Genomic DNA, 55,669 nt, shown 5'->3' with positions numbered 1-55,669 from the left:
CGCCCCTGCGCTTTAGCGGCGACATTTTGATCTGGCTGTCCGCTGTCGTTTGATCTGAGGCGCTGCTGGCCGTTTGACCTGCGGCGCCTCAGATCCGTGCGCTTGAGCACAGTATTGCGGGGTTGATCGAGGATGCCGGTGCTGCCTGCGTGAGCGGGTCCAGTGCCGAGTGCCCAGTTCTCGAAGAACTGACTGAACCGGCAGTGCGGCATTCGATTTGAACGCCAACGCATTGCCGTGTTCACGTCGGTTCCCGTGGGTTGGCTCTCTGAGTATGGTGTGCGGGGCAGGTGTCTGTCACGGGTACGCGCACGGGTCGACGATCGGGTTGTGGGGCTGCCGCGTCCGGAAGCCGGGGACGCCCCGATGCCCCGGCACGGTCTCCTAAGATCAGCAATCATGGTGGCGCGTTCAATCCTGTTATTCGTCCTGGCTGCGGTCGCCGAAATCGGCGGTGCCTGGCTTGTCTGGCAAGGCGTCCGCGAGCAACGTGGTTGGCTCTGGGCGGGACTCGGCGTCATCGCGCTAGGAATGTACGGGTTCGTCGCCACCCTGCAGCCCGATGCCCATTTCGGCCGGATCTTGGCCGCCTACGGCGGCGTATTCGTCGCCGGCTCGCTGGCGTGGGGCATGGCCCTCGACGGGTTCCGACCCGACCGTTGGGATGTGATCGGCGCCCTGGCCTGCCTGGTAGGCGTTGCCGTGATCATGTACGCCCCTCGCGGCCACTAGCTCAGCATCACGTGGCGGCCGGGCAGGCCCAAACCGACCCATCGGGGGCGGATCGGGACGCATCACCTCGGCCCCGCCGATCAGTATCGACGGTGACGGAGACGGGCCGGCACGCTCAGCGATCGCCGTATCGATCCCGGGTACGGCCAGACAGTCGACCAGCATTTCATGGGCCGTTGCCGCGTTGGATAACCCGGGGGGATCTCAGTGGCGCAACAGGTTTCGGTGACTGTGGGTTTGGGTTATGTAGTGGTGCCAGGTAGCAGTTCGGCGATCAGGGTCTGGACGCGGTTGGCGATGTCGTCGCGGATGGAGCGGACGACCTCAAGGGCTTGGCCGGCGGGGTCGGGCAGTTTCCAGTCCCGGTAGGTGACTCCCGGGAAGTATGGGCAGGTGTCTCCGCAGCCCATGGTGATCACGACGTCGCTGGCTTGCACCGTGTCGGCGGTGAGCACCGCGGGGCTGTTGGCTGTGATGTCGATGCCCAGTTCGGCCATCGCGGCAACGGCCGCCGGGTTGACTTGGTCGGCGGGTTCGGTGCCCGCGGAACGGACCTCGATGCGGCCACCGGACTGGTGGATCAGCAGTGCGGCCGCCATCTGGGAGCGACCGGCGTTGTGCACGCAGACGAACAGGACGCTGGGTTTGTCGGCCATCAGCGGGCACTGCGTGATTGGGACTCGGGTCCGAAGAGGCGGGTACGCAGCGCCAGGGACACGTAGACGAGTCCGACCAGCACCGGTACTTCGATGAGCGGGCCCACGACCCCGGCCAGGGCCTGCCCGGAGGTGGCGCCGTAGGTGGCGATCGCGACGGCAATCGCGAGTTCGAAGTTATTGCCGGCAGCGGTGAACGCCAACGTGGTGGTGCGCTCGTACCCGACGTTGAGGAGGGCGCCGAGCAGGTAGCCGCCGGCCCACATGATCGCGAAGTAGGCCAGCAGCGGCACCGCGATGCGGGCGACATCGAAAGGCCGGGAGGTGATCTGATCACCTTGAAGGGCAAACAGGATGACGATGGTGAACAGCAGTCCATAGAGTGCCCAGGGGCCGATGCGGGGCAGGAATTGCGACTCGTACCAGGTGCGGCCTTTGGCGCGTTCGCCTAGGCGGCGGGACAGGTACCCGGCCAACAGTGGGACGCCGAGGAAGATCAACACCGATTTGGCGATCTGCCACGGGGAGACCTCGATCCCGGTCTGGGACAGGCCCAGCCAGCCCGGCAGCACCGACAGGTAAAACCAGCCCAGCGCGGCGAACATGAGAACCTGAAAGATCGAGTTCAACGCGACCAGCACTGCGGCGGCCTCGCGGTCCCCGCAGGCCAGGTCGTTCCAGATGATGACCATGGCGATGCAGCGGGCCAGCCCGACGATGATCAACCCGGTGCGGTATTCGGGCAGATCGGGAAGTAGCAGCCACGCCAGGGCAAACATCACCGCCGGCCCGATCAGCCAGTTCAACACCAGCGAGGACGCCAGCAGTTTGCGGTCGGCGGTGACCTCGCCGAGCTGGTCGTAGCGGACTTTGGCCAGCACCGGATACATCATCACCAACAGCCCAAGGGCGATGGGCAGCGAGACTCCGTCGACCTCAATGGCACTTAGGCCCGCGCCCAGGCCGGGCACCAGCCGCCCCAGCAGCAGGCCGGCGGCCATCGCTACCCCGATCCATACCGGCAAGAGCCGGTCCAGGGTGGACAGCTTGGCGGCCACTGCGGGTGCAGCAGTCGATATGGCGGTGTCACTCATGAGGTTTCTCTCCCGTGGCGCGAGCGGCGTACCGCTTCACTGGCAGCTGTCAACGTGAGGTGGGTCGGGGCGCGGTGGCGCGGTCGTTCGCTGCGGCTGTCTCAATCAGACGATGCGGCGGGTTTGGTGGCGTGGATGATCGCGCCGTGCATCCCTTCGGCCACCTGGTGGGTGAACGTGACCGTGGCATCGGTGAACCCGGCCGCGGCCAGTCCGTCGAGGTACTCCTGGCGGGACAGCGCTCCGGCGATGCAGCCGACGTAGGAGCCGCGTTCGGCGCGCTCGGCCGAACTGAGGTGGTCTTCGGCGACGACGTCGGAGATCCCGATCCGCCCGCCGGGGACCAGCACCCGGAACATCTCGGCGATCACGGCCGGTTTGTCGGCGGACAGGTTGATCACGCAGTTGGAGATCACCACATCGACGGCGGCATCGGGCAGCGGGATGTCTTCGATGGTGCCCTTGCGGAACTCGACGTTGGTGACACCGGCCTTGGCTCGGAATTCTTCGGCGTTCCGCCTCGCCAAGGCCAGCATCTCGTCGGTCATGTCGACGCCGTAAGCAAACCCGTCCGGGCCGACCCGGCGCGCCGACAACAAAACGTCGATCCCGCCGCCAGAACCCAGGTCAAGCACCCGCTCTCCGGGGTGCAAGTCAGCGACCGCGGTCGGGTTACCGCAACCCAGGCTGGCCGCAACCGCTTCAGCGGGAATCTCGGAGTGCTCGTCGTCGCCGTAGAGACCGGCGCCGAAGATGGTCCCGATATCGGCTGAGTCGCTGGACCCGCAGCAGCTCGCGGCGGTCAGCACATCGCTGTTGGTAGCGCCCCCGCTGATCGCGGTGGCGGCGGCGCCGTAGCTGGCCCGGACCTGATCACGCAGCTCATTGTGTTCGGCGGTCATCGCACCTACTCTTTCCATCGACAGACATCTATGTGAGCAGTGTGCGGGAAACATCGATGACTGTCAATGCGTGTGTCATACTGGGGCCATGCCCGCCGCGATCGCCTCCCCGACCGAACGCGATGACTCGTTGCTGGTCGCTGACGTTGCGGCGTGCTGCAGCCCGATCACCGACGGCGTACTCGACGCGGCCGCCGCCGAGCGGCTGGCCGGCGTGCTCAAGGCGCTGGCCGAACCGACCCGGCTACGGCTTGTGTCAATGATCGCGGGCCATGAGGGCGCCGAGGCGTGTGTATGCGACCTGACCGCTACTGTGGGGCTATCCCAGCCGACGGTGTCGCATCACCTCAAGATCCTGGTCGAGGCCGGCCTGCTCGACCGAACCCAGCGCGGCAAGTGGGCGTACTACCGGCTGGTGCCCGCGGCCCTGGATGCGCTCGGCGGGGTGTTTGTTGTCCGTTGTCGTTGTGGCTGAGGCAGCGCTTGAGGGCCTGACCTGCGATGCCTCGGATTCAGTGACGGCCGCCGCTACCTTGAGTTGTCCTGCCGCCGGGTGTCTCGTGCTGGCCCCGCAAGAGGCGTTATGCGTCCGGCGCGTACGCCGTTGGCGATGACGACGACTTCGGCAAGCTCGTGCACCAGTACGACCGTGGCCAGGCCGAGGGTTCCGAACATCGCCAGCGGCATGAGCACGGTGATGATGCCCAGGGAGAGTCCGACGTTTTGCACCATGATCTGCCGGGAGCGTCGAGCATGTGCTAGTGCGTGGGGCAGGTGCCGCAGGTCTTGGCCCATCAGGGCGACGTCGGCGGTTTCGATCGCGACATCGGTTCCCATGGCGCCCATCGCGATTCCCAGGTCGGCGGCGGCCAGGGCCGGAGCATCGTTGACGCCGTCGCCGACCATCGCGGTGGGCCGGTGAGCGCCCAGTTCTGCGATCAGGTGAGCCTTGTCCTCGGGGCGCAGTTCGGCATAGACGTGCTCGATGCCGGCTTGGGCGGCGAGCGCCGCCGCGGTGGCGTGATTGTCGCCGGTGAGCATCGTCACCTGGTAGCCGCCGGCACGTAGCGCGGTGATGACCTCGGGAGCTTCTGGGCGTAGTTCGTCGCGCACGGCGATGGCACCGAGCAGCCGGTCATCGCGTTCTACGAGCACCGCTGTGGCCCCGGCTTGTTGCATGTGCGCTACGTGATCGGCGAGGTCGGCGGGGTCGATCCAGCCGGGCCGGCCCAGCCGGATGGCTTGCCCGTCGAGGTGGCCGGTCAGCCCAGCTCCGGCAACGGCGTGCACGTCACTCGCGGCGGCCACCGGCGCTTGGGTAGCGGCCAGGACGGCCGCGGCCAGCGGGTGTTCACTGCGGGTTTCCAGCGCGGCCGCGACCGCCAGCACCTCTTCGCGGGTGGCGTCGTTGGTGGTGGCGATGTCGATGACGGTGGGCCGGTTGGCGGTCAAAGTTCCGGTTTTGTCCAGCGCGATCCCACTGATGGTGCCCAGGGCTTCCAGCGCGGCACCGCCCTTGATCAGTACCCCGATCTTCGAGGCGGCACCGACTGCCGCCACGACGGTCACCGGCACGGCGATGGCGAGCGCGCACGGGGACGCGGCGACGAGCACCACCAGAGCGCGTTCGATCCACACCAGCGGGTTACCGAAGATGCTGCCCGTCCCGGCGATCAGCGCCCCGGCGATCATGATGCCCGGCACCAACGGCTGCGCGATCCGATCGGCCAGGCGCTGGCTGGCGCCCTTGCGGGCCTGTTCGGCTTCCACGATCTGCACGATTCGCGCCAACGAGTTGTCCTCAACGGTCGCGGTGACCTCCACCTGCAGCACTCCGGACCCGTTGATCGACCCGGCGAACACCTCATCACCGGGTCCGGCCTCTACCGGCACCGATTCGCCGGTAATCGCCGAGACGTCCAGGGCGGTGCGCCCGGCAACAATGATGCCGTCGGTGGCCAGGCGTTCCCCGGGTTTGACAATCATCTGATCACCGACGCGCAGTTCGGCTGCGGCCACCACGGTTTCGACACCTGCGCGCAAGACCGTGGCCTGATCCGGCACCAGCGCCAGCAGAGCACGCAGGCCGCGGCGGGTACGGGCCACCGCGTATTCCTCCAAACCCTCGCTGATGGAGAACAAAAACGCCAGCATCGCGGCCTCGCCGACCTGACCGAGTCCAACAGCGCCGAGCGCGGCGATCGTCATCAACGTGCCGACACCGACACGGCCCTCGGTCAGTCGCCTAACGGTTGAGGGCACGAACGTCGAAGCGCCCACCGCGAGCGCCACGACTTTCAATCCCAACGCCACCGGCCCGAATGGAGTCAGCCACGCCGTCACCAGTGAGGCTGTCAGCACCACCCCGGAGAACGCGGCCCGCCGCAGCTTGACAACGCCCCACAGCCGCTCCGACTCAGGGTGGCTGTCGTCGTGGTCGCAGCAGCCATCGCTTCGTTGCACTGGTCGTTGTGAAACCCTGTCAGCTTGCTCGCCGGATAGCGTCCGCTCGCTCCAGTCGAGGATTCTCTGCACCACACCGGGGTTGCCTCCCTCGACCGAGTGCGGCGCCCGGGCGGGCACCGACTCGGCAGGGATGTGCTCGGCGGCGGCGATCGCCGACAAAATGGCAGCGGTGTCGCAGCGCTCGGGTGAATACCAGACCACCACGGAAGCCGTGCGCGGATACGCGCGGACCGCATCCACACCAGCCACCGTGGCGACCGAGTCCTCGATCGCGACAGCCCGCACCGCGTCGAACCGAAACCAGTTAGCACGCACCCGTATTCGTCGCGCACCCGCAGACACGACAACCAGCGCGGCCCCGTGATCGGAGGAAACCTCAGCAGTAGGCACAATCGACCTTTCCCCGTGAAAACGGCTAACCCATCACTTGGCAGCAGTCGTCATCGTCAGCCTTGGCGGCGGGCGGCCGAGGGGCATCGTCGCCGATGCGTCCGCGGGCTTCGGCGACCACGTCGGCGACTTTCAGCCGGGCCGACTCCGCTGCTACCTCTGCGCTCCGAGTTCCGCGCAGTCCCCACTCCGTCACGGTCACCGCTGCCCGGTGAACCGGCGCCGTGCCCACCGCCTTGCGCAGCACCTCGTAGGCGCTCACCCCGACCAGCCCGGTGAACACTGTCCCGGCTGCTTTGGCCACGAACCCATGTATAGCCACTGCTTATCCCTTCTGTTCTGCCAACTCACTACGATTGAGCGACCGCGATCTTCAAGGTCACCGGATCGCTGCCACTGATGGTCATCGACCAACGGTGGCCTCGGCTGCGCCCGATGCGGCGTCCTCGCCGACACAGGGCTGGTCGGTATCCACCGCCAAAACAACCTGGACCAGCTCGCCCAGAGCACGGGCGAGGTGAGGGTCGGCCAGCGCGTAGCGAACCTGCCGGCCCTCATAGGTCGCGATGACCAGCCCGCAGCCCCGCAAACACGACAAATGATTGGACACATTCGACCGTGTCAACCCCAGCTGCGCAGCCAACTGGCCCGGGTAGCACACCCCATCGAGCAGTGCCACCAGAATCCGACACCGCGTCGGATCCGCCAGCGCTCGGCCCAGCCGAGCCAGCGCCGATTCCCGCGTCTCACACGTCAGCATGCACCAAACAGTACAGCCGATACTGATATGTCAGCAAGGGCTGAATTGTGCCATGGCTCCACACGCCGCCGTCAGCCCTGACGCCGCCCAGCTGGCCCAGCCGGGCACGGTGATCGCGGGGATTGACCTGGTCGTGGTTTCCACGCGTCGAAGTGGTGTGCGCGGCGGGTGGCGCTGAGTTGTTGATCGTGGATCCACTGTTCGATGGGGCGGGTTTGGTCGCGGTGCTGGGGAAACCGGGCGCTGACGTTGACGTAGACCGCATCGACGGCGCGGGCACGGGCGGGTGTGGCTGGCGCGGTGCCCCAGATCCGGCGATGAGCGCCGGCCAGGATGGCGGCCAAGGCGATCAGGTCCGGGTAGGCGCCGATGTGCGTGTCGGCGTCGGCGCGGGCAGGCGGCAGCGTAAACGGGCTGGTGCTGCGTGCCCAGCAGCGGTGAATCCGCGCGGCATCCCTGACCGCGAAGCGCGCAGCGTCGCCGTGACACCGATCCAGTCGGGCATGGCGCTGCGCTGCGGCGATCACCGCGGGGGCGCAGCGCAGATCGCGTTGATCGTCGAGGGTGGAGGTGCCTGCACCGATCCATCGGCGGTGGCGGCAGCAGACGGTCGCGTAGTCGGGCAACCAGCAGTAGACCGGCTCATAGACACCGCGGCGTGCCATGCACAGGCGGCATGCGGGCCGGGCGTGGCGGCGTTGGCGGGTGGTGTCGCGGTCGGGGGCGGCCAGCCCGATGAGCCGGGCGTGAAGGATGCCCACGGGCTGGCCGCTGGCGGTTGCCAACCAGTCCGGCCGGGGACGGCAGATCGCTGGACCGTCGGCCAGGTAGCGCCGCAGACCTCGGGGTTCTAGGTGGTTGGCGTGCGCGAGCCGATCAAGATAGGACTGCACCGTTTCGCCACGAAACGGTGTGACGGTGCGCGGTAGTGGCGCGGCAGGCCCCTGCGGCCACGCCGGTGGGGTTGATACGTCAGCTGGCATGGCGTTGCGCCGATGTTTGGGCTGCGTAGTCGATGAGCACCGTGTCCATCAGATCCCTGGTGAGGTTCTCGGTTTCGTCGAGCATGCTGCGGATCGCAGCCGAGCGGATCAGGTGCGCCAGGCTGCCGATCATTCCGCCGGTGCGTCGATGCAGGTATTTGGCTTCGGCGACCAGCGTTCCCGCGGTGTGATGGTGCAACCGCAGGGTGCCTTCCATCGCGGCCACCAGCGACTTCCATTCCCCGGCGTACGGGAACGGGCTGGTGTTGATCACACCGCAGCGCCCGGCGAGCTGGCGTCCGCGGGTGCCGGTGAACACACCGGAGCGCTCGACGTCGATGCCGGCGTAGACGAACGTGGCGGGCAGGTGTTCGGTGAAGTACTTCAGGTGATCGGACAGTTCCTCGCCGGCCCGGGTATCGAGGTTGAGGTTGTGGATCTCGTCGACGATCACGATGTCGGTTCGGGCGTCGATGAGGACCTGGCAGACAGCGTCGGCGATATCGGTGACATTCATCCGCGGTTGCATCGGCGGAAGGCCCAGGAATCGCGCGAACTCCATCGCGAGTTTGCGCGCCGAGCCTTTCGGGGGCGCGGTCACGTATACGATCGGGATCCGGGACTTGTCGGCGAATCGTGTCCTGATACGCAGTTCGTGGAATCGGCCGAGTTGTTTGACCGCGGTGGTCTTGCCGGTCGCGGCCGCCCCGGAAATGATCAGCCCGCGCCGGGCGCCGATCTCGCGTTGGTTGAGCAGGGTCAGCAGCCGGCCTTCGTTGGTGATGCGCTGGATCGCCGACGTGGTGACCACGACCAGTTCACTGTGATGCGCTACCCGGGCTTCGTTGTAGTTGGTCCGTTCGGTCTCCGACAGGGTGCTCCACTGCTCATCGGGTAACAGGGTGAACTCGGGTGGATCGGCATCGACGAAACGGCGCCAACCCTCGAGCGTGGTGGTGGGTTGGCGCCGGTCCTCGAGTTGGCTCACCGGGGCAAAAGTGTTCACAGCCGCCACGATTCAGCCTCCTTGCGTGCATCGAACACCGGTAGTGGAATGACTTGGGCGATCTCGATGTCGTCGGCGTCCTCGTCACCGCCTGGCGGCGGCTCCTCATCGCAGGGTTCTGCGGTATCCGGCGGGCGGGGCCAGGCCGGTGTCGCGGTGGCTCGCGTTCGACCCGCCACCCTGCGATCCTTGGATTCCTGTCGGGTGGGGGCGGGGCCTTGCGCGGCCCGGTCGAGCAGGTCATCGGCCGCGCGGGCGATCTCGGCTTCGGTGGCCTGATCGCATCCGCGCTGGGCCAGCACGGACCGCGCATGCTGCCATACCAATTCGCCGAACGGTACCGGGTGGCTGCGCAAATGCGTCCAGGTCGCGGCCAGCCAGCCCTCGTCGTGATGGTTGCGCACCCAGATCCGCGACACGTCGTAGGGGTCGTAGTGCACCTCCCACTGGCCCTTCTTGGATTCCACCCCCGAGTGCTGGCGGCGGTAGGGGTTGAGTGCCTTAGCGTCGTAGCTGCGGTTGTTGACCCGGATCCCGTAGGAATTGATGCGCCGCCAGCACGACGGCAGTAACTCGATGTAGTCCTCGGCCGACAGCGGCACCGGAACATACCCGGCGACCTCGACCAAGGCGGCGTACTTTTCGTTGGGCGTCAACGCCTTGCCCGGGGTGACGGGGTCACGCAGGCCGTCGTGGGGCCGGTTTTGCCATACCGCGACGATCCACTCATCCAGCAGGGCTTGCAGCTCCACGATCGACCACACTGCGTCCTGTTCGGCGTTCTTGCCGCGCCGCTCGACGCTGGAGCCGACATACCCGGCGACATGCTGGGCGAACAAGGTGGCCACCGACTGCAGGGTCCGCTCGATCTTGGGTTTGTCGGTCGGCGTATCCGGGTGGGCGGGCTGCAGATTGATCCCCAACGTGCAACACGCCTGCCGGAAGGTTTGCGACAGATACGCCTTCCCGTGGTCGCACACTACGGTCTCCGGGGCGATCACCGGCCGGGCGGCCGCATCGGCCAACCGTTGATCCACGCCGGTCAAACAGCGATACGGCAGCACCGACCGCGACATCCGCAGCGCATCGGACCACTCCGGCCGCATCGGTTCTGGCGTCAACGCTCGGGCCAGCAGCAGCGCCGCGTCGACCGCTTTGGTCGTGGGCCGCAACACCGCGGCCGGAATCGAGCAGGTCGCGTCGTCAACCATGCCGGTCAGCTCGACCCGGTCCACCGTGCCGTCATCGAGGACCACCCGCACATCCAGGGGGGTCGAATCGATCTCGACCACCTCGCCGGGGCGCGCCACCGTCAGCGCACCGAACGGGCCGTCGGGCTGTTTGGACAACGAACGCCGGGTGCGCGCGGACCCGAACGTGTGCCGGCCCTCCGACAGCCTCTTCACCAGACGATAGAACGTCCGCTGAGACGGCATCGCCGGTGCGTCCTGGGCACCGTATTGAGCCACCAGCGATTTGGTCACCCGTCGCTGCAGGCGGCTCACCGTCCCGGTCGACACGTCGGTCTCGTCATCGATGGCCTGCCGCACTGCGGCCACCAGCCGCTCGTCGACGCGGCCGAACATCGCCCGCCGGGGAATGTGCCGGCGATCCACAACCCCCAGCAGGCCGTCTCGTTCGTAGGCATAGCGTTGCCGCTGCAACGTGTACAAGCTGATCTCGTGGCCAGCCGAGCGCAGCTCGGCGAGCTTGGCCAATTCGCGCTGCCGCAACGAACGCGACGCCGGATCGAACTCCGGCCGCGGCCGGCTACCCGCCTCGGAATCAACCCGTCGACCCGTCAACACCTCGATCAAGTGCCGTTCCCACCAGCGGGCCCGCTCGGCGGCAGCCTCGGGCACCCCGGCCAACGCTTCTTCGGAACACAAAGCCGGTCGCGATCCTGACACCAACTCCAACGCCGGGTCGCCCAGCAGCCGAGACAGCGGTACCACCGACTGCCCGCCGACCGCATCGGTCAGCCTGGCTGAACTGCCCGAAAGTGTGACAACCGTGAATACGCCGTCGGATAACCGGATTTCATCGCCCTCGCGGATGACACCCGACCGCATACCCGTCATCGTGACAACGCGGGCCCGACGATCGACTCCTCGGTCAAGACAGCCGCGGAAAGATCCACGCCCAGTCGCCGGTGCCACAACAGGTGAAACAGCACCGGCAACACCATGATCGCTTCACCGACCGGTCTCACCCCGGTCATCAGCGGCCGCGCCGAGTCGAACACCGCCTCCAACGCTGCGGCGACCGCCGGGCGGTACACCCGTGGATGCCGATACCCAGACAACCAGCGCAAATTCGCCGTCACGACCGGATCCGCAACGCCCGCTCGCCGATAGGCCCATCCCAGGGAACGGCACGCCTGCTCGGACCGGTCGAACAACTCAGCATCAGCATCCGATATTCGGTCATCGGCCCGCACGTCAAGAACCGTCGCCGTTCCGTCGGACAACCGCACGAAGTAATCAGGCACGTGGTGCCTGCCGTCACCCCAATGGAGCCGGAACGGCTGCGACGCAACACCAACCACCGCGGGATCGGCGTCCAGCGCGATCAAATGGTCACGCTCCGACCACGACTCGTACCCAACGTGCTCACGAGTCGTCGAAAACCACCACAGGCCTGGATAATTGCCCTGCCCGCGAAACGCTGGGAAACCACGCACGGGTGAGCAGTCCAACTCAAAGGCCACTGCGGCACACTCCGCCAGCGGCAAGCGCGAAGAACCCCCGGAGGAGTTGAATTCCACCTCAACGCCACCGTTGACCTGCGGCCATAGCGCCGCCGGCGCCACACTCACCTAAACAACGCTACCGGCGGTACCTCGGATAGATTGGCAAAGACACGCCGATACCGCAGATACGGTGGCAATACATCACATCGGATGTCAACGGACAGGAGCCCGCCTCGGGTCGCCCCCTTGCCCTTCCGCTCTGTGCGCGTCAATACGTCACAGTGACGAAACCGTGCGGTGCGGCTGGATGGATCCTGATGGGATCGCTCGCCGAATCATCTTCGGGTGCAGGGCTTTCGGGCGTAGAAAGTCAGATTCTCAAAATCGCCCTGACCCGCTCTCGTCTTTTCTCGGATCGGATAATGCCGGGCATCGCCGCCAGGCTCAGCCTGCCGATTGGGGGCGGTCGGGTTGGCCTAGGCGGAGGTGCTCGCTGTGGTAGATGGCCTCGTCGAGTAGCTGAGCGACGTGGTTGTCGTAGAGGCTGTAGATGATGCTGCGGCCGTTGCGCATGCCGGCGACCAGGCCGAGGTTGCGTAGCAACCGCAACTGGTGTGACACCGCGGAGTGTTCCATGCCGACTGCATCCGCCAGCTCGGCCACCGGCAGCGGGCCTTGCCGCAGTGTAGTCAAGATCCGCAGCCGGCTCGGGGTGGCCAACGCCTGCAGGGTGGTCGCTACGTGCGCGGCCGACTCGGCGTCAAGTTCGCCCACCGGGCGGCGTCGGCCCTCAACCCCGTGTCCCATGGTTGCCAGGTTAACCTATCAGGTAACATATGAAGACCTATTCAAGTGTTCTGGTAACGTGGGGTTGGTCAGGTCAAACCGCAACGAAGGAGCCGATCCCGATGTCACACACCACCAACTGCGACCAGGAAGACCCGGGCCACACCCACGAGCAGGGCCGTATCGAGCATGAGCATGCACACACCCACGCTGACGGGACCACGCACACCCATCCGCATGTGCACCAAGAGGGTCAGCAGGAAATCCACGCCCATGCTCATCACTGATGCTGGGCACGGTGACTCGTTGATCGTCAGGTCCGCGTTGGCTTAGGGCAGCCAGCCTGGTGGGCGGTGCGCTCGAGGGAACATCCGCCCACCAGGCTGATTGTCGTCCCGACACGCGGACGCCGAGTGATCCTGCCCTCAATTGCCGCGACCAGAGCCCCGCTGCCGGCAGGCGAAACGGTCAACCGACAATTCTTAACCGGCACGGTCAAGCTCTCCTGGATTCGATCCGACACTGTCATATTTCCCCCGGTGGTCAGGATGAGGTAAATCCGGGATGCGTGACGGTGTGCAGGTCAACGTCGAAACTCGATATCACCCGGATTTCGGGAACGGACCCTTAGCCACACCTGAGCGCAGCGCCCCGCGGGCAGTGTTACGCAGCCCGCCGCCCCGTGCACCGTGACGGAACCTCAAAATCGGTGACCACGACGGCCCGCTCACCTGCTTCAGCAATCTCGTTCTGTGACTCGAATAGGTTAGGCTGCGTTGGGCTGGGGGCGTCCCGAGTGCAACAGAGGGGATGCGATGTCGAGGCAGTTGACCGACCTGGAGATGCTCACTGAGCTGGAGCCGGTTGCTGCTGCCAATGTGAACCGGCACGAGTCGGTCACCACCGACTGGAATCCGCATGACTACGTGCCGTGGGACCGTGGCCGCAACTTCGCGCGGTCGGGCGGCACCGACTGGTCGTCGGAGCAGTCGCAACTGAGCGACGTCGCGAAGGCGGCGATGATCACCAACCTGCTCACCGAGGACAACCTGCCCTCGTATCACCGTCAGGCTGCCAAGTATTTTTCCGTCGACGGCGCCTGGGCGTCATGGGTTGGGCGCTGGACCGCCGAGGAAAACCGCCACGGCATCGTCATCCGCGACTACCTGGTGGTGACCCGCGGCGTCGACCCGGTGGCGCTCGAACAAGCACGCATGCAGCACGTGACCAACGGGTTCTCGGCCACCGCCGAAGAGGAAGAACGACACGCGACCGATTTTCTGCTCTCGGTCGCCTATGTGACGTTCCAAGAGCTTGCCACCCGCGTCAGTCACCGCAACACCGGCAAGGTGTGCAATGACCCCATCGCAGACCGGATGCTGCAACGCGTGGCGGCCGACGAGAACCTGCACATGATCTTTTATCGGAACGTGTGCAGCGCAGCATTGGATCTCGCACCCGATCAAGCCCTGGAGGCGGTTGCCAACGTTGTGGAGCATTTCCGGATGCCCGGCCAGGGCATGCCGAACTTCCGCCGCAACGGGGTGCTGATGGCCAAGCACGGTATCTACGACCCGCGCCAGCATCTGGACGAAGTCGTGCGACCGACGCTGCGCAAGTGGCGGATCTTCGAACGCAACGATTTCACGGCTCGCGGCGAGCAACGCCGTGAGCAGCTCGCAACGTACCTGGAACACCTTGAGTGTCAGGTGATCAGGTTTGAGGAGCAGCGTGACCGTCGTTTAGCCCGCGACGAGCTGAAGAAGGAAGCGAAAGTCGGCTAGCGACCACCGGATCAGCCGGCGGCGGGCACATCCACCAGGCCGGTGAACCCACTGGGGCTATGCGGGCCGATGGCCAGCTGCTCGAGCACCCCGATACCGGTCCGCTCACCCCACCGGGCGCGCATGACCTGCTGGACGTGAATGTTGTCCAGCGAGAGGTTGTCGAGCTCCTCGACCGGCGTCTGCTCTCCCCCGACCGCGAGCTCGTCGTGCCATAGACCGTGCGACCACTGGGGATGGAAGTAGCCGGCTCCCTTCATCCGGAAGGTCAGCAACGGCTGTAGCTCAATGCTTTCCGCGGCATCGCTGCGCTGGAAATCCAACCGCGCCCCCTGGGAGCGGCGCAGGCCCGGTGCCCAATCGATCGTGTGAGCGATATCGACATGCTCAACCCGGCTCTGCGGGCCGTAGACCGGATCGCCGGGCGCCAGGGTGGGCAGCACCACTCCGCTTCGTGCCCACGACTCCCCCGTCTGATCCTCAAACGTCAGGTAGTGCACCCCGACGTCCTCGAAATTCAAAGGAGCCCAGAGAAAGAACAGCTGGCCGGCCGCCGCTTCGGGTGCCGCCGATGCCGGCAGCCCGACCGGACGAAGCCCCCACGATCGGTCCTTGGTGCCATAGACGGCCCGATCGTCAAAGACCTGTGTCGCGTCATTGACGGTCATCGATCCCGACCATCGGCCCAACTGGGAGGCACGCGTCATGTCGATGGCCAATCGCGTGCCGAGGTAGCGCGTCTGGCGGGGCTCCTCGTAGCCGGCGGTGCGCGCGCAGAACGTCATGTCAGCGCCTAACCCGTACTCGGGTGCGTCGACGACCACGCGGTTGATCCGCAGCGGCTCGATGATCTCGATCCTGATGGGGCCGATCGCCGTCTGGGTGCGATCCAACGGAGCACGACCGGAGGCGAATACCGAACGCTGCACGCCGTCGCTGACCACGCTGAACGCGGCATCGATGACGCCGCGGTTCGGATAGATGCCCAGGGCCACGGCGAAGTAGAAGTCTTCGGTGTAGCCGTTGAACCAGAACCGGTCGTAGTGGTCGGGATGGCCGTTGCCGGCGTGTGCCAGCGCCGTCGGAGTTTGATGGACGGGGTAGTCGTCAAAGGGTGTCAACACGACGATCCGCTATCCGTCCAACAGTGCTTCGGTGCCCAGATCGCTGATCTGGGCACAGGCCCGGCGAATCATCGTCACGAACATCTCATCGCCACGCTCGGTGCGTTCGACGAGCATCGCGGCCGGCGCCAGAAAGAACACCGCGTAGGACGCCTGACGGCAGTAGTCGGTCCAACACTGCGCCCAGTCATAGTCGGACACTCCGGCAGCGGTCAGCGCGTCGAAGTAGCAGCGGACCAGCTCCTGCTCGTGTGCCGCCCGCAGCTGCGGATCCAGTGCGGTGCCGAGCAGGAAGGCGACGTCAGTCAATCCGTTGCCCCGGTCCACGGTCTGCCAATCGACCACGGCCACGGGCACCTCGCCGCTCTTGCCGTCGAAAAGCATGTTGTCGGTGCGAAAGTCGCCGTGTACGACGGTGATCGGGCCCTGCGGCGGCGCGGCGGGTTTAGCCGCGTGGGCACTGAGCCGACGCATCAGGTCCACGATGTCGGGGCCCAGTTCGGCGTCGTAGCGTTCGCAGAACTGCCCGATCAGCAGCGGAACCAGCTGCGCCAGCATGTCGGCGGTGTTGCGGCTGTGGTTGAGCCAGTCGTAGTCGTCGAACTCGGGCCGGCCCCAGAACGGAGCGTGCAACGCTGCCGCCTGTTCCAGAGCGCGGCGGGCATGTTCGACGGTGAATCCGCTGAGTTGGTCGACGGCGGCCACCGGTGTCAGATCTTCGAGTAGCAGGACGAACTGGCCTGTGGCGGTGTCGATGTCGCTGTAGAGGTAGCCCGGCGTCGTCACGGCGGTCCGGTTGTGCAGGTCCTGATAGAACCGCACCTCGCGCTCGTAGAGCCGCTGGATGACAGCGGCCTGGCGGCTGTTGGGATCCTCGGCCGGCAGCTTGGCCACCACTCTGGGCGGCCCGCCCGAATCGGCCCGGTCGTAGCTCAGGGTGAACACCAGCGTGTCCGCGACCTGGCCGGTGCCGATCGGCGCTGCGGTCACCGCCGTCACCGAGCCGTCGGCGAGGGCGCCGCAGTGCCGCAGGACCTGGGTGAACCACTGGGCGCTCATGTCACGGCGGTCGACCAACGGCGGAGGAATTGCGACTGTGCTCACAGCTAGCACCATAACGGCAGGGCCGGTCCGCCACAGCTCAACCGGACTCGCCGGCGGCATCGATGGCCCGATAGATCCGCTTCTCGCTCACCGGGCGCGGAGTGCCGAGCTGCTGAGCCCACAGGCTGACACGCAGTTCCTCGATCTGCCAACCGATGTCGCGAACATCGACGGCGGTGCGGCGAGTCGCGGGCAATCCCGTGAGCAGCTCGTCGTAGGCGTCTTGCACGGCGTGTACCTGGGCCATCCGCTGCCGGTCGCCGGTGATGCCGTGCGGCAGCTGTTCCAGGCGCCGACGGATTGCGGACAGATAGCGGGTGAGGTCGGCCAGTCGTGGGCGCCCGGCGGTGGTGACGAAACCGGATGCCAACAGCCGGTCCAGTTGAAGGCGAATGTCGGCGACGGCGTCTTGTTGGGCGGCCGGCGTCTGGGCGGGCAAGAGCAGTTCGACGTCGCGGGCGGCGGCAAGCAGTTTTTCGACGCGGCGCACAATGTCCTGCGTCGTTGCCACCAGGGCTGTGGTGGTCGCGGCACGCAGCGCGGTGAACGCGTCGCTCGTCCACACCGGGCCGTCCATCAGCGCATCGACCGCAGCGTTGGCGCAGTCTTCGATCAGCGCCGTCAACGACCCGTCCGGATTGGCCTTCAATGCCAACCGGGTGCCCGGATCCAGCTGCCGCTCAACCGCTTTGACCGGCGATGCGATGCAGCAGCGCAGCAGCCGTCGGATGCCTGCTGCCATGGCCGCGGATTGCTCACCCGCGGTGGCGAACACGCGTAGGTCGACGACGGCACCCGCGTCGACGAAAGCCGGATAGCCACGGACCACTCGCCCACTGACGACGTGCTCGACCGCCCGCGGCACCTCAGCGAGATCCGCGGGCCAGTCGCGCAGCCCGCTGCGCTGCAGCTCACCGGCGACCACGCCGGCAACCGCGTCGCGAGCGGACGCGGCGAAGCGCTCCTGCAGGGCGCTCAGGTCCTCCCCCCGCGCCAGATCCGAGCCGTCGGCAGCTTGAATATTGAACGTCACCCGTAGATGCGGGGGCAGTTTGGTCAGGTCGAATGCCTCGAGGGGCACCACGACGCCGGTGCGGCGACGCAACTCGCGTTGCAGCTCGGCCAGCAGCGACCCGCGATCGGGATCGAGTGCGGGCAGTACCGTGCGGGCGGTGTCCGGGGCGGGCACGAAGTTTCGGCGCAGATCCTTCGGCAGCGAGCGGATCAGCGCGGTCACCAACTCTTCGCGCAGCGCCGGCACCTGCCAGGTGAAGGCGTCACCGCCGAGGCGGGCCAGCACATCGACCGGAATGTGCACGGTCACGCCGTCGTCGGCGGCGTCGGGTTCGAACCGGTAACTCAGCGGCAGGTTGGCGTCACCGGTCTGCCAGGTGTCGGGCCGGCCGGCGCCGACGTCGTCATCGCTACGCAGCAGATCCTCGCGGGTGAAGGTCAACAGGTCCGGGGTCTTGGGCCGTTGCTTCTTCCACCAGCCGTCGAAGTGCCGTCCGGAGATGACATCGGCCGGTATCCGGGGGTCATAGAGCGCGTAGATGTCCTCGTCATCGACGATCAGGTCGCGGCGGCGGGCGCGGTCCTGCAAGGTCTCGATCTCGGCCCGCAATCGAGCGTTGTCGGCCAGGAAGCCATGGTGGCTCTGCCAGTCGCCCTCCACCAGCGCGTGGCGGATGAACAGCTCCCGGGCCAGGGCCGGCTCGGTCCGGGCGTAGCCGATCCGGCGGCGGGCCACCAGCGGCAGGCCGTAGAGCGTCACCCGCTCATAGGCCAGTACCTCTCCGCGCGGAGCATCCCAGTGCGGTTCGCTATAGCTGCGCTGCACCAACTCCCCCGCCACCCGCTCGACGGCTTCGGGCTGGATACGCGCCGCGGTACGTCCGTACAAGCGGCTGGTCTCTACCAGCTCGGCCACCACAACCCATCGCGGTGGTCGTTTGGCCAGCACCGACCCGGGCGCCAGCACGAATCGAGAGTTGCGTGCCCCCAGATAGTCGCGCCCGTCCACATGGCGCATGCCTACGTGCGACAGCAACCCGGCCAAGAGGGCCGCATGCACGCGGGCGCGGCCGGCCTGGTCGGCGCAGGCGTCGGCGCCGGATTCACGCAGGCCCAGATCGCGGGCGATGCTGCGTAATTGCCCCACCAGATCCTGCCACTCGCGGATTCGCAGGTAATGCAGAAATTCGTCGCGGCACATCCTTCGGAACGCACTGCCGGTCAGTGCCTTTCGCTGCTCGGAAAGATACCGCCACAGGTTGAGGTAGGACATGAAGTCGGACTCGTCATCGGCGAAGCGGGCATGCTTGGCGCGGGCAGCCTCCTCGCGGTCGGCGGGCCGTTCCCGCGGGTCGGGGATGCTCAGCGCCGCCACCAGCACCAGCGACTCGCGCACGCAGTCCTCGGCGTCGGCGGCCAGGATCATCCGGCCCAGCCGCGGGTCGACCGGCAACCGGGCCAGTCGGCGACCCAGATCGGTGATCTGCCCCTGCTCGTCGAACGCCCCGAGTTCGATCAGCAGCGCTACCCCGTCTCGGACGCTGCGCGAATCGGGCGGGTCCAGGAACGGGAAGTCCGCCACCTCACCGAGTTGCAGTGCCGCCATGCGCAGCAGTACCGCGGCGAGATTGGTGCGCAGCACCTCGGGTTCGGTGTAGGCCGGCCGAGCTTCGAAGTCGGCTTGTGAGTACAGCCGAATGCAGACCCCCGGAGCGGTTCGCCCGCAGCGGCCGGCACGCTGGGCGGCCGACGCCTGCGAGATCGGTTCGATCGGCAGCCGTTGCACCTTGAGTCGCCTGCTGTAGCGGGAGATGCGGGCGTTGCCGGGGTCGATGACGTAGCGGATGCCGGGTACGGTCAGCGACGTCTCGGCCACGTTGGTGGCCAGCACCACCCGTCGGGTGAGGTTGGACGCGGGGCGCCGCGCGAACACCTTCTGCTGTTCGGCGGTCGGCAGTCGGGCATACAGCGGCAACACCTCAAGCGAATGAGCGCCCCGGCCTAGCCCTTTCAGCGCCTCGGCGGTATCCCGGATCTCGCGCTCACCGGAGAGGAACACCAGAACGTCGCCCGGCGGCTCGGCCTCCAATTCGCCGATGGCGTCGACGATCGCCTCGATCTCGTCGCGCATCTCGGTGCGAACGATCTCCCGGTCGGGATCGTCGGGATCATCGGCGCCGTCTCCGGGAACCGCGACTTCGAGTGGGCGGTAACGGATTTCCACCGGGTAGGTCCGCCCGGACACCTCGATGATGGGAGACCCCCCGAAGTGCGCGGCGAACCGCTGCGGCTCGATGGTCGCCGAGGTGATGATCACCTTCAGGTCGGGGCGCCGGGGCAACAGCTCCCGCAGGTAACCGAGCAGGAAGTCGACGTTGAGGCTGCGCTCGTGCGCCTCGTCGAGAATCAATGTGTCGTAGCGCAGCAGCCGCCGATCACGCTGGATCTCGGCGAGCAGAATGCCGTCGGTCATGAGTTTGACCATGGTGCGGTCGCTGATCTGGTCGGTGAACCGCACGGTGTAGCCGACGACATCGCCGAGTGGAACCGACAACTCGTCGGCGATGCGCTGGCCGACCGTGCGCGCGGCGAGCCGGCGCGGTTGGGTGTGCCCGATGGTGCCGCGGATACCCCGGCCGAGCTCGAGACAGATCTTGGGTAGCTGCGTTGTCTTGCCCGACCCGGTCGCCCCGGCCACCACCACTACTTGATGTGCCTGGATCGCCGCGGCGATCTCGGCGCGGCGATCGCTGACCGGCAGGTCGGGATAGCTGATCACCGGCACGGCGGCTCTCCGTGCCGCAACGACTGCTTCTGCGGCGGTGATCTGTTCGGCGAGTTTCTGCAGCTTCTCCGGCTGGGCGCCGCGGAACTGCTTCAGGCGCCTGCCGAAATGGACGGCGTCACGGATGGTCAGGCCGTCGAGCCGCCCGCGCAGTTCTGCAACGGAGGGCTCGGGCACTCCGCCGAGGATAGAGGCTCTCGGCGGGCCGGCCGCCGGCCAACCGTAGGTACCGATCAGTACCGATCCCGGGGGCAGGGGCACTGTTGTGTCGCTAGGGTTCGAACGATGGCATACAAGATCGACCCAGAGGCCCTGCACAGGGTCGCCAAACAGGTCGTTGCGGAATCGCCGGCGCGTGGCGAACTGGTCACGCGGGCCATCGCGCTGCTCGCGGGAGAGTATCCGGAGCTGATCGATCCGGCGGCCGGTCGCTGGGTCGGTAGCAAGGCCGGAGGCATCCTGGGCAAGGTGCGCTTTCTCTACTTCAGCCCGCGGGAGTACGTCGTCATCTTCGGCTCCCCCACCGGCACCCAGGGGTTTTCGGGGCGCTACAAGCGCGTGGACATATACAAATTCCTGCTGGCCGGACGGATCGACTCCTACGACCTCGAATCAGACGACTCTGAACCGATGACGCTGCTACCCGGTGAGCACACGTGCCTCGAGAAGGGCCGCGCTCGGGGCCTCACTATCGCGCCGAACTCCTGGCACATCGAGTACGGCCGCGGCGCCGTGGCGACAACGCTGCCCTTCGCGATGGTCGACACGCTGCTGCTGTCGTTGGAATTCGAGTCGGTACGCAGATCGACAGTGGAGTTCATCAAGCTTGTTCGCCGGCAACGTCGTCGTTAGGCGCTCGGGAACGGCCCCGGCGGGCAGCTGACGAACTTTACAATGCTGCGTCAAACTGTCACGCTTGCGGTCGGGCGCAGGGCGGGCGATTCCGCTCGGATAGGCCCTCCAACAACGCATCGACAAACGAGGAGTCAGCGGGTGGCAGGCACCGAATTCTCCGGCCGCACCATGGTGGTGTCCGGCGGCAGCCGTGGTATCGGATTGGCGATCGGGTTGGGCGCCGCGCGGTTGGGGGCCAACGTGGTGTTGCTGGCCAAGACCGCAGAACCGCATCCGCGGCTGCCGGGAACGGTGCATACCGCCGCCGCCGAGATCGAGGCGGCCGGTGGCAAAGCCCTTGCCGTCGTGGGCGACGTGCGTAGCGAAGACGACGTGCAGCGCGCCGTCGACGCCGCCGTGGACCGGTTCGGCGGCATCGACATCTGCGTGAACAACGCCAGCTCCATCGCGGCCGAACCGACTGAGCAACTGTCGGCCAAGAAATTCGATCTCATGCAGGACATCAACGTGCGCGGGACGTTTCTGTTGACCAAGGCGTGCCTGCCGCAGCTGCGGCGGTCCGCGGCGCCGCACGTGCTGACGATCGCTCCCCCGATCAACATGAACCCGTACTGGCTGGGCGTGCATCCGTCCTACACGTTGTCCAAGTACGGGATGACCTTGTTGACGCTGGGCTGGGCTGCCGAATATGCCGACGCCGGAGTCGCCTGCAACTGCCTGTGGCCCGAGACCTACATCGCGACATCGGCGGTGGCCAACTCCCCCGACGGCGGAAATCTGGTCGAGAAGGCACGCACCCCGCAGATCATGGCGGACGCCGCCGTGGAGATTCTGCGACGCCCGGCCGCCGAGGCCAACGGCCAGTGCTACATCGACGCCGACGTCCTCGCCGAGGCCGGCGTGACGGACTTCTCGGTCTACGGCGGCGGACCCGAGCCGCTGATGGACTTCTTCGTCGACCGGCCGCTGGGTGCCGGCGTCAAGGCGCTTCAGCGCAAGTAGAGCTCACTGCCGCTGGGATACCCACCACCGGTCGTGGTGACGTGGACGTGGTCGTAGTGGCCGTAGCCGCCGCGCTGGGAGCCGCCGCCCGGTGTGTAGTAGACGCCCCGCCAGATGGCGTCCTGCAGGCCGAACCGGCCCGCGTTCTCCATCACGTAGGCCACGATCGAGTCGCCGAGAGCGATGCCGGCGGAGCTGCCGGGGTTGGGGATCATGACATCAAGTGCGAGGCCATTGGGATGCCAGCGCAACGCGTCGGCGCGGACTCCACCGATCTGATGGATCTGCGGAAAGGCGTCGCTGATGCTGCGGGCGGCCTGGATCGTCTTGACCTGAAGGCCTCTTTCCGGCGCGACTCCGGCCGGCAGGAAGCGGGATACCATCCGCATTCGCGATGCCGCCGCAATTCCGTCGGCGGTCCCCGACCGAAGTGTTGCAACCGGCGCGGCTACCAGCTGTAAACCGCTCGGTGAATCGTCCACAGCAACCACCGGCGCGGCTTCTTTCGCGACCGTAGGGTTCGCGCTGCCACCCACAGCAAAGAACACCGCTGCTGGTGCGAGGACTGCGGCCATCAATACCGACGACCTTTGACGCTTGCTGGCTAACTCGTGTCGGCCCACGGAAAGACACCATACGAGAAATTTGGCTAATAGTCACAATTTTATAAACCTCATAAATTCCTTATGTCTGGCTCGTCACATTCGGAATGGGTTTCTGGCGCTAACCACTCGCCATTCATGCAGGTGAACGGCGCCTCGGCGAAGTGCCTGCCCGGCCGCAAAGGAAGACCACCTAACCAGATGGGTTTAGACTGCAACCCATGAAGTCGACGACTCTCGCCGCGGCGGTCATGGGCTTGGCGGTCGCGCTGGCAGCACCCGCGCAGGCCGACCCCGACATTGATTTCGCCCGTGAACTGCACACCTACGGCATCTACGGTCCCCGGGACTACAACGCCTGGCTGGGCAAGATCGTCTGCGAACGCCTGGAGAAGGGGGTGGACGGCGACGCCGACAAGTCGGTTCGCTTCATCACCCCCAACCTGCAGAAGGGCACCAACCAGGCGCAGGCCTGGCAGTTCCTGGGTGCCTCGATCCACACCTACTGCCCCGACAAGCATTCGGTGCTGGAACAGGCCGCAGCGCAGCACGGCTGATGAACGTCAGCCGGCTGTGGCGCAACGAGCTGTTCGCCCGCACGGTCGGCGCCGCCTACGCTCACGCGATCGAACAGCGCGGGGCGGCTCGAGTCTTCGGGCGGTTGCTGTTCGGCACCGACGTCGACCGCATCTACCGGGCCATGGCCGTCGTCACCGAATTGCCTGATGGCTCGGCGGTCCTGGATGTGCCCTGCGGCGGCGGCATCACCCTCGACTACCTGGAACCCGGTCAGCGGGTGCGCTACGTGGCGATGGACATCTCGGCGGGCATGCTCGACCACGCCCGCCGGCGGCTGCGTCCCGAGCAGCCGCATAGCCCCGTCGAGTTCGTCGAGGCGAGCATCGAAGCGATCCCGTTCGCCGACGGCGAGTTCGACCTGTGCGTGTGCTTCAACGGATTGCACTGCCTGCCCGACCCGGCGGCCGCCATCCGCGAGGTCGCTCGCTGTCTCAAACCCGGCGGACGGCTCGTCGGCGATTTCGCCACCCGCGGCCAGGTGCGCCGCGCCGATAACTACATGGCGTTCATGAGGGCCACCGGCATCTTCGGGCCGGGCGGCACCCTGGACGATGCCCGGCGGTGGTTCACCGAGGCGGGACTGACTGTCGACGAACTTGAATGTTCCGGCGCGATCACGCATTTCGCCGTCCACAAATAAGAGGGCCGATTTCCTCTTAGCCGCCCCTGAATTGCGGACTATGGTCGTTGGTATCCCGACACCCCGGCGAGAGGGACCCACCATGACCGCGCACAGCACCCTTGACAGCTTCGGAAGCAAGGGCCAACTGGTCGTCGACGACACCACCTATCAGATCCGGCGGCTCGATCGCGTCGACGGCTCGGCGCGATTGCCCTACAGCCTCAAAGTGCTGCTGGAGGACCTGCTGCGCAACGAGGACGGCCACCTGGTGACCACCGATCAGATCAGCGCAATGGCCGCCTGGGATCCGAAGGCCGAGCACGGCCGGGAAATCGCCTACACACCGGCGCGGGTGCTGATGCAGGACTTCACCGGAGTCCCGTGCGTCGTCGACCTGGTGGCGATGCGCGACGCGATCGCGGATCTGGGCGGCGACACCAAACGGATCAACCCGCTGTGCCCGACGGAGTTGGTGATCGACCATTCGGTGATCGCCGATGTCTTCGGCCGCACCGACGCGTTCGCGATCAACGCGGAGCTGGAGTTCGAGCGCAACGCCGAGCGCTACCAACTGCTGCGCTGGGGCCAGCAGGCCTTCGACGACTTCTCGGTGGTGCCACCCGACACCGGCATCTGCCACCAGGTCAACCTGGAATACCTGGCCCGGGTCGTGTTCACCCGCGACAGCTCCGAAGGGCCACTGGCCTATCCCGACACCCTGGTCGGCACCGACTCGCACACCCCGATGGTCAACGGTCTCGGCGTGCTGGGTTGGGGCGTTGGCGGGATCGAAGCCGAAGCCGCCATGCTGGGCCAACCGATGAGCATGCTGATCCCCCAGGTCGTCGGGCTGAAACTCAGCGGTGAACTGCCGGCGGGCACCACCGCTACCGACCTGGTGCTCACCGTCGCCGAGCTGCTGCGGCGCACCGGGGTGGTGGGCAAGTTCGTCGAGTTCTTCGGTCCGGGCGTGGCCAACGTGCCATTGGCGAACCGGGCGACGATCGGCAACATGAGCCCGGAGTACGGGGCCACCTGCGCGATCTTCCCGATCGACGGCGTCACGTGCAACTACCTGCGGCTCACCGGCCGATCCGAGCACCAGATCAAGCTGGTGGAGGCCTACGCCAAAGAACAGGGCATGTGGCACGACCCCGAGCAAGAGCCGACGTACTCCCAAGTCCTCGAATTGGATCTGAGCAGCGTGGTGCCGTCGATCGCCGGACCGAAACGCCCGCAGGACCGCATCCCGCTGCGGTTGGCCCCGCAGACCGTCTGTGCGCTGCTCGACGGCGTCGAAACGACGGAGCAGGCGCTGTCGGACCTCGACGAGGCCTCCGCGGACTCATTCCCGGCCAGCGACCCGATCGCCTTCGGCAACACCAGCAGTCCCAGGGGCAAGCCCCGCGCGCCGCACACTGAATGTGTCGACGACGCCTGGCCGTCGGCAGCCGTAGCTGTCGAGCTGGCCGACGGGACCAAGACCGACGTCGACAACGGCGATGTGGTGATCGCCGCCATCACCTCCTGCACCAACACCTCCAACCCCTCGGTGATGGTCGGCGCGGCGCTGCTGGCGCGCAACGCCGTCGAGAAGGGCCTGACCCGCAAACCGTGGGTGAAAACCACTCTGGCGCCCGGCTCGCGGGTGGTTACCGACTATTACGAACGGGCCGGTCTGACCCCGTACCTGGACAAGTTGGGCTTCAACCTGGTCGGTTACGGCTGCACCACCTGCATCGGCAACTCCGGCCCGCTCATCCCCGAGGTGAGCAAGGCCGTCGTCGACAACGACCTGACCGCGTGCTCGGTGCTGTCCGGTAACCGCAATTTCGAGGGCCGAATCCACCCCGAAGTCAAGATGAACTTCCTGGCCTCACCACCGCTGGTGGTCGCCTATGCGCTGGCCGGCACGCTGCGGATCAACCTGCTGAGCGACCCGATCGGGACCGGCAGCGACGGCGAGCCGGTGTATCTGCGCGACCTGTGGCCGACCACCGAGGAGATCGCCGCCGTCGTTGACGACAACTTGCAGGCCGAGATGTTCACCGCCAGCTACGCCGACGTCTTCACCGGCGACGAGCGCTGGCGGGCGCTGAAAGTCCCGGAGGGCGACACCTTCTCCTGGGCGCCCGACTCCACCTACGTACGCCAGCCGCCGTACTTCGACGGCATGACCCGCGAGCCGGAGCCGCTCACCGACATCGCGGACGCCCGGGTGCTGGCCAAACTGGGCGACTCGGTCACCACCGATCACATCAGCCCGGCGGGGTCGATCCGGTATGACTCGCCCGCCGGAAAATACCTGTCAGAGCACGGCATTGAGCGCAAGGACTTCAACTCCTACGGCTCACGGCGTGGCAACCACGAGGTGATGATCCGCGGCACGTTCGCCAACATCCGGCTGCGAAATCAGTTGGCGCCCGAGACCGAGGGCGGGTTCACCCGCGACTTCACCCAACCGGACGGTCCGGTCAGCACGATCTATGACGCCTCGGTGAACTACATCGCGGCGGGTACGCCGTTGGTGATCCTGGCCGGCAAGGAATACGGCTCCGGCTCGTCTCGGGACTGGGCCGCCAAAGGCACCGTGCTGCTCGGGGTGCGGGCGGTGCTGGCGGTGTCCTACGAGCGCATCCACCGCTCCAACCTGATCGGGATGGGTGTGCTCCCACTGCAGTTCCCCGATGGCGCTGACGCCGACTCGCTGGGCCTGACCGGTGAAGAGACCTTTGACATCACCGGGGTGACCGCACTGGGCGACGGGATTCCCGACACCGTCCACGTCAAGGCCGACGGGGTCGAGTTCGACGCCAAGGTCCGCATCGACACTCCCGGTGAGGCCGACTACTACCGACATGGCGGCATCATGCAATACGTGCTGCGGCAGTTGCTCGACAAGGCCTGAATCTCCTATCCGCGCAGTACAACTCGATAAGGATCCAGCCATGGCAGACGGCCTCTATCCCCCGGCCACCGCGGAAATCTACAACCGCCGCAGGGAACTGACCCCGCACACCCATGAGGCCTTCGAGGCGTTCTCTCGGGCGGTGTTCGCCGAGGGAGCGCTGCCGGAGAAGACCAAGCAGCTCATCGCCGTCGCCGTCGCCCACGTGACCCAGTGCCCGTACTGCATTCAGGGCCATACCAAGCTGGCTCACCGTAAGGGCGCCACCGACGCCGAGATCATGGAGGCAGTCTGGGTGGCCGCGGAGATGCGCGCGGGCGGCGCCTACGCGCACTCGACGCTGGCGCTGGATGTACTCGCCAAAGAACATCGCTGAACGATCTACTTCCGGTCGGGTGACCGGCAGCGTAGAGATAGGTGTTGATTGCCCCCATCCCACCGCACCGGGCGCGTCCCAGTGGTATACCCCAGACACGATTTCGGTGTGCGATGAGAGGGGTCAAACCGGGTGGGTGCAACGATGACGGTGCCGGTGAGCGGTACCCGCGAGGCGGTGCGAACGCTCAATCCGGGCTACTTCGCACTGGTGATGGCCAGTGGGATGGTGTCGATGGCCATGTACCACCAGCACGCCTACCGGCTGTCGGTCGCGCTGCTGTGGGTGACGGCGGTGTCGTATCTGGTCCTGGTAGCGGTGTCAGCGGTGCGGGTGATCTCGTTTCCTCACGAATTCCGGGCCGACCTGTCCGATTCGGGCCGTGCGTTCGGGTTGTTCACCTTCGTCTCGGCCACCAACGTGTTGGGGGCCCGACTCGTCATCGACGGACACAACGGTGTCGCGGTCGGTCTGCTGTTGGTCAGCTCGCTGGCCTGGCTGGTGCTGGGCTACCTGATTCCGTGGACCGCTGTACTGGGCACCGCGGAGCGACCGGTGGTGCGGCGGGCCAACGGCACCTGGTTCATCTGGGTGGTGGCCAGCCAATCCATCGCGGTGCTGGCCGCCGTGCTCGAAGTGGAGATGGACGAGCCGTGGCGTCAGAGCCTGGCGCTGCTCGCGGTGTCTTCCTGGTCTGTGGGGGTGTTCCTCTACGGCGCCGCCGGAATCTTCGTGGCCTTGCGACTGCTGCTCTACCCGATGCTGCCCGAGGATCTCGTTCCGCAGTACTGGGTGGCGATGGGCGCCACCGCGATCACCGTTCTGGCCGGCGCCCGCATCGTGGAGATGGCCGAAGCACCGATGGTCACCGCCACCCGTGGCCTGATCGCCGGAACATCGGTGGTGTTCTGGGCGTTCGGCACCTGGCTGATCCCGCCGATGATCGCCGCCGGAGTGTGGCGGCATGTGGTCCACCACGTTTCACTGCGCTACGAGGCCCCGTGGTGGAGTGTGATCTTCCCGCTGGGTATGTACGGGGTCGGCAGCCACTACCTGGGGCAGGCCGACCACCTCCCGATCGTCTACTACATCGGTTCGATCCAGAGCTGGATCGCCTTGGCCGCGTGGGCCATAGTGTTCGCCCTCATGCTGCATCACCTGGCGGTCACCCTCGGGCCCGCGGTGCGCAGATCACCCAAGTGACCCCGACTCGTCAGTGCTCGGCGCCGAGTTGGCCGGAGAGTCGCTGATGGCGGTGTGCTGAATCGCGGTTCAGGCCGATGATGTCGACGGTCTTGCCCCGGGCCTGATACTTGGTGGTGATGGCATCGAGGGCGGCAACGGTGGAGGCGTCCCAGATGTGTGAACCGGACAGGTCGATCACCACGTTCGGCGGATCTTCGCGGTAGTCGAACTGGTAAACCAGGTCGTTGCTGGAGGCGAAGAACAGCTCACCGGCCACGCGGTACCGGACGCAACTGAGATCGGCTGTGGTGACCCGCTCGACTGTCATGAAGTGGGCGACCCGGCGGGAGAACAGAACCATAGCGGTCAGGGCTCCGACGATCACACCGTAGGCCAGGTTGTGGGTGGCGACAGTCACCGCGACGGTGGCCAGCATGACCAATGTTTCGCTGCGCGGCATCCGGCGCAGGGTGGCCGGTGCGATGCTGTGCCAGTCCATCGTCCCGACCGAGACCATGATCATCACCGCGACCAGCGCGGCCATCGGGATGCGGGCCACCACACCGCCGAGCCCGACGACCAAGCAGAGCAGGAAGACTCCCGCCGCAAACGTAGAGATCCGGGTGCGTGCGCCGGCGACCTTCACGTTGATCATGGTCTGCCCGATCATGGCGCAGCCACCCATACCCCCGAACAGGCCGGTCACCACGTTGGCAACCCCCTGGCCCCAGCCTTCACGGGTCTTGTCGCTGTGAGTGTCGGTGATGTCGTCGACGAGTTTCGCGGTCAACAGCGACTCCACCAGACCGACCAGCGCCATCGCCAACGCGTAGGGGGCGATGATCGACAGCGTCGACATGCTCAGCGGCACATGAGGAATGAATAGTGTCGGCAGGCTTTCGGGTAATCGCCCCTCATCACCGACATTGGGAATATCAACCGAGAACATGATTGTGGCGATGGTCAGGACAACGATCGCGAGCAGCGGAGCCGGTACCGCGGCAGTCAGTTTCGGCAGTACCACCATCATCGCCAGGCCGGCCGCAACGAACGGATAGACCAGCCAGGGCACCCCCAGCAGGTGCGGCAGCTGCGCCGCGAAGATGAGGATGGCCAGTGCATTGACGAAGCCGACCATCACGCTGCGCGGAATGAACCGCATCAACCGCGCCACACCCAGCGCACTGAGCACGATCTGCAGCAGTCCGGCCAAGATCACCGCTGCGACAAGGTGATGCAGGCCGTGCTCACGGACCAGTGGTGCAGCTACCAGCGCGATCGCACCGGTGGCCGCTGAGATCATCGCGGGCCGGCCACCCACGAACGCGATGGTCACGGCCATGGTGAATGACGCAAAGAGTCCGACGCGAGGGTCGACGCCCGCGATGATCGAAAACGAGATCGCCTCGGGTATCAGCGCCAGCGCCACCACCAACCCGGCCAGCAATTCCGTCTTGAGTCGGGCCGGTGAACGCAGCGCGGTCCGCACCGCAGTGCTGGGATCACCCGCCTCGCGCACGGTCGAGGCGGGCGGGATCGAGGGAGGCGGCACGAGGGGTTTCCGATCAGTCACAGCATAAAGTGCTGAATTGCGGTGCCGAACTCTACCGTCGCCGCGCAAGCGGGTGCATCTTTCGTGCGCCAGCTCACCGTCGGTCCGATGCGACGGTGAGATCACCTCGCGAGTGCTGCCGGACCGCGTCGCCCTCATCCCAGCCGGGAACCATCGGGGGCGAAGAAATGCAGGTCCGCCACATCGAGGTGCAGCGATAGCCGGTCGCCCCGCCGAACATCGGTGCCGCCCGGGACCCGCGCGATCACCGACTGCGGTGACTGCGGACCGACCGTCCGACCGTACAGAAAGGTGTCGGCGCCCAGTTCCTCGACGAAGTCCACCTGGACAGCGATTCCGCGGTCGGCGATATGGAGCTGCTCGGGCCGGATACCGACGGTCAACTCTGCTGCGGCGGCGACGATTTCGGTCGGCAGGGCCAGGGTCTCGCCCCCCAACGACACCGCGCCGTCGACTACCGGCACGGTGAACAGGTTCATCGCCGGAGAGCCGATGAATCCGGCGACGAACACATTGGCCGGATTGCGGTACAGCTCACGGGGCGGTGCACACTGCTGCAGCACTCCGTCGCGCAACACCGCGACCCGGTCGCCCATCGTCATCGCCTCGACCTGGTCGTGGGTGACATAAACGGTCGTGATGCCCAGCCGACGTTGCAGTTCGGCGACCTGGTTGCGAGTCTGCACCCGCAGCATGGCATCCAGATTCGACAGTGGCTCATCCATCAGGAAGACCTGCGGGCGGCGCACGATCGCCCGGCCCATTGCGACCCGCTGGCGTTCACCACCGGACAAGTCCTTGGGTTTGCGGTCCAGGTGCGCCTGCAGGCCCAGCAGCTGGGCGGCCTCCAATACCCGGGTGCGGATCTCGGCTTTCGGCGTCTTGGCCACCTTGAGGGCGAAACCCATGTTCTGCGCCACGGTCATGTGTGGGTACAGCGCGTAGTTCTGGAACACCATGGCGATATCGCGATGGCCCGGGTCGGTCGCGGTGACGTCATCGCTGCCAATGCAGATGCGGCCGGCGTCAACAGGTTCCAGGCCGGCCAGCATCCGCAGAGTGGTCGTCTTGCCGCATCCGGACGGCCCGACCAGCACCATGAATTCGCCGTCCTGCACGGACAGATCCAATGCGTCCAGCGCTGGGCGGTCGGCGCCGGGATAGCGCCGGGTCACGGAGTCGAAGGTCACGGCAGCCACTGTGATCCCCTGACTACCGTCCACCGAAGCCGGTTGCAGCGATGCCGCTGACGAAGGCGCGCTGTGCCACCGCGTAGATCACGATCAGCGGGGCCAGCATCAGCATGGACGCCGCCATCAGCACCGGCCATTCGGCGACGTACTCCCCCTGCATCCACACCAGTCCGAGGGTAAGGGTGGCGATGCTCTTGCGTTGGATCATCAACAGCGGCCACAGGAAATCGTTCCAGACATTGATCCAGGTCAGTACCGCCAGCACCATCACCGCAGGCTTGGCGTGCGGCAACAGGATCCGCCAATAGACCTGCCACGGCGAACACCCGTCCAGAATGGCCGCCTCCTCCAGGTCGATAGGCAGCGTGGCGAAGAACTGTCGCATCAGATAGGTGCCGAACGCACTGCCGAACAGCCCCGGAATGACCATCGCCCATACGGTGTCGGTCCACCCGAACACCCGCATCAAGATGAACTGCGGAATCACCGTGACCGTCAACGGCACCATCAGCGTGGCCAGGTATGCCACGAACAGCGTGTCGCGTCCGGTGAACGGTAGCCGGGCGAAGGCATAGCCGGCCAGTGAGCAGAAGAAGACCTGCCCGGCCGTCACGCAGCCGGCGTAAAGAACGGTGTTGAAAAGCATCCGCCAGAACGGCATCCGGGCGAACACGTCGACGTAGTTCGACCACTGCGGGTGAGCGGGCAATAGCATCGGCTGGCTGATCTCGGCCTGGCGTTTCAGCGACCCCGACAGTGCCCACAGGATCGGGAACAGCGCACACGCCGCCACACCGACCAGGCCGGCGTAGACGCCGAGCAGTCCGGCGATGCGGTGCCGCGCCGGCCGGCCGGCCTGCCGGGGCATCACTGGTCCACCGCATTCCGGCGCGACAGCCGCAGTTGGAGGACTGTCAGCACCAGCAGCACGGCGAACATCACCCACGCCAGCGCGGACGCGTAACCGAAGTCCAGGAACGCGAACGCCTGCTGGAAAAGCATGATGGCCAACACGTAGGTGCCGGTCTCCGGACCGCCACTGCTTCCGGTGAGGACATAGACCAGATCAAATGCCTGAAACGCGTTGATGACCGAGATCACCACCACGAACCAGAGTGCGCCGCGGATCATCGGCACCGTGATGGACACGAAGCGCCGAACCTCTCCGGCGCCGTCGATGCGGGCCGCCTCGTGCAGTGAATCCGGCACACCCTGCATGGCCGCCAACAGGATCACCGTCGCAAACGGTACGCTCTTCCACACGCTGACCAGGCACAGCGAAGCCATCGCCCAGTGCGGTTCGGTCAACCAGGGCACCGGGGCGACACCGAACCAGCCGAGCATGATGTTGAGCAGGCCGCTGTCGGTGTTGAACACGAACTGCCACACCACCGCGATCACCACCGATGACACGGCCAACGGAAGAAAGGCGATCGCCCGGAACAATCCGATGCCCTTGATGGTCCGGTTCAACAGTCCGGCCACCGCCAGACTGATCAACACCGTCGGGACCACGGTGCCGACGGTGAACACCGTCGTGTTGCGGACCGCGATACCGAACAGCGGGTCATTGGTGAAAAGGTCGGAGTAATTCGTCGCGCCGACGAACTTCGGCGGGGTGAACAGATCCCACCGCTGAAAGCTCATGTACAGCGAAAAAGCGAGCGGGAACGCCATGAACACCGCGACCGCCGCCAGGTTCGGGGCGATGAACCACCGTCCCGCCCGTGCTCGCCTGCGTGTCGGATTCATGCGGTGGCCAACACCTCGTCGATCTGCGGTGTGAGCCCGGCCTTCAAAGTCGCCGCGGGCCGCTTTCCGCGCAGCACCGGCCCGATGGCGCGGTCCATCAGGGCGTGCACCTTTTGCCAGTCCGGGGAGATCGGCAGTCCCTCGGAGTGGGCCGGGCCGCCGGTGAGCACCGCGAGGTTGGTGATGCCGGCATGCGCGGCGGTGAACTCGGGCGAGGCGATCGCGGATCGCAGCACCGGCACGAAGAGCCCGGACGCCCCGATCAGCATCTGCCCGGCCGGCCCGGCCGCGAATTTGACGAACTCCCAAGCCTGTTGCTGGTGGCGACTGGCGGCGGCGATGGCCAGGCCGGTACTGCCGATGGCCGAGCGGGCGGCCATGCCCTTGGCGGCCGCGGCCGGTCCGGTCGGCAGGACCGCCACGTCGAAGTCCAGGTCCTCGGCTTGCGCGAAGGTCTGGTAGCGCCAGTGGCCGCCGAGCGCCATCGCCGCCTGGCCCCCGGTGAACAAGCCCATGGTGGATATCGCCTGGGTGTCGGAGGCGGCAGGCGCCACCCGGTGCACATTCGAAAGGTCGGCGTAGAACTGGATGCCGTCGAGGAAGGCGTCGTCGTCGAAGTTGAGGTGGACGGGGTTGAACCGTGGCACGGCCCACGGTGTGCCGTTGTTCATCCCGAACAGCGCCGCGGAATACGGCGGCGACCAGGTGTCGACGAACCCCCACTGGACGACCCGGCCGTTGGCCGACCGGCGGGTGAGTGCGGTTGCCGTGTCAAGGAATTGGTCGAACGTCCAGGGCTGATCCCAACGTCCCGGCGGCGGTGACACACCGGCCTCGGCGAAGATCCTGGTGTTGTAGAACAGGAATGCCCCCGACCACTGCTCAGGGAAGGCGTACTGGCCGCCGTTGAAGCCGAACGTCTCATAGAGCGCCGGGATGCTGTCGGCGTGCAACGCTGCGGCGAACTCGCGATCCCGGGCCAGCAGCGTGTTCAGGTCTGCCAGCACGCCCCGGTCGGCCAGGCCCGCATAGTTGAACTCCCAGGCCATCAGCACATCCGGGCACCTGCCGCCGGCGCAGAAGGTCGACATCTGCTGGGTGGGGTCTCCCCCGGCCAGCACGGCGCGCACCCGGATGTCGGGATGCTCGCGCTGGAATGCCGCCACGATGCGCATCCGGGCGTCGGCCTCTTCGGGGTTGGCCGCGAAGAAGAATGTCAGCGCGTCGTCGTCGGCGCCGCACGCCGACGGCCACGGCACCGCAGCGGCCATCCCCAAGGCCCCGGCGCCGCGCAGCACGGTGCGTCGCCGCAACGGTTTGCCGCCCGGAGGTCGCATGCGCGAAACCGTCAGACTTCGATCGGGGGGTAGAGGCGTTCGAGCGTGTACTGGCGATCTCGGCGGGCGGCCCAGCTGCTGGCGGCCAGTGACGCGACGAGGATTCCGGCCAGCACGCCCACCGACATCCACATCCTGGAGTCGATACCGCCGACGGTCAATTGACGTAACCCGTTGACGGCGTAGGTCATCGGATCGTAGGGGTGCAGAATCTGGAATGGTTTGGCCGTGGTCTCCACCGGATACACCCCGCCGGACGACACCAGCTGGAACATCAGGAAGGCCAGGGTGAACACCCGGCCGACGGCCACACCGAGCACGGCGTTGAACGCTTGGATCATCGCCAGGAACGATGCGGCGATGAGCGCCAGGAAAGCGACCGTGCCCGCGGCGTACTTCGCTTGCAATCCGACGCCGAAGTGCACCACCGCATACATCAGCACCACTTGGCAGATCCCCAGCAGCAGAGCCGGCCAGTAGGAGGCCAGCACCACCCGCAGGGCCCCGAGACCGTTGACAATGGCGCGAGTCTGCAGTGGGGTCAACAACATCCACACGATCAGCGAGCCGATGAACAGTGCCAGCGGCAGGAAGAACGGCGCGAAGCCGGTGCCGAAGGTGGCGGCGTGATGGGTGAAGTCCATGTCCACGCCGACCGGGCTGGCCAGGATCTGGGCCACCTCGACTCGTTGTTGGTCGGTGATCGTCGAAGCCCGTTGATCTGCTTCGCCGAGCCCGGAGGCCAGCTGGGCGGCACCGTCTTTGAGCTGATTGCTGCCGTCGGCCAATTGGACCAGGCCGTCGCTGAGCTGGTGTGCGCCCGTGTCGAGTTCCGTTGCGCCGTTACGCAGTGTGACCAGATCGGATTTGAGCCCGCCGTCGAGGGCGTGGGTGATCAGCGTGCGTAACCCGCTGCCAGGATCGGCCAGGTCGGTCTCCAGCCTTTGGGCGTTCGCGCGCAGCTGGGTCAGTCCCTCGTCGGTGGCCGGGTCCAGCCCCTTGACGGCGAGGAGCCGCTGGGCGCCGGCCAGCGTGTCACCCAGCCCTCGCACTGCCGGGTCGGGGTTGGCGCGCAACGCGTCCACCACCTGGTTGACGATTCCGGCGGCCTGCTGGTAGTTGACGTTGAGCGCCCCGATCCGGTCGGACACCGTTTTGATGTTCCCGCCCAACGCGGTAGCGGCGGCACCGGCGGCGGTCGGGTCGAAGCCCATGGCGCCGAGGTCGTCGGTCAGCTTCAGCAGCGGGTCGGTGGCCTGTTGGACTCCGGCCGACAGCCGGCGGCTGCCGTCGGCGAGCGCGGCCGAACCGGTGCGCGCGGTACCGAGATTGTCGGCCAACGTCTTTGAACCCGCCGAGAGCTGACCGGCGCCGTCGGCGGCCTTCTTGACCTCCTCGGTCACCTGGGTCAGCGCGGTGCCGATCACTTGCTGGCCGACCTTTGCGCTGACCTCGTTGAGTACCTCGCGGGCGGCGTTCTGCCCCATGACCGACGCCAGGTAGTTGTTGGCGTCATTGAATCGGAACTGGATCTGCGCCTTCTGGGGGTGCGGACCCGTCGGCGATACCACGGCCGCGCTGAAGTCGGTCGGCAGGGTGATCGAGAAATAGTAGGTTCCGTCGGAAACCCCTTTGGCGGCTTCACTTTCCGAGACCTGATGCAAGTCGAGTTGGCCGGAGTCGACCAGCCCGCGGGTCACCTCGTCGCCGGCCCGTAACTGGTTACCGTCGACAGCGGCACCGGTGTCCTCGTTGACCAGAGCGACCGGGATCTTGTCGATGGCGGCGAACGGATTCCAGAACGCCCACAGGTACATGGCGCCGTAGAGCAGTGGCAGCACGATGATGGTGATCAGGGCCAGCCGCGGCATGGTGCCGCGTGAGTAGCGTTTGAGGTCGGTGCCCAACGACATTCCGGCGAGCATGCTCAGTCGTCCCTCTTCTCGTGTCTGCCGTGGATTGTGAATTCGGCCGGGTCCAGGTGTTCGACATGGATCTGCGCGGCAACCCCGGAGCCCTCGGGCACCTCATTGGCCGACGCGGTGATCACGGTCTGCTGCTCCCCCAGCTCGATCAGCCGGCGGATCAGGGTTTCGCGGTCGCGGTCGCTGGTGACCTGGTCGATACTGCCGACCACCAGCAGTGGCGGCCGAGCGGTGTTGGCCAGCGCGATGCGCAGCAGCAGGCCAGTCAGTTCGTCGAGCTGCTCGACATAATCGTGGAGTTGCGGCGGTGGCAGATCACCGAAGACCGGCCGGCACACGGCGTCGCGTTCGGCTTCGCCGGCTCGGCGCACCAGCCGATACCAGGGTGCGTCCCAGCGGATCTGTTCGGTGATCAGGTCGGCGACCGTCACCGACTCGAAGATCGCGTCGAGCTGTTCCACTCCGGCCAGGGCGGAGATGCCGAAGATATCGCGGGCTTTGTGGTGCCCGAACGCCGTGACCGTTCCCGTCGACGGATTCATCCGGCCCGCCAGGCTCATCAGCAGCGCGGTGCGTCCCGAGCCGGGCGGACCGACCAGGACCGTGACCCCGCCGGCCGCGATATCGAGGTCGAGTGGCCCGAACACCCGCCCCCACGGGCCGGTCATGGAGATACCGCGCGCCGTCACCGCCGCCGGTGTTTCCTCAGGAGCCTTCGGTTCCTCTGGCACGGGATGTCCCCCTTAACTGCCGAATCGGTTCGCGTGACCCATCCAAGCAGAACCGGGCACCCCTGATCGGCCGTCACGCCGGATCGGTCGGGAGTTGCAGCGCCATGAGGCGCAGTCGATCCGGATCGCCGGCGATGTCGATGGCGTGAATGCGCCCGTCCTCGCCGACACCGATGCACAGCACGGCCAGCAGCCGGCCCCCGGGCGCGATTGCAATGCCGGGTGCGCCGTCGATCAGCAGGACTGCGCCGGCGCGGGCGCGGGCGGTGAAGCGCCGGGTCTCGGTGGCGACGTCGGTGGCGCCGTGCATCTCGGTGGGCACACCGGCCGGTACCTGCGCCGGATCGACCCGGCGGACCACGTCGGGTGCCAACAGTTCAAGCAGCGCCGGGATGTCACCGCCCCGAGAGGCGGCCAGGAACGCCGTCACGACCTGTAGGTGCTCGGCCCGGCGTCGCGGTTCGGCGGCCGGTCCGGCGTGTAGTCGCATCCGCGCCCGACTGGCCAGCTTCTTGGCGGCATCCGGGGACCTGCCGAGCAGTTCACCGATCTGCTCGAACGGCACCTCGAACACGTCATGCAACACGAACGCCGCCCGCTGTGCCGGTGACAACCGATCCAGCACCACCAGCAGAGCGCGGCTGACCGCCTCGGACCGCAGTACCTCCTCGTCGGCGGCCGGGGCGCGGGCGTTGTCGACGTCGATGGTTTCGGACAGTGGTTGCTCGCCGCGGTGGGTCCGCGCCCGCAATTGGTCCACGGCGGTGCGGGCCGTGATCGTGGTGAGCCAGCCCGCCAGGTTGTCCACCGCGGCGAAGTCGGCACGGCTGGCTTTCAGCCAGGCCGACTGAACGGCATCGTCGGCGTCTGCGGCCGAGCCGAGTAGATGAAACGCCACCGAATGCAGGCGGTGCCGGTGGTATTCGAACTGTCGGGCCAGATTTTCCACGTTGCTCATGGGTCACCTTTGCCGTCCGGGAGTCGTCATTGCGATAGCCACATCCACCGACGAAAGGAAGGCAACATCATGAGCGTATCGACCGTCTACCTCGTGACCGTCGCGGTTGCCGCCGCAATCACCATCGCCGTCGCGCTCGCCGACTTCATTCCGGCGGGTTTCGTAGTCGCCAATTCCGCGGAGGTGGGGGTGCCGCGATCGTGGCTACCACTGCTGGGAGGGCTGAAGCTGGCTGGAGGCACCGGTTTACTCATCGGCCTGGCCGGTGTTCCGCTCGTCGGTGTCGCAGCGGCCGCCGGCCTGGTCGCCTTCTTCATCGGGGCCGTCATCGTGCACCTGCGGGCCGGGGTGCTGTACAACATCGCATTTCCAGCCGGATACCTACTGCTGTCGACGGCATCGCTGGTGATGCTGGTGGCCTAGCCGAATTCCGCTGCCGGATCGGTGTGTCCGGCCGAACCGGCCCGGCGCGGCAGTTCCACGACGACGTTGGTGGCTTTGACCGAGGCCACGACCAGGCTCCCGGGCTGCAGCTGCAGCTCGTCGGCAGCCTCCCGGCTGACCAGTGACACCAGCCGGAACGGGCCGGCCTGAACGTCGACCTGCGCCATCACCGCGTCACGAGTCACGTTGGTGACCAGCCCGACCAGCCGGTTACGGGCGGATTGGCCGACGACCGGATTGCGCGACACCGGTTCGACGGAGGCGCGTTCCTGGGCGAACCGTGCCAGCTCGGCCCCGTCGACCACCCGGGGGCCGTTGCCCGCCGAGGCCGAAAGACGACCGGAGTCGATCCAGCGCCGGACGGTGTCGTCGCTGACTCCGAGCAATTCGGCGACTTCGGCAATTCGAAAGCTTGGCACGCCGTCGAGCTTATCCTCGCCGGACCCGGTGCCTCAGTCTTCTGCGAAGTACCGGATTGCCGTGATCAGCTGGCCGCGCCGGTCCACATCGGCGAAGAGCACTGCGCGTTGCTGCGCCGCGCTGATCGACACCGCGACGGTGCTGCCGGCCGCCAGCAGCTTGCTCGGGCGCGCACCGGCCAACCGGCGGCCGAGTTCGACGACGTCCACAGCGGTGTCGTCTCCGTAAGCCACTGTGGCATCGGGCGATAGCACGGCCCTGGCGGCGGCCAGCTGACCCGACGCGATCGCGGTGAGGAACGTCTGCACCGGCTTTTTGCCCCGGCTCCCCGGCCGGCGGAACCCGGCCGCGAATCCGGCGGTGCCGGCGAGGCGCTGATTGCGCAGCAATGTCCGCGACAACTGAACCCCGGCCGGCACCGCGGCGATGCCGTTGCCGAGGAACTGCCGCATCATCGCCGGCAGCTCCCAGTAGGCGCGCAACCTCTGTAGCTTCCATCGACCGTCGGACTCGGCCAGGTCCTGGCAGAGGTCATAGCGCAGGATCGCCGGAATGTGCATCGTCACCGACGATCCCATCGCGACCTCGAGCTGCAGGTCGCGGATGGCGGTCGTTCCGCGCACGACATCCAGGTCCCGGTGGAAGGTGATGTCGCGCGGACCGATGAACGTGTCGTAGAACCGGCCGATCTGCTCGGTACCGACGTGCGGGCGTGAGCCCACCGGGTCTTCCACTCTGCCGTCGAGGCTGAACAGGCCCACCCAACCGGCCCGGTCGTGAGCGGCCGCCGCGGCCGGCGACTGCTCGACCGCGGCCAGCAGATCTTGCGCTGCGAAGTGTGTCATCAGGCGGCCTCCAGAACGGCAACACCGGCGGCGCGCATCGCCGCCAGCGCAGCGGCCGTCGAGTCGGCGGCCACCCCCGCGGTCAAGTGCGGCAGCACCGCGGTGGAAAACCCGGCACGGATCGCGTCTTCGGCGGTGTGGCGCACACAGTAGTCGGTGGCGACGCCGACCACGTCGACACTGTCCACGTTGTGCCGGTGCAGCCAATCGCCCAGTGCGGTGTCGTTGTCGTCGACGCCGTCGAACCCGCTGAAGCCGGCGTCGTAGGCGCCTTTGGTGAAGACCGTCTCGATCCGGACGGTGCTCAGCGCCGGATGAAATTCTGCGCCCGGAGTTCCGGCGCGGCAGTGCGGCGGCCAGGACGTCCGGTAGTCCGGGTGCTCGGAGAAATGCGTCCCGGGGTTGATGTGCCAGTCTTTGGTCGCCACGACGTGCCGGTAGCGGTCGCGTCCGGCCGCGCTGTCCAGGTAGCGGGTGATGTCGTGTGCGACGGCGACAGCCCCGGTCACCGGCAGTGCGCCTCCGTCACAGAAGTCGTTCTGCACGTCGACGATGATCAGCGCCCGCATGTCCACCACCGTATCGTCGGCGCCGCAGCCGGGCCCGCCCGTACAGCACCCAGGATCCGACGACGGCCGCCAGCACCGCGGCCTCGACGGCCGCGGTCCACGCGGCCGGGTAGATGACGCCGGTCAGATAGTGGGCGATGAAGCCCTCCGGCGGCAGGGGCGCCATCCCGGCGCGGGCTCGCGCGCGGCGCTCCAGCCAGGTCAGCGGGCAGTCCAGCCGCGCGGCAACGATCAGAACCGCCCACAACACCGCTGGGACATGCAGCCAGATGGTGTGCCGCCACCGCACCGCCAGGAACCCGCCGACGACGACGTAGCCGACGAACACCAGGTGCAACGCGACGATGAGCACCACCGCGATCTGGTACATGGTCCTACCGGGTCCGCCATTTCGCCGTCCGCAGAATCCGCTTCCGCCCTCGGCCGCCACGGTACATTTGGCAGACATCCAATGTGGTCAGGAGCGGATCTGATGACAACCGGCGATTTCGACCCGAACCGCCCCGGCTACAGCCCCGGAGGCCAGGGCTACGGCCAGCCCGGCGGCTATCCGCCCGCTCCGGGCTGGGGACAACAGTCCCCCTGGGGGCAGCAACCGGCGTGGGGCCAGAAGCCCGGCGGTCTGGGCAGGCGATTCGGGGCCCGACTGCTCGACGGTGTGCTGGTCAGCATCGTCGCGTTCTTCCTGTCGGTGTTCTTGTTCTCCGACGACTATCCGTTCCTGGTGACCGGTCTGTTCTCCGGCGTGCTGACCTTCGGTTACTTCGTGTTGTTCGAGGTCACGCAGGGCGCGACGCCGGCCAAGCGACTGCTCGGTCTCTCGGTGCGCGGACCGGACGGGGCCTCCAAGCCGACGGCGGCCCAATCGGCCAAGCGCAACGCGTTCACGGTCCTGGCGGTGGTCCCCTACCTGGGCGGCCTGCTGGCCTTCGTGGCCTATGTGGTGATCGCGGTGACGATCAGCGGCAGCCCGACCAAACAGGGCAAGCACGACGAATTTGCGGGCGGGACCCGGGTTATTCGGGACTGACAAGCTAGCCGGCCAGGGTGAAGCCCTCCCAGGCCACCCGCCGCTCCGGGGCCGGGTCGAACTCCACCCGGGTCTTGCGGTTGAACACCATCACGGCGCGGTCGGCCTCGGTGTAGGCCGGCCACCCGTCGCCCGGTATGCCGTCCCGGCTGAACGCAGCCCAGCGGCGCTGCACATGCCCGCTGACCCGTAACGCGGCACTGCGGTCGGCACCGGCGGTGAGCAGAAAACCCAGACCACCCTTGCGGTAGACGTCGAACACCGCGAACAGTTCGGTGGCGTGGGTCGCGCCCAGCCCGGACCAGCGCAGCACCCGGGGCGCGAAGTCGTAGCGGTAGACGTAGGTCGGTGCGTGCACACCGTGGGCCTCGGCGATCTCCCAGACCGCCGAATTGAAGGCGAAGTCCCCACCGAGCCGGATGCACGCGGCCCGGTCCGGGTAGTCGGGGTAAGCGGCGACGATCCGGTCGCGCACACCGGGGCCGGCATTGGCCAGCACTGCCTCCACCATCGCCTCGTTGGTCGGCAGCATCTTCAAGAAACGGGTGAACAGGCGCCCCTCCTCGGCGTTGCTGCCGACGATGAGCGGCACCCGGTGGGCCGAACCCCGCCGCATCGCTTCGATCGGATCGAGTGGCAGCAGGTCGTCACCGAAGACCGGGCCGATCGGGAAGGCGCCCAACATGTCTCGGGCGCCCTCGGTGATCAGCCGGTCTTGGGCCGCCAGCAGCTCGGCCGGTGAGACCCGCAACAAGGTTCGGGCGGCGTCGGCGGGGCGCACCCCGAGCAGCGCGGCGAACCGGTTCGCGAACTCCGCCGCCATCTCGGGGCCACGCACCATGCCCGCGGCGGGGCTTTCGGCGATGGCGCGGGCGAACAGTCCCTCGGCCTCGGGTATCGCCAGCAGGGTGGCGACGATGTGCGCGCCGGCGCTCTCCCCGAAGATCGTGACGTTGTCCGGGTCGCCGCCGAACGCGGCGACGTTTTGGCGCACCCAGCGCAGCGCCAGCACCAGGTCGCGCAGGAACAGGTTGCTGTCCACGGTGACGTCGGACGTCGACAGCGACGACAGGTCCAGACAGCCGAGCGCGCCGAGTCGGTAGTTGACCGACACGTAGACGCAGCCGCGCCGGGCCAGGGCCGCCCCGTCATAGATCGGGGTGGCGGAGCTGCCCAGGATGTAGCCGCCGCCGTGGATGAACACCATGACCGGCAGCGGGCCCTGCGCCGGTTCCTCGGGGGCCACCACATTGAGGGTCAGGCAGTCCTCGCTGGCCGGCTGGAACCGGCCCGGGCTGAGCATGGTGTAGATCCGTTCCTGCGGCGCGCAGTTCGCGAAACCGTGGCAGTGCCGGACCCCTGACCAGGGCTGAGCCGGTTGCGGCGCCCGGAACCGCAGCGGCCCGACCGGCGGGCGCGCATACGGGATGGACCGCCACCGTCGTATGCCGTCGCGGGCGAAACCCTCCACAATGCCGGAGTCGACACTGACCTGCACAGGGTGGTTATGCATGAGCCGAACGGTAGCCAATCCGACGGCGGTTAGCGAAACTCGACGAAGGAGAGGTGAGGCTGGACCGCCGCTTGAGCACGGCGGTTAGCGAAACTCGACGAAGGAGAGGTGAGGCTGGACCGCCGATTAGAGCACGCCGGTTAGCCTAACGGCATGCGTCTCACCGGGCTGATCGCCGTGTTGCTGTTGATCGCCGGATGTTCCCGCGCGACCGTCGGCGAGCCGGAGCCGAGCTCGAGCACGCTGTCATCCTCGGCCTCCGCCGCCCCGACCTCGTCGTCGAAGCCGCCGGTTGCTCCCACTCCGCCGGCTTCGGGAGCCCCGATCTCCGATGTCATCGCCTGGATCGAGGCCGGTCGTCCGGCCGATGCCACCGGTTACCACAGCGCGGTCCGAGACGGGGTCACCACCGACCTCATCGACGAAGTCGCTTTCACCGTGGCGGCCGCCCCCCACCGCGCCACCAACTGCATGACCGATTCCGGTTCCGCCGATGGGGTGTTGGCCTGTGTGGTCGACCTGGTGAACGCTCCGCCGCAGCCCGAAGACGTCTACGGCCAATGGAAGGGCGGCTGGGTGGACTACAGCGGCAACACCCTGCGTGTCGGGTCCGCTCACGGCGATCCGGGCCGGTTTGTGCACGGTGACGGCGCAGAACTGCCCGAGGGATCCGCGCTGTCTTTCGGCGACTACCGCTGTCGCGCGGATCGAGTCGGGTTGTTCTGCGTGAACTACGCCCACCGCTCGGCGGTGCGGTTCAGTCCGGAGGACATCGGCGTCTTCGGTTGCCTGCGCCCGGTGCCGCCGCCGGGCGACGCCGGCAAGCTGTTCAGCTGCGCAAGCTGACGCCTCAACGCCAGCGGTCGGCGGATTCGACGGTGTGCAGCAGCGTGTCACACAGTTGCCGCAGCTCATCGCGCGGAGCGTCCTCGGACAGCGCCGTCGCGATGTCCTCGGCCGCGCAACGCACCTGATACACCCGGTCGGACAAGGCCGTCGCCTCCTCGGCGGAGAGCACCACGGCGTCGGGCGCCACGGCAGCCGTTTTACCGCTGCTGATCAGGGCACGCTGCTCGTAGGCGCGCTGCCGGCAGGATTGCCGACAGTACTGTCGACGCCGCCCGATACCGGCATCGCCCACGTCGCGGCCACACCATCGGCACGGTTGAGGGCGGGGACTACGGGGCACGCCGAACCACCTTAGTCCGGTGGCCGTGCCGATCCCGGTATCATTAGAGGTTGCGCCCCGTGCGCCGGGAACTGCCAAGGTCCCGCTCGCGTTGTCAAGCGTGGGACGTATATCTGACAAGACTGTTTTAAGGAGTGTGGGTCGATGGCTGATCGTGTTCTGCGGGGCAGCCGGCTGGGAGCCGTGAGCTACGAGACCGACCGCAACCATGACCTGGCGCCGCGCCGTGTCGCGCGGTACCGCACCGACAATGGCGAAGAGTTCGAGGTTCCGTTCGCCGACGACGCGGAACTCCCCGGCACTTGGATGTGCCGCAACGGCTTGGAGGGCACCCTGCTCGAGGGTGACCTGCCCGAACCGAAGAAGGTCAAGCCGCCGCGTACGCACTGGGACATGCTGCTGGAGCGCCGCTCGCTCGAAGAGCTCGAAGAGCTGCTCAAGGAGCGTCTGGACCTGATCAAGACGCGCCGCCGCGGCTGACCGCGGTGATCGCGTAGCGGGTCGCCGCCGCGGACCGCGCCGGACGGCCTAGCCGCGTCCGCCGCGGAGCCGGTTGACCCGGCCCCCGATTCCCCAGCGGGCGACCTTGACCATCGCTTCGCGAATGTTGGACCCGCTCATCTTGGAGACGCCCAGCTCGCGTTCGGTGAACGTGATCGGCACCTCGGTGATGCTGAAGCCGTTGTTGACCGCCCGCCAGGTGAGGTCGATCTGGAAGCAGTAGCCCTTCGAGTCGACCGCGTCCAGTTCGATCTTCTCCAGCACCCCGCGACGGTAGGCGCGGTAACCGGCGGTGATGTCGTGGATCCCGACCCCGAGCAGCAGTCGCGAATAGGTGTTGGCGGTCTTGGACAGCACCAGCCGGCGCACCGGCCAGTTGCGGACCGCCCCGCCGTCGACGTAGCGCGAACCGATCGCCAGGTCAGCGCCCGCGTCGATCGCGTCCAACAGCCGGTACAGCTGCTCGGGTGCGTGACTGCCGTCGGCGTCCATCTCGACCAGCACCGCGTACTGGCGGGCCAGTCCCCAGGCGAAACCGGCCAGGTAGGCCGCCCCCAGCCCGGCCTTGGCCGTCCGGTGCATGACGTGGATGCGTTCGGGGTCGGCGGCCGCCAATTCGTCGGCCAACCGCCCGGTGCCGTCGGGGCTGCCGTCGTCGACCACCAGGACGTGCACATCCGGCCGGGCCTTTTGCAGCCGGTCCAGGATGATCGGCAGGTTCTCCAGCTCGTTGTAGGTGGGTACCACCACCAGCGTGTGCAGGCTGGGATGCTCACTCATCGGCGCCGCTCCTCCCCATTGACATCGGCGCCGGCGGAACCACTCCTCCGACCGCGCATGAAGTGTCCATTTTGCAGCATGGCCGCCAGTAGGCCGGCAACGGCCGCGCCGAGCAGCACCCATTGCAGGATCGGCGCCCACCGGGTTGCCGGGGTCAGCGCGGTCTTGAGCCGCAGGTGGCTGTCCAGGTAGGCCGGCTCGAAGAAGCCGGTGCGGGCCAGCTCGCGACCGTCCGGTGCGATCACGGCGCTGATCCCGGTGGTTCCGGCGACGACGACGTAGCGGTCGTGCTCGACCGCGCGCACCTTGGCGAACGCCAGCTGCTGTTCGCTCATCGTCTCGTCGAACGTGGCGTTGTTGGACGGCACCGCCAGCAGCTGCGCGCCGGCCAGCACCGATTGCCGCGGCGCACGGTCGAAGATCACCTCCCAGCAGGTGGCCACCCCGACCGGGACGCCGGCGACATGCACCACCCCGTCGCCGCGGCCCGGCACGAAATATCCCGCGCGATCGGCGTAGCCCGACAGATGCCGGAAGAACCCGCGCCAAGGCAGATACTCGCCGAACGGCTGGACGATCCGCTTGTCGTGGCTCTCCCCCGGCCCGGTCTGCGGATCCCACACCAGCACCGAATTCCACGCCACCGGGTTGTCGCGGGTCCAGCCGGGCGCCGCACGCACGGTGCCCACCAGGATCGGGGCGTCGATCGCCTGGGCGGCCATGGTGATCTCGCGGGCGGCATCGGCGTTCACCGTCGGATCGATGTCCGAGGCGTTCTCCGGCCAGATCACGAACTGCGGCGCCGGGGCCCGCCCGGCCGCGACATCCTCGGCCAACCGCAGGGTTTCGCGGACGTGATAGTCCAACACCTGGCGGCGCTGGGCATTGAAGTCCAATCCGAGGCGCGGCACATTGCCCTGCACCGCCGCCACCGTGATCGCCGGGTCGTCACCCGCCCCCGAACCGGAGCGGCGCACCCCGGGCCACACCACGACCGCGGTCAGCATCACCAGGCAGATGCACAGGCCGGGCAGCAGCACCGCCGGCAGACGGGTGGCGTCGGGAGCAGATGCCGGCGGCGGCTCCTCCCGCAGCCACCGCACGATCTCGACCGTCAGCGCGGTCCCCGCGCAGCCGGTCAGTACGACGGCCGTCGAGAGCAGTGGAACCCCACCGAGAGCGACCAGCGGTAACAGTGGCCCCGCCGTCTGGCCGTAACCCACGGCGCCCCAGGGGAATCCGCCGAACGGCACCACGGACTTCGCCCATTCCAGGGCGGCCCACAGCAATGCAAACCAGATCGGCCAGCCCGCCAGGTTGCGCACCAGCACCGCCGCCGACCCGAACACGGCGGGAAACAGTGCACACATGAGCGTCAGCATCAGCCAGGGCACCGCGCCGACCAGGCCGCCGACCCACGGCAGCAGCGGCAGATAGAACGTCAGACCGCACAGCAGGCCGTACCCGAAGCCGCCGGCGATGGTGGTCTCGCGACGAATGAGCACCCACGCCAGCAGTGCGAAGGCCAGGATCGCCGCCCACCACCAGTTCAACGGGGGGAAGCTGGCGCGCAGCAGCATGCCGGCGACCACCGATGCCGCCAGCTGAGCCCAGCGGTCGGCCGCCGCGATGCCCAGGCGTTCCAACCGGTTCGGCTCGGCCTCCCCTGGCGGGGTGGGGTTTTCGGAAGCGTCCGGAACTTCGATGCTCTCAGCCATGCAGGACCACACCCCGGTGCACGGTGCGCCGGCACTGCGGCGGGTCACCGGGTTCCAGCACCGGTAACGCAGGCACTCGTGAGCGCGGATCGGTCGACCACCGCTGGACCGTGTCGCGGGGCGCCTCGACGGCCAGCCCGGCGACCTCCCAGACGGCGTAGGACGCGGGCGCACCGGGCACCAGGGTTCCGCTGATGCCGTCGTTGACGCCGGCGGCCCGCCAACCGCCCCGGGTCGCCGCGGCAAACGCCGCCCGCATCGACACCGCGCTGCCCGGCGTACGGTGCTGGGCGGCTGCGCGCACCGTGGCCCACGGATCGAGCGCGGTCACCGGGCTGTCGGAACCGAACGCGAGGGGCACGCCTTGGGATGCTAACAGCGCGAACGGGTTCAGCCCGGCGGCGCGCTGCGCACCCAGCCGTTGTGCGTACATGCCGTCATCGCCGCCCCACAACGCGTCGAAAACGGGTTGCATACTGGCGATCACACCCCAGGCCCCCAGCTTGGCCGCCTGCTCGGCGCCGACCATCTCCAAATGCTCCAGCCGGTGCCCGCAGCGGGCCACCGCCACCACCCCGAAGTGCTCCACGACCTTTTCCAGGGCCGTGACAACGGAGGACACCGCCGCATCCCCGATGACGTGGAAGCCGGCCGTCACCCCGGCCTCGGTGCACGCCCACAGATGGGCGCTCAGGGTGTCGGCGTCCAGGTGGCGCACGCCGGTGCAGCCGGCCGCGTCGGTGTAGGGCTCGTGCAGCCAGGCGGTGTGCGAGCCCAGTGCGCCATCGACGAAAAGGTCACCACCCAGACCGCGGGCGCCGGTGTCGGCGAGCAAGTCGCGCGCCCGGGCGCCGCTGGCGACCGGTTCGCCCCAGTAACCGATGACCTCCACACCGTGGTCCAGCGCCCGCAACTCCCGCCAGTCGTCGAGGCCGCCGATGTCCGGACCGGCGCACTCGTGGACCGCGACGATGCCGGCTGCGGCGGCGGCATCGAGCGCGGCGGTGCGGGCGGCGGCACGCTGCCCGGAGGTGAGAAGCTCGCGGGCCGCTGCCCGAACCAGGTGGTGGGCGTCACCGGACAGCGCCGCGCCGTCGGGCCCCACCGGGAGTTCCGGCACCCGCTTGCGCAGCCCACTCGAGGCCAGCGCCGAGTGGACGTCCACCCGGGACAGGTATGCCGGCCGCCGGCCCACCACCGCGTCGATCGCCTCGGTGTCGGGAGCGGCACCGTCGGGCCAGCCGGAGTCGTCCCAGCCGTGGCCCCAGATCGGCTGATCGGGATGGGTTGCCGCGTAATCGGCGATCAGCTGCAGGCAGTGCCGCGCCGAGGTGGCCGGCCGCAGATCCAGACCGGTGCGGCACAGCCCCGTCTCGGTGACATGGACGTGACTGTCCACGAAAGCCGGTGTCACCAAAGCCCCGTCGAGGTCCTGCACGTCGGCGTGCGGGAACTGTTCACGGCCGACGGCGTCGCTGCCCAACCAGGCGACCACCCCGTCGCGAACCGCCATCGCCGTGGCATCCGGATGACTCGGGCTGTGGATGCGCCCGCCCAAGAGCAGCGATGTGGGAGCCCCCCGCGCGACGGTCACGACGTAAAAAGTACGGGGTGCCGGTGGCGCCTGATCAGCCGACCGACAGGGCGGGTGGCTGGGAGTCGGTGACGTCGACAACTTCGGCGTCGATGTAGTCGGCTCGGTGGCCGGGAGTGCGCCGGGCGGCATACCAGCGTCGGCCGACGACCGTGGCGGCCACCAACGGCGTGTGCCGGCCGAGCCCGGTGGCGGCCGCCGTGGCCAAAAGTGGGCGGGCGGCGGCCCGGGTCGGGGGCGCCAGGAGCAGCAATCCCAGCAGCGTGGTCACCGGCCCGGGGACCAGGACCAGCATGGTGCCCGCCGCGACCAGCCCGCCGTCGGCGAGTGCGCGCTGGCCGGCACCCGAACGCAGCCGGGTGAACTGGTGTTTGACCTGCCCCGCGGACAGCGCCAGCCCCACCAGGAATGCGCCCAGCAGCAGCAGCGCCGTCCAACCGAAGCCGATCGCCCAGATGAGCGCGGCAACAGCTGCCGTCTCAGCCAGGACGTACATCACGAAGATCCGCAACACAGCGCTCGCCATGCCACCCCAACGTCTGACCCGCCGAGGAGGTTCCCTCGCGGCGTACCGGCGAATACGTTGATCCGATGACGACCATCGAACTCGCCACGCCCGACGGCCCCATCGACGCGCTGCTGGACATTCCGGACGGACCGGGACCGTCGCCCGGGGTGGTGGTGATTCACGACGCGATCGGTTACGCCGCGGACATGGAAGCAATTTCGGAGCGTATCGCCCGCGCGGGCTATCTCGCCCTGTCGCCGAACCTGTATTCCCGCGGCGGGCGGGCGCGCTGCATCACCCGGGTGTTCCGCGAGCTGCTTACTCAACGCGGACGCGCACTGGATGACATCATGGCCGCCCGCGACCATCTGATGGGCATGCCGGAGTGCTCCGGGGCGGTCGGGATCGCCGGCTTCTGCATGGGCGGACAATTCTCATTGATATTGGCGCCCAAGGGATTCGGCGCGTCCGCCCCGTTCTATGGCACGCCGCTGCCCCGGCATCTGGACGAAACTCTCGACGGCGCCTGCCCGATCGTGGCCAGCTTCGGCGGCCATGACCCGATGGGGATCGGCGCCCCCAACCGGTTACGCCGCGTTGCCGAGCACAAGAACATCCCGAACGACATCAAGGTCTATCCGGGGGCCGGGCACAGCTTCGCCAACAAACTGCCGGCTCAGCCGCTGCTCCGCGTCGCCGGCTTCGGTTACAACGACGCCGCAACCGCCGATGCCTGGGCGCGGGTGTTCGCGTTCTTCGGCGAACACCTGCACACCGGCGGTTGACCTCAGTTCGGGCTGCCGACCCCGGCGAGCACCCGCGGGAACAGCACGTTGTTCTCCTTGTGCACGTGCAGGTGGATGTCGCTCTCCAGGTCGGCCAGGCCGGCCAGCATCGCGGTGTAGCTGGCGCAGGCGTCCGCCGGGATGGTGTAGCCGTCGGTCAGCTCACGTAGTTCGGCGAGCAGGTGACCGGCATTGTCGTGCTCCTGCTGGTTTTCGGCCAGTTCGGTGCGTACCTCCTCGGACAGTGGCCGTTCCGGTCGCCCGGCGTGCAGGCTGATCTCGGGAAAAAGCATGGTCTCCTCGGTGCGCAGGTGCGGCTCCATCCCGCCGCGCAGCTGATGAAAGAGCTCCCGAACCCGCACCAGCTCACCGTGGTTGGGCCCGTGCACCCGAGCCACCTTGTCGACCAGTTCGGCCAGCCGCGGGAACTCGTCCCACAGGAACCGGTGATGGGTGCTGACGATGTGGGCGATCAGCGAGGTGTCGTCGAGGTCGGCCCAGTCGGCGCGCTGGGCGGGTTCACCGGAGCTGTTGAGCGCCGCGAGCAGCTCGTCGGCGTTGACGCCGTCGGCGGCGCAGGCATCGTTGAGCGACCGTTGGCCGTGGCAGCAGAAGTCGATCCCGAACCGGCTCAGGATGCGGGTTGTCGACGGGTCGGCGGTGACGATGTCGCCGAGGATCTGGTCGGAGGTGAAGGCGGCCACGAGAGCTCCTAGTTTGTCGGGTTGGTCCAGTCCAACAATGCTAATTTCAATGATTGAAGTCCACTATATGTGACCGAGTCGTCGGCTCAGCCGACGGCCGGAGCCAACGCCAGCCCGACGTTGTTGCGCATGCCGCCGCGCAGCTTGCTGAACACGTTGAACACCCGGCCGATGATCCCGTACCGCTTGCCGATCGCCGCGTAGACGGCGTCGTTGTGCGCCTTGTCCAACACGGTGGCCACCGCCTCGATCGCCTCACCCTTGGGGCGGCCCCGCAGATCGCACACCGTCAGGGTGACGCGCGGGGTGTTGCGGATCCGCTTTACCTTCCAGGACGACTCCTGGGTGATGACCAACAGCCGCTCCCCGTCGGAGGCGGCCCACACCGGGGTGGGTTTGGGGCGGCCGTCCTTGGTGAAGGTGGTCAGCAGCAGGTAGTCGGATTTGGCGATCTCAGCGAAGGTCGGGGCCATGGTGGCAAATCTAGTCGCGAATCCACTCGCCCGACGCCGCAGCGCCGGGGAGGCTTCACCAATGGACGGGCTGGGCTGTCGCGGCTAGAGCGCCGGCCGGCTCGGGAGGGGATGCAGGTCGGCAAGCTTGGGCAGCGGCGTCTTCGGCGGAGCCGAATCGATGTAGGCGGCCACCGCATCGGAAGAGATCAGTCCGTAGCGCACCAACAGATCAACGGCGTTCAAGCCGAAGTGCCGGGCAACCCGGAGCAGGTTGTCGGCGGTGATCAGCCGGCCTTCGTGCGCCGCCTTGTAGTAGGCGGACTTGCGGTAGCCGAAGGCCTCGTAGACTTCGGTCGCGGGCAGCGGCCGACCGATCAGATACGGCAATACCACCGACGGGTCTTTATCACGATCGTCCATGGTTTTAGACCATAGTCCTGTTAGGCGGGCCGAGGCTAGACTACCATGCCGAATTCCTCGGATTTTCTTACATTAATGTTAGTTTCTTGCGATCTTGCAAGAATCGGAATGCGATCATTTTCGCCGGTCAGCGCGGGATCCGGCGCCAGACGGCCTGCGGCACCAATCGCATCACGGCGAACATCGGCCGCAGCATCCAGGGAACCGCGACCATCCGCCGGCCCCGCGCGAGTGCACGAGCGGTCGCGGCTGCCACCTGGGCCGGCGTGCTGGCGGGTGGGGCCGGCTTCATGCCGGCGGTCATCCGCCCGATGACGAACCCGGGACGAACGATCAGTAGCCGCACGCCGCTGCCGTGCAGGGCATCGGCCAGTCCGCTGGCGAATCCGTCCAGACCGGCCTTGGCCGAACCGTAGACGTAGTTGGCGCGGCGCACCCGCACCCCGGCGATCGACGAGAACACCACCAGGCGGCCCCGACCGGCCGCACGCATCGCCGCGGCCAGGTGGGTGAGCAGGCTGACCTGTGCCAGGTAGTCGGTGTGGATCACGGCCACCGCGTGAGCGGCATCGGATTCCGCGCGGGCCTGGTCCCCCAGGATCCCGAAGGCCAGCACGGCGGTGCCGATCGGACCGTGCTCGGCGATCAGGGCCGCGACCAGCGGGCCGTGGCCGGCCACGTCGTCGGCGTCGAACTCTTTCGTGTGCACCGCTGCGGCACCCGCGTCGCGCACCGCGGCGATTTGAGCGTCGAGTCGGTCGGCGCCCCGCGCGGCCAGCACCACGGTCGCCCCGGGCGCCAGCCGGCAGGCCAGTTCCGCGCCGATCTCGCTGCGTCCGCCGAAAATCACTACCGGTCCGTCCACCGTGTCGTTCACGGCTGCGATTATCACCTGCGCTAGCGTGAGCGGTGATGGCGAACACGACGACCCGGCTCACCAGTGACGCACTGTCCTTTCTCACCGAACGTCACCTGGCGATGCTGACCACCCTGCGCGCCGACAACTCGCCGCACGTCGTCGCGGTCGGTTTCACCTTCGATCCGAAAACCCACATCGCCCGGGTGATCACCACCGGCGGCTCGCAGAAGGCGGTCAACGCCGACCGCGCCGGAGTCGCGGTGCTCAGCCAGGTCGACGGGGCGCGCTGGCTCTCTCTGGAGGGCAGCGCCAGCGTCAACGACGCGGTCGCCGCGGTCCGTGACGCCGAGCTGCGCTACGCCCAGCGCTACCGGACGCCGCGCGTCAATCCCCAACGCGTGGTGATCGAAGTGCAGGTGGAACGGGTGCTGGGTTCGGCGGATCTGCTGGACCGCGGCAACCGCTAAACGGCGACCACGACCAGGTCGTGCGGCCGGTGGTTCAGTGATTCGGCGCCGTCGTCGGTGACGATCACGATGTCCTCGATCCGGGCGCCCCACTCGCCGGGAAAATAGATGCCGGGCTCGACCGAGAACGCCATCCCGGCGGCAAGGGCGACGTCATTGCCGGCAACGATGTAAGGCTCCTCGTGCACCGACAAGCCGATACCGTGCCCGGTGCGGTGCACGAAGAATTCCGCCAGACCCGCCTCGGCCAGCACATCGCGTGCCGCCGCGTCGACCTGCTGGGCCGACATGCCGGGACGAATGCAGTCGAGCGCCGCCCGCTGTGCCCGCTGCAACACCGAATACCGCTGCGCCACTTGCGGATCTGGTTCTCCGAGGCTGTAAGTCCGGGTCGAATCGGAATGGTATCCGGGCTCGACCGGTCCGCCGATGTCGACCACGACGACGTCACCGGGCCGTAGTTCGCGCTCCGAGCACTCGTGGTGCGGGTCGGCGCCGTGCGGGCCCGAACCGACGATGATGAATGCCACCTCCGAATGTCCTTCGGCGACAATCGCTTCGGCGATATCGGCGGCGACGTCGGCCTCGGTGCGGCCGGGCACTAGAAACTCCGGCACCCGGGCGTGCACCCGGTCGATCGCCGCGCCGGCCTTACGCAGTGCCTCGATCTCGCTGGAATCCTTGATCATGCGCAGATCGCGCAACACCTCGGTGGCCAGCACCGGAGTGGCCCCGAGTACGTCGATCAGTGGCAGCAGATGCAGGGCCGGCATCGAATCGGTGACTGCCGCAGCCGTCGGCGACGTGCCCAGCGCCTCGCCCACCAGGCGGTACGGGTCCTGGCCGTCGACCCAGTCGCGCACTGTCACGCCCAGGTCGGCCACGGCGGATTCCCGCAGCGCCGCCAATTCCAGCCGCGGCACCACCATCGTGGGCGCACCGGACGCGGGCAGCACCAATGCGGTGAGCCGCTCGAACGTCTGGGCCCGTGACCCGGTCAGGTAGCGCAGGTCGTAGCCCGGGGTGATCACCATGCCGGCCAGGCCGGCTCTCGCGGTGGCCGCGGCCGCGGCGGCCAGGCGGTGGGCGTAAACGCTGCTGTCGAACCGGGAAGTCACGCCCATCAGGCTATCCGGTCGGTGAGCGGGAATCTGGCGGCGCGACACGCCTGAGAGGCGTCGTGGTGTTCACTTTCGCGCGAGAAATAGGGTGGCACCCATGCCTGCTCCTGTGCTGCTGCTCGACGGTGCCAGTATGTGGTTCCGGTCCTACTTCGGGGTGCCGTCCTCGATCACCGCGCCCGACGGTCGGCCGGTGAACGCGGTGCGCGGCTTCTTCGACTCGGTGGCCACTCTGATCACCCGGCAGCGTCCCGGCCGGCTGGCGGTCTGCTTGGACCTGGACTGGCGCCCGCAGTGGCGGGTGGACCTCGTGGCGTCCTACAAGGCGCACCGGGTGGCCGAAGAAGTGTCGGACGACACCGACGTCGAGGAGGTGCCCGACGAGCTGAGCCCCCAGGTGGACATGATCGCCGAACTGCTCGATGCGTTCGGTATCGCCACCGCCGGGGCGCCCGACTTCGAGGCCGACGACGTGCTGGGCACGCTGGCGGCGGCCGAACGCACGGATCCGGTGATCGTCGTCAGTGGCGACCGCGACCTGCTGCAGGTGGTCGCCGACCACCCCGTTGCGGTGTCGGTGCTCTACCTGGGACGCGGACTGGCACGGGCGACCCTGTTCGGCCCGGCGGAGGTGGCGCAGCACTACGGCCTGCCCGCCGAGCGCGCCGGCGCCGCCTACGCCGAGATGGCATTGCTGCGCGGTGATCCGTCCGACGGGCTGCCCGGGGTACCCGGCATCGGCGAGAAGACGGCAGTCGGGCTACTGGCCCAGTACGGTTCGCTGGCGGCGGTGCTGGGCGCCGCCGCCGACCCGGGCTCGTCGATGGCCAAGGGTGTGCGGGCCAAACTGCAGGCGGCACAGGACTACATCGTTGCCGCCGGACAGGTCGTGCGGGTCGCCACCGATGCCCCGGTGACGCTGTCCACACCGTCGGACACCCTGCCGCGGGTGGCCTCGGACCCGGCGCGCGTCGCCGAACTGGCAGACCGTCTCGGCGTCGGATCCTCGATCGCTCGTCTACAGCGGGCCCTCGACACCCTGCCGGACTGAGTTGGGACTACTTGGGCCGGCCAACCTCGTAGGTGCCCGAGTTGTCCTGGAATGTGACGGTCACCTGACGTTTGGTGCCGTCGATGCTGACCTCGCAGTTGAACGTGTCGCCCTGCTTGACGACCGGACTCTGGCCGTTGTTGCAGCGGACGTCCTTGACGTTCTTGGCGCCGTAGCCATTGGTCTGATCGGCCAGGATCTGCTGCACACCGTCCTGCGCCTTGGCGACGTCGAGCTTGGTCGTCACGAAGAACCCGGGCTTCCAGAACCCGAGCACCAGCACCACCAGGGCGGCGATCCCCAAGGTGACGGCGAGCGCGGTGCCGACCAGCGCGGTCGGGCGCTTGCTGCCGGAGCCGGGCTGACCGAACTGGCCCGGCTGTTGGGGGTACTGCCCGTACTGGCCGGGTTGGCCGTACTGACCGGGTTGGCCGTACTGGCCGGGCTGGCCGTATGGGGTCGGCTGGCCGTACTGACCGGGCTGGCCGTATTGGGCCGGCTGGCCGTACTGCGTGGGCTGGCCGTACTGCTCCGGCTGCGGATAGCCGGGGTACTGCGGCGCAGAGGGATACGACGTCTGCTGCGGGTACTGCGACGGCGTGTACGCCGGCGGCTGCCACTGTTGGTCGGCGCCTGCTGCAGGACCCTGTCCGGTGCCCGGCTGATCTTCGGGCTGTCCGGGCTGCTGAGGCTGCCACGGCTGCGTCGGGTCGTATCCCTGCGGTCCGCTCATCGTTGTTCCTCAAGTCCTCTCACGTAGCGGGTGCTGATCACCGCCGGCTCTCCACCGTAGCGCCCGGACCAGCCTACCCGGCGTCAA

56 protein-coding genes and 1 pseudogene (1 of these 57 running past the window's edge) are annotated in these 55,669 nt (G+C 67.4%); 18 read left to right on the top strand and 39 right to left on the bottom strand.

All coding sequences use genetic code 11. From position 1 onward, the window contains the following. Positions 1-399 precede the first annotated feature (399 nt). A complete protein-coding gene (locus tag ACZYY4_RS09905) occupies positions 400-732 on the top strand; it encodes a YnfA family protein (protein WP_007170248.1) in 333 nt (110 codons plus the stop codon). Between the two features lie 242 nt (positions 733-974). Here the strand turns inward: ACZYY4_RS09905 and arsB are convergent. Next, positions 975-2,482: pseudogene (arsB, locus tag ACZYY4_RS09900) on the bottom strand (ACR3 family arsenite efflux transporter). Between the two features lie 101 nt (positions 2,483-2,583). Then, a complete protein-coding gene (gene arsM / locus ACZYY4_RS09895; protein WP_007170251.1) occupies positions 2,584-3,384 on the bottom strand; it encodes an arsenite methyltransferase in 801 nt (266 codons plus the stop codon). 88 nt (positions 3,385-3,472) lie between these two features. Here arsM and ACZYY4_RS09890 point away from each other — a divergent pair, with 88 nt between their 5' ends. Continuing rightward, positions 3,473-3,859 (top strand): ArsR/SmtB family transcription factor, encoded by a 387-nt coding sequence (locus ACZYY4_RS09890; protein WP_007170252.1) that lies wholly within the window; start codon positions 3,473-3,475, stop codon positions 3,857-3,859. A 53-nt stretch (positions 3,860-3,912) separates the two neighbouring features. Here the strand turns inward: ACZYY4_RS09890 and ACZYY4_RS09885 are convergent, their stop codons facing one another. The 8 genes from ACZYY4_RS09885 to ACZYY4_RS09850 form a co-directional block, all read right to left on the bottom strand. Further along, a complete protein-coding gene (locus ACZYY4_RS09885) occupies positions 3,913-6,201 on the bottom strand; it encodes a heavy metal translocating P-type ATPase (RefSeq protein WP_033718775.1) in 2,289 nt (762 codons plus the stop codon). A 64-nt stretch (positions 6,202-6,265) separates the two neighbouring features. Further along, positions 6,266-6,562: a DUF1490 family protein gene (locus ACZYY4_RS09880; protein WP_033718759.1), complete on the bottom strand. Its 297-nt coding sequence runs from the start codon at positions 6,560-6,562 to the stop codon at positions 6,266-6,268. 81 nt (positions 6,563-6,643) lie between these two features. Then, entirely contained in the window at positions 6,644-7,000 is a 357-nt protein-coding gene (cmtR, locus tag ACZYY4_RS09875) for a Cd(II)/Pb(II)-sensing metalloregulatory transcriptional regulator CmtR (RefSeq protein ID WP_007170255.1), read from the bottom strand. 71 nt (positions 7,001-7,071) lie between these two features. Continuing rightward, positions 7,072-7,893, bottom strand: a complete 822-nt coding sequence (locus ACZYY4_RS09870; RefSeq protein ID WP_065018912.1) for a hypothetical protein — start codon at positions 7,891-7,893, stop codon at positions 7,072-7,074. A gap of 79 nt (positions 7,894-7,972) precedes the next feature. Next, positions 7,973-8,998 (bottom strand): TniB family NTP-binding protein, encoded by a 1,026-nt coding sequence (locus ACZYY4_RS09865; protein WP_007172501.1) that lies wholly within the window; start codon positions 8,996-8,998, stop codon positions 7,973-7,975. Further along, positions 8,986-11,061, bottom strand: a complete 2,076-nt coding sequence (locus ACZYY4_RS09860; protein WP_224860251.1) for a Mu transposase C-terminal domain-containing protein — start codon at positions 11,059-11,061, stop codon at positions 8,986-8,988. The genes ACZYY4_RS09865 and ACZYY4_RS09860 overlap by 13 nt, the downstream gene beginning before the upstream one ends. A gap of 5 nt (positions 11,062-11,066) precedes the next feature. Further along, the gene (locus ACZYY4_RS09855; protein ID WP_396879274.1) at positions 11,067-11,717 is read right to left on the bottom strand and encodes a TnsA-like heteromeric transposase endonuclease subunit; all 651 of its coding nucleotides are present in this window, start codon (positions 11,715-11,717) and stop codon (positions 11,067-11,069) included. Between the two features lie 408 nt (positions 11,718-12,125). Continuing rightward, on the bottom strand, positions 12,126-12,488 hold the full coding sequence (locus ACZYY4_RS09850) for an ArsR/SmtB family transcription factor (RefSeq protein ID WP_463809804.1): 363 nt from the start codon (positions 12,486-12,488) through the stop codon (positions 12,126-12,128). A gap of 101 nt (positions 12,489-12,589) precedes the next feature. Between ACZYY4_RS09850 and ACZYY4_RS09845 the strand changes: the two genes are divergently transcribed. Together ACZYY4_RS09845 and ACZYY4_RS09840 are read left to right on the top strand one after the other, a co-directional pair. Then, complete coding sequence (locus ACZYY4_RS09845; RefSeq protein ID WP_463809803.1) at positions 12,590-12,754, top strand: hypothetical protein; 165 nt, start codon at positions 12,590-12,592, stop codon at positions 12,752-12,754. A 528-nt stretch (positions 12,755-13,282) separates the two neighbouring features. After that, the gene (locus tag ACZYY4_RS09840) at positions 13,283-14,251 is read left to right on the top strand and encodes an acyl-ACP desaturase (protein ID WP_463809802.1); all 969 of its coding nucleotides are present in this window, start codon (positions 13,283-13,285) and stop codon (positions 14,249-14,251) included. An 11-nt stretch (positions 14,252-14,262) separates the two neighbouring features. Here ACZYY4_RS09840 and ACZYY4_RS09835 read toward each other — a convergent pair whose 3' ends face one another. Genes ACZYY4_RS09835 through hrpA form a run of 3 tightly spaced genes read right to left on the bottom strand, consistent with a single transcriptional unit; the run spans position 14,263 to position 20,455 of the window. Then, complete coding sequence (locus ACZYY4_RS09835; RefSeq protein ID WP_463809800.1) at positions 14,263-15,375, bottom strand: Rv3169 family protein; 1,113 nt, start codon at positions 15,373-15,375, stop codon at positions 14,263-14,265. Between the two features lie 9 nt (positions 15,376-15,384). Beyond that, positions 15,385-16,479 carry a phosphotransferase family protein gene (locus ACZYY4_RS09830; protein WP_463809799.1) on the bottom strand — a complete coding sequence of 365 codons (1,095 nt, stop codon included), beginning with the start codon at positions 16,477-16,479 and terminating at the stop codon, positions 15,385-15,387. 37 nt (positions 16,480-16,516) lie between these two features. Next, a complete protein-coding gene (gene hrpA / locus ACZYY4_RS09825) occupies positions 16,517-20,455 on the bottom strand; it encodes an ATP-dependent RNA helicase HrpA (RefSeq protein ID WP_463809798.1) in 3,939 nt (1,312 codons plus the stop codon). On the opposite strand from hrpA, the gene ACZYY4_RS09820 reads away from it, so the two are divergent. Together ACZYY4_RS09820 and ACZYY4_RS09815 are read left to right on the top strand one after the other, a co-directional pair. After that, positions 20,387-21,130: an isomerase gene (locus tag ACZYY4_RS09820; protein WP_463809797.1), complete on the top strand. Its 744-nt coding sequence runs from the start codon at positions 20,387-20,389 to the stop codon at positions 21,128-21,130. The genes hrpA and ACZYY4_RS09820 overlap by 69 nt on opposite strands. 141 nt (positions 21,131-21,271) lie before the next feature. Beyond that, the gene (locus tag ACZYY4_RS09815) at positions 21,272-22,135 is read left to right on the top strand and encodes an SDR family oxidoreductase (protein WP_463809796.1); all 864 of its coding nucleotides are present in this window, start codon (positions 21,272-21,274) and stop codon (positions 22,133-22,135) included. Here the strand turns inward: ACZYY4_RS09815 and ACZYY4_RS09810 are convergent. Continuing rightward, a complete protein-coding gene (locus tag ACZYY4_RS09810) occupies positions 22,123-22,758 on the bottom strand; it encodes a hypothetical protein (RefSeq protein WP_463809795.1) in 636 nt (211 codons plus the stop codon). The two genes, ACZYY4_RS09815 and ACZYY4_RS09810, sit on opposite strands and share 13 nt — an antisense overlap. Before the next feature lie 200 nt (positions 22,759-22,958). Here ACZYY4_RS09810 and ACZYY4_RS09805 point away from each other — a divergent pair, with 200 nt between their 5' ends. The 5 genes from ACZYY4_RS09805 to ACZYY4_RS09785 all read left to right on the top strand — a co-directional run bounded on the left by ACZYY4_RS09805 (position 22,959) and on the right by ACZYY4_RS09785 (position 28,425). Continuing rightward, on the top strand, positions 22,959-23,294 hold the full coding sequence (locus ACZYY4_RS09805; RefSeq protein ID WP_463809794.1) for a DUF732 domain-containing protein: 336 nt from the start codon (positions 22,959-22,961) through the stop codon (positions 23,292-23,294). Continuing rightward, on the top strand, positions 23,294-23,956 hold the full coding sequence (locus ACZYY4_RS09800) for a class I SAM-dependent methyltransferase (RefSeq protein ID WP_463809793.1): 663 nt from the start codon (positions 23,294-23,296) through the stop codon (positions 23,954-23,956). Before ACZYY4_RS09805 ends, ACZYY4_RS09800 begins: the two co-directional genes overlap by 1 nt. A gap of 82 nt (positions 23,957-24,038) precedes the next feature. Then, a complete protein-coding gene (gene acnA, locus ACZYY4_RS09795) occupies positions 24,039-26,846 on the top strand; it encodes an aconitate hydratase AcnA (protein WP_463809792.1) in 2,808 nt (935 codons plus the stop codon). 40 nt (positions 26,847-26,886) lie between these two features. Then, positions 26,887-27,222: a carboxymuconolactone decarboxylase family protein gene (locus ACZYY4_RS09790; protein WP_463809791.1), complete on the top strand. Its 336-nt coding sequence runs from the start codon at positions 26,887-26,889 to the stop codon at positions 27,220-27,222. Between the two features lie 144 nt (positions 27,223-27,366). Continuing rightward, positions 27,367-28,425, top strand: a complete 1,059-nt coding sequence (locus tag ACZYY4_RS09785; RefSeq protein WP_463809790.1) for a tellurite resistance/C4-dicarboxylate transporter family protein — start codon at positions 27,367-27,369, stop codon at positions 28,423-28,425. A gap of 10 nt (positions 28,426-28,435) precedes the next feature. Here ACZYY4_RS09785 and ACZYY4_RS09780 read toward each other — a convergent pair whose 3' ends face one another. From ACZYY4_RS09780 to ACZYY4_RS09745, 8 genes are all read right to left on the bottom strand, one after another. Then, positions 28,436-29,959, bottom strand: coding sequence for a SulP family inorganic anion transporter (locus ACZYY4_RS09780; RefSeq protein WP_463809789.1), 1,524 nt, complete (start codon positions 29,957-29,959; stop codon positions 28,436-28,438). Positions 29,960-30,114: 155 nt separating this feature from the next. Then, complete coding sequence (locus ACZYY4_RS09775; RefSeq protein ID WP_463809788.1) at positions 30,115-31,179, bottom strand: ABC transporter ATP-binding protein; 1,065 nt, start codon at positions 31,177-31,179, stop codon at positions 30,115-30,117. 13 nt (positions 31,180-31,192) lie between these two features. Continuing rightward, entirely contained in the window at positions 31,193-32,041 is an 849-nt protein-coding gene (locus ACZYY4_RS09770; protein WP_463809787.1) for a carbohydrate ABC transporter permease, read from the bottom strand. Further along, complete coding sequence (locus tag ACZYY4_RS09765) at positions 32,041-32,925, bottom strand: carbohydrate ABC transporter permease (RefSeq protein ID WP_463809786.1); 885 nt, start codon at positions 32,923-32,925, stop codon at positions 32,041-32,043. The genes ACZYY4_RS09770 and ACZYY4_RS09765 overlap by 1 nt, the downstream gene beginning before the upstream one ends. Next, on the bottom strand, positions 32,922-34,262 hold the full coding sequence (locus tag ACZYY4_RS09760; RefSeq protein WP_463809785.1) for an ABC transporter substrate-binding protein: 1,341 nt from the start codon (positions 34,260-34,262) through the stop codon (positions 32,922-32,924). The genes ACZYY4_RS09765 and ACZYY4_RS09760 overlap by 4 nt, the downstream gene beginning before the upstream one ends. Positions 34,263-34,273: 11 nt before the next feature. Next, the gene (locus ACZYY4_RS09755) at positions 34,274-36,187 is read right to left on the bottom strand and encodes a YhgE/Pip family protein (RefSeq protein WP_463809784.1); all 1,914 of its coding nucleotides are present in this window, start codon (positions 36,185-36,187) and stop codon (positions 34,274-34,276) included. A 2-nt stretch (positions 36,188-36,189) separates the two neighbouring features. Continuing rightward, positions 36,190-36,918, bottom strand: a complete 729-nt coding sequence (locus ACZYY4_RS09750; protein ID WP_463809783.1) for an ATP-binding cassette domain-containing protein — start codon at positions 36,916-36,918, stop codon at positions 36,190-36,192. A 73-nt stretch (positions 36,919-36,991) separates the two neighbouring features. Then, the gene (locus ACZYY4_RS09745; RefSeq protein ID WP_463809782.1) at positions 36,992-37,876 is read right to left on the bottom strand and encodes a sigma-70 family RNA polymerase sigma factor; all 885 of its coding nucleotides are present in this window, start codon (positions 37,874-37,876) and stop codon (positions 36,992-36,994) included. Positions 37,877-37,945: 69 nt separating this feature from the next. On the opposite strand from ACZYY4_RS09745, the gene ACZYY4_RS09740 reads away from it, so the two are divergent. Continuing rightward, positions 37,946-38,299: a DoxX family protein gene (locus ACZYY4_RS09740; RefSeq protein ID WP_463809781.1), complete on the top strand. Its 354-nt coding sequence runs from the start codon at positions 37,946-37,948 to the stop codon at positions 38,297-38,299. Here the strand turns inward: ACZYY4_RS09740 and ACZYY4_RS09735 are convergent. The 4 genes from ACZYY4_RS09735 to ACZYY4_RS09720 are packed head-to-tail and all read right to left on the bottom strand — an operon-like array spanning position 38,296 to position 40,524. Next, entirely contained in the window at positions 38,296-38,739 is a 444-nt protein-coding gene (locus ACZYY4_RS09735) for a TOBE domain-containing protein (protein WP_463809780.1), read from the bottom strand. The genes ACZYY4_RS09740 and ACZYY4_RS09735 overlap by 4 nt on opposite strands. A gap of 33 nt (positions 38,740-38,772) precedes the next feature. After that, positions 38,773-39,585, bottom strand: coding sequence for a ketosteroid isomerase family protein (locus ACZYY4_RS09730; RefSeq protein ID WP_463809779.1), 813 nt, complete (start codon positions 39,583-39,585; stop codon positions 38,773-38,775). Continuing rightward, positions 39,585-40,154 (bottom strand): isochorismatase family protein, encoded by a 570-nt coding sequence (locus ACZYY4_RS09725; protein WP_463809778.1) that lies wholly within the window; start codon positions 40,152-40,154, stop codon positions 39,585-39,587. The genes ACZYY4_RS09730 and ACZYY4_RS09725 overlap by 1 nt, the downstream gene beginning before the upstream one ends. Beyond that, the gene (locus ACZYY4_RS09720) at positions 40,111-40,524 is read right to left on the bottom strand and encodes a DUF2784 domain-containing protein (RefSeq protein ID WP_463809777.1); all 414 of its coding nucleotides are present in this window, start codon (positions 40,522-40,524) and stop codon (positions 40,111-40,113) included. The genes ACZYY4_RS09725 and ACZYY4_RS09720 overlap by 44 nt, the downstream gene beginning before the upstream one ends. Positions 40,525-40,626: 102 nt before the next feature. On the opposite strand from ACZYY4_RS09720, the gene ACZYY4_RS09715 reads away from it, so the two are divergent. After that, positions 40,627-41,184: an RDD family protein gene (locus ACZYY4_RS09715; RefSeq protein WP_463809776.1), complete on the top strand. Its 558-nt coding sequence runs from the start codon at positions 40,627-40,629 to the stop codon at positions 41,182-41,184. A 4-nt stretch (positions 41,185-41,188) separates the two neighbouring features. Here the strand turns inward: ACZYY4_RS09715 and ACZYY4_RS09710 are convergent, their stop codons facing one another. Next, on the bottom strand, positions 41,189-42,697 hold the full coding sequence (locus tag ACZYY4_RS09710; RefSeq protein WP_463809775.1) for a carboxylesterase/lipase family protein: 1,509 nt from the start codon (positions 42,695-42,697) through the stop codon (positions 41,189-41,191). 153 nt (positions 42,698-42,850) lie between these two features. On the opposite strand from ACZYY4_RS09710, the gene ACZYY4_RS09705 reads away from it, so the two are divergent. Next, on the top strand, positions 42,851-43,543 hold the full coding sequence (locus tag ACZYY4_RS09705; protein ID WP_463809774.1) for a hypothetical protein: 693 nt from the start codon (positions 42,851-42,853) through the stop codon (positions 43,541-43,543). Positions 43,544-43,547: 4 nt separating this feature from the next. Here the strand turns inward: ACZYY4_RS09705 and ACZYY4_RS09700 are convergent, their stop codons facing one another. Continuing rightward, a complete protein-coding gene (locus tag ACZYY4_RS09700; protein WP_463809773.1) occupies positions 43,548-43,886 on the bottom strand; it encodes a hypothetical protein in 339 nt (112 codons plus the stop codon). Positions 43,887-44,030: 144 nt separating this feature from the next. Between ACZYY4_RS09700 and ACZYY4_RS09695 the strand changes: the two genes are divergently transcribed. Next, positions 44,031-44,366, top strand: a complete 336-nt coding sequence (locus ACZYY4_RS09695) for an RNA polymerase-binding protein RbpA (RefSeq protein WP_463809772.1) — start codon at positions 44,031-44,033, stop codon at positions 44,364-44,366. A gap of 48 nt (positions 44,367-44,414) precedes the next feature. Here ACZYY4_RS09695 and ACZYY4_RS09690 read toward each other — a convergent pair whose 3' ends face one another. From ACZYY4_RS09690 to ACZYY4_RS09675, 4 genes are all read right to left on the bottom strand, one after another. Then, entirely contained in the window at positions 44,415-45,167 is a 753-nt protein-coding gene (locus ACZYY4_RS09690; RefSeq protein WP_463809771.1) for a polyprenol monophosphomannose synthase, read from the bottom strand. Continuing rightward, the gene (lnt, locus tag ACZYY4_RS09685; RefSeq protein WP_463809770.1) at positions 45,164-46,885 is read right to left on the bottom strand and encodes an apolipoprotein N-acyltransferase; all 1,722 of its coding nucleotides are present in this window, start codon (positions 46,883-46,885) and stop codon (positions 45,164-45,166) included. Before lnt ends, ACZYY4_RS09690 begins: the two co-directional genes overlap by 4 nt. Then, positions 46,878-48,398 carry an amidohydrolase gene (locus ACZYY4_RS09680; RefSeq protein WP_463809983.1) on the bottom strand — a complete coding sequence of 507 codons (1,521 nt, stop codon included), beginning with the start codon at positions 48,396-48,398 and terminating at the stop codon, positions 46,878-46,880. The genes lnt and ACZYY4_RS09680 overlap by 8 nt, the downstream gene beginning before the upstream one ends. Before the next feature lie 115 nt (positions 48,399-48,513). Next, positions 48,514-49,005: an FxsA family protein gene (locus ACZYY4_RS09675; protein ID WP_463809769.1), complete on the bottom strand. Its 492-nt coding sequence runs from the start codon at positions 49,003-49,005 to the stop codon at positions 48,514-48,516. A gap of 65 nt (positions 49,006-49,070) precedes the next feature. Here ACZYY4_RS09675 and ACZYY4_RS09670 point away from each other — a divergent pair, with 65 nt between their 5' ends. After that, positions 49,071-49,772: a dienelactone hydrolase family protein gene (locus tag ACZYY4_RS09670; protein ID WP_463809768.1), complete on the top strand. Its 702-nt coding sequence runs from the start codon at positions 49,071-49,073 to the stop codon at positions 49,770-49,772. Positions 49,773-49,774: 2 nt separating this feature from the next. Here ACZYY4_RS09670 and ric read toward each other — a convergent pair whose 3' ends face one another. From ric to ACZYY4_RS09650, 4 genes are all read right to left on the bottom strand, one after another. Continuing rightward, positions 49,775-50,476, bottom strand: a complete 702-nt coding sequence (gene ric, locus ACZYY4_RS09665; protein ID WP_463809767.1) for an iron-sulfur cluster repair di-iron protein — start codon at positions 50,474-50,476, stop codon at positions 49,775-49,777. 86 nt (positions 50,477-50,562) lie between these two features. Beyond that, on the bottom strand, positions 50,563-50,949 hold the full coding sequence (locus tag ACZYY4_RS09660) for a PPOX class F420-dependent oxidoreductase (RefSeq protein ID WP_463809766.1): 387 nt from the start codon (positions 50,947-50,949) through the stop codon (positions 50,563-50,565). Between the two features lie 84 nt (positions 50,950-51,033). Next, positions 51,034-51,351 (bottom strand): hypothetical protein, encoded by a 318-nt coding sequence (locus tag ACZYY4_RS09655; protein WP_463809765.1) that lies wholly within the window; start codon positions 51,349-51,351, stop codon positions 51,034-51,036. Between the two features lie 127 nt (positions 51,352-51,478). Further along, positions 51,479-52,228: an SDR family NAD(P)-dependent oxidoreductase gene (locus tag ACZYY4_RS09650; RefSeq protein ID WP_463809764.1), complete on the bottom strand. Its 750-nt coding sequence runs from the start codon at positions 52,226-52,228 to the stop codon at positions 51,479-51,481. Positions 52,229-52,263: 35 nt separating this feature from the next. Between ACZYY4_RS09650 and ACZYY4_RS09645 the strand changes: the two genes are divergently transcribed. Then, positions 52,264-52,677, top strand: a complete 414-nt coding sequence (locus tag ACZYY4_RS09645; RefSeq protein ID WP_463809763.1) for a F420-dependent biliverdin reductase — start codon at positions 52,264-52,266, stop codon at positions 52,675-52,677. Here the strand turns inward: ACZYY4_RS09645 and ACZYY4_RS09640 are convergent. Then, positions 52,674-53,801 (bottom strand): M24 family metallopeptidase, encoded by a 1,128-nt coding sequence (locus ACZYY4_RS09640; protein ID WP_463809762.1) that lies wholly within the window; start codon positions 53,799-53,801, stop codon positions 52,674-52,676. The genes ACZYY4_RS09645 and ACZYY4_RS09640 overlap by 4 nt on opposite strands. A gap of 94 nt (positions 53,802-53,895) precedes the next feature. On the opposite strand from ACZYY4_RS09640, the gene ACZYY4_RS09635 reads away from it, so the two are divergent. Beyond that, complete coding sequence (locus ACZYY4_RS09635; protein WP_463809761.1) at positions 53,896-54,849, top strand: 5'-3' exonuclease; 954 nt, start codon at positions 53,896-53,898, stop codon at positions 54,847-54,849. A 7-nt stretch (positions 54,850-54,856) separates the two neighbouring features. Here ACZYY4_RS09635 and ACZYY4_RS09630 read toward each other — a convergent pair whose 3' ends face one another. Further along, the gene (locus ACZYY4_RS09630; protein WP_463809760.1) at positions 54,857-55,582 is read right to left on the bottom strand and encodes a DUF4333 domain-containing protein; all 726 of its coding nucleotides are present in this window, start codon (positions 55,580-55,582) and stop codon (positions 54,857-54,859) included. A gap of 73 nt (positions 55,583-55,655) precedes the next feature. Next, positions 55,656-55,669 carry the 3' end of a DEAD/DEAH box helicase gene (locus tag ACZYY4_RS09625; protein ID WP_463809759.1) on the bottom strand. The gene runs 2,779 nt beyond the window's last position, so 14 of the gene's 2,793 nt are visible here — the last part of the coding sequence; its start codon lies off the right edge, out of view — the gene reads right to left on this strand; it ends in the stop codon at positions 55,656-55,658.

This window comes from Mycobacterium sp. IDUB_21, from assembly GCF_055419425.1.
Note: the sequence above shows the minus strand (reverse complement) of the source record. Positions and strands in the feature narration are given on the sequence as shown.

Coding starts and splice junctions, on each gene's coding strand:
- ACZYY4_RS09905 (WP_007170248.1), top strand. CDS start 400: ATGGTGGCGCGTTCAATCCTGTTATTCGTCCTGGCTGCGGTCGCCGAA.
- arsM (WP_007170251.1), bottom strand. CDS start 3,384: ATGACCGCCGAACACAATGAGCTGCGTGATCAGGTCCGGGCCAGCTAC.
- ACZYY4_RS09890 (WP_007170252.1), top strand. CDS start 3,473: ATGCCCGCCGCGATCGCCTCCCCGACCGAACGCGATGACTCGTTGCTG.
- cmtR (WP_007170255.1), bottom strand. CDS start 7,000: ATGCTGACGTGTGAGACGCGGGAATCGGCGCTGGCTCGGCTGGGCCGA.
- ACZYY4_RS09860 (WP_224860251.1), bottom strand. CDS start 11,061: ATGCGGTCGGGTGTCATCCGCGAGGGCGATGAAATCCGGTTATCCGAC.
- ACZYY4_RS09850 (WP_463809804.1), bottom strand. CDS start 12,488: ATGGGACACGGGGTTGAGGGCCGACGCCGCCCGGTGGGCGAACTTGAC.
- ACZYY4_RS09845 (WP_463809803.1), top strand. CDS start 12,590: ATGTCACACACCACCAACTGCGACCAGGAAGACCCGGGCCACACCCAC.
- ACZYY4_RS09840 (WP_463809802.1), top strand. CDS start 13,283: ATGTCGAGGCAGTTGACCGACCTGGAGATGCTCACTGAGCTGGAGCCG.
- ACZYY4_RS09820 (WP_463809797.1), top strand. CDS start 20,387: ATGGACGGCGTCACGGATGGTCAGGCCGTCGAGCCGCCCGCGCAGTTC.
- ACZYY4_RS09805 (WP_463809794.1), top strand. CDS start 22,959: ATGAAGTCGACGACTCTCGCCGCGGCGGTCATGGGCTTGGCGGTCGCG.
- ACZYY4_RS09800 (WP_463809793.1), top strand. CDS start 23,294: ATGAACGTCAGCCGGCTGTGGCGCAACGAGCTGTTCGCCCGCACGGTC.
- acnA (WP_463809792.1), top strand. CDS start 24,039: ATGACCGCGCACAGCACCCTTGACAGCTTCGGAAGCAAGGGCCAACTG.
- ACZYY4_RS09790 (WP_463809791.1), top strand. CDS start 26,887: ATGGCAGACGGCCTCTATCCCCCGGCCACCGCGGAAATCTACAACCGC.
- ACZYY4_RS09785 (WP_463809790.1), top strand. CDS start 27,367: ATGACGGTGCCGGTGAGCGGTACCCGCGAGGCGGTGCGAACGCTCAAT.
- ACZYY4_RS09770 (WP_463809787.1), bottom strand. CDS start 32,041: ATGCCCCGGCAGGCCGGCCGGCCGGCGCGGCACCGCATCGCCGGACTG.
- ACZYY4_RS09765 (WP_463809786.1), bottom strand. CDS start 32,925: ATGAATCCGACACGCAGGCGAGCACGGGCGGGACGGTGGTTCATCGCC.
- ACZYY4_RS09760 (WP_463809785.1), bottom strand. CDS start 34,262: ATGCGACCTCCGGGCGGCAAACCGTTGCGGCGACGCACCGTGCTGCGC.
- ACZYY4_RS09755 (WP_463809784.1), bottom strand. CDS start 36,187: ATGCTCGCCGGAATGTCGTTGGGCACCGACCTCAAACGCTACTCACGC.
- ACZYY4_RS09745 (WP_463809782.1), bottom strand. CDS start 37,876: ATGAGCAACGTGGAAAATCTGGCCCGACAGTTCGAATACCACCGGCAC.
- ACZYY4_RS09740 (WP_463809781.1), top strand. CDS start 37,946: ATGAGCGTATCGACCGTCTACCTCGTGACCGTCGCGGTTGCCGCCGCA.
- ACZYY4_RS09730 (WP_463809779.1), bottom strand. CDS start 39,585: ATGACACACTTCGCAGCGCAAGATCTGCTGGCCGCGGTCGAGCAGTCG.
- ACZYY4_RS09725 (WP_463809778.1), bottom strand. CDS start 40,154: ATGCGGGCGCTGATCATCGTCGACGTGCAGAACGACTTCTGTGACGGA.
- ACZYY4_RS09720 (WP_463809777.1), bottom strand. CDS start 40,524: ATGTACCAGATCGCGGTGGTGCTCATCGTCGCGTTGCACCTGGTGTTC.
- ACZYY4_RS09715 (WP_463809776.1), top strand. CDS start 40,627: ATGACAACCGGCGATTTCGACCCGAACCGCCCCGGCTACAGCCCCGGA.
- ACZYY4_RS09710 (WP_463809775.1), bottom strand. CDS start 42,697: ATGCATAACCACCCTGTGCAGGTCAGTGTCGACTCCGGCATTGTGGAG.
- ACZYY4_RS09705 (WP_463809774.1), top strand. CDS start 42,851: ATGCGTCTCACCGGGCTGATCGCCGTGTTGCTGTTGATCGCCGGATGT.
- ACZYY4_RS09695 (WP_463809772.1), top strand. CDS start 44,031: ATGGCTGATCGTGTTCTGCGGGGCAGCCGGCTGGGAGCCGTGAGCTAC.
- ACZYY4_RS09690 (WP_463809771.1), bottom strand. CDS start 45,167: ATGAGTGAGCATCCCAGCCTGCACACGCTGGTGGTGGTACCCACCTAC.
- lnt (WP_463809770.1), bottom strand. CDS start 46,885: ATGGCTGAGAGCATCGAAGTTCCGGACGCTTCCGAAAACCCCACCCCG.
- ACZYY4_RS09680 (WP_463809983.1), bottom strand. CDS start 48,398: ATGGCGGTTCGCGACGGGGTGGTCGCCTGGTTGGGCAGCGACGCCGTC.
- ACZYY4_RS09675 (WP_463809769.1), bottom strand. CDS start 49,005: ATGGCGAGCGCTGTGTTGCGGATCTTCGTGATGTACGTCCTGGCTGAG.
- ACZYY4_RS09670 (WP_463809768.1), top strand. CDS start 49,071: ATGACGACCATCGAACTCGCCACGCCCGACGGCCCCATCGACGCGCTG.
- ACZYY4_RS09660 (WP_463809766.1), bottom strand. CDS start 50,949: ATGGCCCCGACCTTCGCTGAGATCGCCAAATCCGACTACCTGCTGCTG.
- ACZYY4_RS09655 (WP_463809765.1), bottom strand. CDS start 51,351: ATGGACGATCGTGATAAAGACCCGTCGGTGGTATTGCCGTATCTGATC.
- ACZYY4_RS09645 (WP_463809763.1), top strand. CDS start 52,264: ATGGCGAACACGACGACCCGGCTCACCAGTGACGCACTGTCCTTTCTC.
- ACZYY4_RS09640 (WP_463809762.1), bottom strand. CDS start 53,801: ATGGGCGTGACTTCCCGGTTCGACAGCAGCGTTTACGCCCACCGCCTG.
- ACZYY4_RS09635 (WP_463809761.1), top strand. CDS start 53,896: ATGCCTGCTCCTGTGCTGCTGCTCGACGGTGCCAGTATGTGGTTCCGG.
- ACZYY4_RS09630 (WP_463809760.1), bottom strand. CDS start 55,582: ATGAGCGGACCGCAGGGATACGACCCGACGCAGCCGTGGCAGCCTCAG.